The 57,671-nt window shown below is 44.7% G+C and carries 44 protein-coding genes (2 of these 44 cut by a window edge); 16 read left to right on the top strand and 28 right to left on the bottom strand.

All coding sequences use genetic code 11. The features are described from left to right. The 5 genes from C7Y66_RS00255 to C7Y66_RS00275 all read right to left on the bottom strand — a co-directional run. Window positions 1–658, bottom strand: the 5' portion of a protein-coding gene (locus tag C7Y66_RS00255; protein WP_015152553.1) for a class I SAM-dependent methyltransferase. The gene continues 77 nt to the left of window position 1, outside the view; only the first 658 of its 735 coding nucleotides appear in the window; it begins with the start codon at window positions 656–658; its stop codon lies beyond the left edge, outside the window. Between the two features lie 21 nt (window positions 659–679). Beyond that, complete coding sequence (gene cobJ / locus C7Y66_RS00260) at window positions 680–2,668, bottom strand: precorrin-3B C(17)-methyltransferase (protein ID WP_106544044.1); 1,989 nt, start codon at window positions 2,666–2,668, stop codon at window positions 680–682. A 47-nt stretch (window positions 2,669–2,715) separates the two neighbouring features. After that, window positions 2,716–3,093: a hypothetical protein gene (locus C7Y66_RS00265; RefSeq protein ID WP_015152555.1), complete on the bottom strand. Its 378-nt coding sequence runs from the start codon at window positions 3,091–3,093 to the stop codon at window positions 2,716–2,718. A gap of 85 nt (window positions 3,094–3,178) precedes the next feature. Then, window positions 3,179–4,891: an AarF/ABC1/UbiB kinase family protein gene (locus C7Y66_RS00270; protein WP_015152556.1), complete on the bottom strand. Its 1,713-nt coding sequence runs from the start codon at window positions 4,889–4,891 to the stop codon at window positions 3,179–3,181. A 453-nt stretch (window positions 4,892–5,344) separates the two neighbouring features. Then, a complete protein-coding gene (locus C7Y66_RS00275) occupies window positions 5,345–7,930 on the bottom strand; it encodes a M1 family metallopeptidase (protein ID WP_106544045.1) in 2,586 nt (861 codons plus the stop codon). Window positions 7,931–8,295: 365 nt separating this feature from the next. On the opposite strand from C7Y66_RS00275, the gene C7Y66_RS00280 reads away from it, so the two are divergent. Beyond that, window positions 8,296–8,931, top strand: coding sequence for a hypothetical protein (locus C7Y66_RS00280; RefSeq protein WP_106544046.1), 636 nt, complete (start codon window positions 8,296–8,298; stop codon window positions 8,929–8,931). A 477-nt stretch (window positions 8,932–9,408) separates the two neighbouring features. On the opposite strand, the gene C7Y66_RS00285 is transcribed toward C7Y66_RS00280, so the two are convergent. From C7Y66_RS00285 to C7Y66_RS00300, 4 genes are all read right to left on the bottom strand, one after another. After that, window positions 9,409–9,630: a ribbon-helix-helix protein, CopG family gene (locus C7Y66_RS00285; protein WP_015152560.1), complete on the bottom strand. Its 222-nt coding sequence runs from the start codon at window positions 9,628–9,630 to the stop codon at window positions 9,409–9,411. A gap of 252 nt (window positions 9,631–9,882) precedes the next feature. Beyond that, window positions 9,883–10,953, bottom strand: coding sequence for a DNA cytosine methyltransferase (locus C7Y66_RS00290; RefSeq protein WP_015152561.1), 1,071 nt, complete (start codon window positions 10,951–10,953; stop codon window positions 9,883–9,885). A gap of 27 nt (window positions 10,954–10,980) precedes the next feature. After that, the gene (locus C7Y66_RS00295; protein ID WP_106544047.1) at window positions 10,981–11,829 is read right to left on the bottom strand and encodes an NgoPII family restriction endonuclease; all 849 of its coding nucleotides are present in this window, start codon (window positions 11,827–11,829) and stop codon (window positions 10,981–10,983) included. Between the two features lie 94 nt (window positions 11,830–11,923). Continuing rightward, window positions 11,924–14,137, bottom strand: a complete 2,214-nt coding sequence (locus C7Y66_RS00300; RefSeq protein WP_106544048.1) for a transketolase — start codon at window positions 14,135–14,137, stop codon at window positions 11,924–11,926. Window positions 14,138–14,508: 371 nt separating this feature from the next. On the opposite strand from C7Y66_RS00300, the gene C7Y66_RS00305 reads away from it, so the two are divergent. Further along, window positions 14,509–15,852 carry a cytochrome P450 gene (locus tag C7Y66_RS00305; RefSeq protein WP_106544049.1) on the top strand — a complete coding sequence of 448 codons (1,344 nt, stop codon included), beginning with the start codon at window positions 14,509–14,511 and terminating at the stop codon, window positions 15,850–15,852. Between the two features lie 134 nt (window positions 15,853–15,986). Then, on the top strand, window positions 15,987–16,733 hold the full coding sequence (locus C7Y66_RS00310) for a DUF2993 domain-containing protein (protein WP_106544050.1): 747 nt from the start codon (window positions 15,987–15,989) through the stop codon (window positions 16,731–16,733). Window positions 16,734–16,810: 77 nt separating this feature from the next. Here the strand turns inward: C7Y66_RS00310 and C7Y66_RS30765 are convergent, their stop codons facing one another. Both C7Y66_RS30765 and purU read right to left on the bottom strand, forming a co-directional pair. Further along, window positions 16,811–16,966 carry a hypothetical protein gene (locus C7Y66_RS30765; RefSeq protein ID WP_015152565.1) on the bottom strand — a complete coding sequence of 52 codons (156 nt, stop codon included), beginning with the start codon at window positions 16,964–16,966 and terminating at the stop codon, window positions 16,811–16,813. 169 nt (window positions 16,967–17,135) lie between these two features. Next, a complete protein-coding gene (gene purU, locus C7Y66_RS00315; protein WP_106216899.1) occupies window positions 17,136–17,990 on the bottom strand; it encodes a formyltetrahydrofolate deformylase in 855 nt (284 codons plus the stop codon). A gap of 468 nt (window positions 17,991–18,458) precedes the next feature. Between purU and C7Y66_RS00320 the strand changes: the two genes are divergently transcribed. Beyond that, window positions 18,459–18,752 (top strand): hypothetical protein, encoded by a 294-nt coding sequence (locus C7Y66_RS00320; protein ID WP_015152567.1) that lies wholly within the window; start codon window positions 18,459–18,461, stop codon window positions 18,750–18,752. Between the two features lie 106 nt (window positions 18,753–18,858). Here the strand turns inward: C7Y66_RS00320 and trxA are convergent, their stop codons facing one another. Then, window positions 18,859–19,176 (bottom strand): thioredoxin, encoded by a 318-nt coding sequence (gene trxA / locus C7Y66_RS00325; protein ID WP_106544051.1) that lies wholly within the window; start codon window positions 19,174–19,176, stop codon window positions 18,859–18,861. 241 nt (window positions 19,177–19,417) lie between these two features. Here trxA and fabG point away from each other — a divergent pair, with 241 nt between their 5' ends. Further along, window positions 19,418–20,182, top strand: a complete 765-nt coding sequence (fabG, locus tag C7Y66_RS00330; RefSeq protein ID WP_106544052.1) for a 3-oxoacyl-[acyl-carrier-protein] reductase — start codon at window positions 19,418–19,420, stop codon at window positions 20,180–20,182. Between the two features lie 117 nt (window positions 20,183–20,299). Then, on the top strand, window positions 20,300–21,967 hold the full coding sequence (groL, locus tag C7Y66_RS00335) for a chaperonin GroEL (protein WP_106544053.1): 1,668 nt from the start codon (window positions 20,300–20,302) through the stop codon (window positions 21,965–21,967). A gap of 38 nt (window positions 21,968–22,005) precedes the next feature. On the opposite strand, the gene selD is transcribed toward groL, so the two are convergent. The 5 genes from selD to C7Y66_RS00360 all read right to left on the bottom strand — a co-directional run bounded on the left by selD (window position 22,006) and on the right by C7Y66_RS00360 (window position 28,331). Beyond that, window positions 22,006–24,522, bottom strand: a complete 2,517-nt coding sequence (gene selD, locus C7Y66_RS00340) for a selenide, water dikinase SelD (protein WP_106544054.1) — start codon at window positions 24,520–24,522, stop codon at window positions 22,006–22,008. A 74-nt stretch (window positions 24,523–24,596) separates the two neighbouring features. Beyond that, complete coding sequence (locus C7Y66_RS00345; RefSeq protein WP_106544055.1) at window positions 24,597–25,460, bottom strand: DMT family transporter; 864 nt, start codon at window positions 25,458–25,460, stop codon at window positions 24,597–24,599. Continuing rightward, entirely contained in the window at window positions 25,457–26,539 is a 1,083-nt protein-coding gene (locus C7Y66_RS00350) for a bifunctional transcriptional activator/DNA repair enzyme AdaA (RefSeq protein WP_233222460.1), read from the bottom strand. The genes C7Y66_RS00345 and C7Y66_RS00350 overlap by 4 nt, the downstream gene beginning before the upstream one ends. Before the next feature lie 104 nt (window positions 26,540–26,643). Next, window positions 26,644–27,210 (bottom strand): DUF3611 family protein, encoded by a 567-nt coding sequence (locus C7Y66_RS00355; protein ID WP_106544057.1) that lies wholly within the window; start codon window positions 27,208–27,210, stop codon window positions 26,644–26,646. 299 nt (window positions 27,211–27,509) lie between these two features. Continuing rightward, complete coding sequence (locus tag C7Y66_RS00360) at window positions 27,510–28,331, bottom strand: PD-(D/E)XK nuclease family protein (protein WP_106544058.1); 822 nt, start codon at window positions 28,329–28,331, stop codon at window positions 27,510–27,512. 73 nt (window positions 28,332–28,404) lie between these two features. Here C7Y66_RS00360 and C7Y66_RS00365 point away from each other — a divergent pair, with 73 nt between their 5' ends. Beyond that, on the top strand, window positions 28,405–29,856 hold the full coding sequence (locus tag C7Y66_RS00365) for a phosphoglucomutase/phosphomannomutase family protein (RefSeq protein WP_199197171.1): 1,452 nt from the start codon (window positions 28,405–28,407) through the stop codon (window positions 29,854–29,856). Between the two features lie 73 nt (window positions 29,857–29,929). After that, window positions 29,930–30,199, top strand: a complete 270-nt coding sequence (locus C7Y66_RS00370; RefSeq protein WP_106544060.1) for a LapA family protein — start codon at window positions 29,930–29,932, stop codon at window positions 30,197–30,199. A 58-nt stretch (window positions 30,200–30,257) separates the two neighbouring features. On the opposite strand, the gene C7Y66_RS00375 is transcribed toward C7Y66_RS00370, so the two are convergent. Then, window positions 30,258–30,791 (bottom strand): phosphate-starvation-inducible PsiE family protein, encoded by a 534-nt coding sequence (locus C7Y66_RS00375; protein ID WP_015152578.1) that lies wholly within the window; start codon window positions 30,789–30,791, stop codon window positions 30,258–30,260. Between the two features lie 307 nt (window positions 30,792–31,098). On the opposite strand from C7Y66_RS00375, the gene C7Y66_RS00380 reads away from it, so the two are divergent. Continuing rightward, entirely contained in the window at window positions 31,099–31,668 is a 570-nt protein-coding gene (locus tag C7Y66_RS00380; RefSeq protein ID WP_106544061.1) for a DUF4168 domain-containing protein, read from the top strand. 143 nt (window positions 31,669–31,811) lie between these two features. Here the strand turns inward: C7Y66_RS00380 and C7Y66_RS00385 are convergent, their stop codons facing one another. Then, on the bottom strand, window positions 31,812–34,601 hold the full coding sequence (locus C7Y66_RS00385) for a CHAT domain-containing protein (RefSeq protein WP_106544062.1): 2,790 nt from the start codon (window positions 34,599–34,601) through the stop codon (window positions 31,812–31,814). Between the two features lie 49 nt (window positions 34,602–34,650). Between C7Y66_RS00385 and C7Y66_RS30770 the strand changes: the two genes are divergently transcribed. Next, the gene (locus C7Y66_RS30770; protein WP_158265834.1) at window positions 34,651–34,803 is read left to right on the top strand and encodes a hypothetical protein; all 153 of its coding nucleotides are present in this window, start codon (window positions 34,651–34,653) and stop codon (window positions 34,801–34,803) included. 55 nt (window positions 34,804–34,858) lie between these two features. Here C7Y66_RS30770 and C7Y66_RS00390 read toward each other — a convergent pair whose 3' ends face one another. Then, window positions 34,859–38,401 (bottom strand): filamentous hemagglutinin N-terminal domain-containing protein, encoded by a 3,543-nt coding sequence (locus C7Y66_RS00390; RefSeq protein WP_106544063.1) that lies wholly within the window; start codon window positions 38,399–38,401, stop codon window positions 34,859–34,861. 343 nt (window positions 38,402–38,744) lie between these two features. Between C7Y66_RS00390 and C7Y66_RS00395 the strand changes: the two genes are divergently transcribed. Both C7Y66_RS00395 and C7Y66_RS00400 read left to right on the top strand, forming a co-directional pair. Further along, a complete protein-coding gene (locus C7Y66_RS00395) occupies window positions 38,745–38,969 on the top strand; it encodes a CopG family transcriptional regulator (RefSeq protein WP_199197172.1) in 225 nt (74 codons plus the stop codon). Beyond that, a complete protein-coding gene (locus C7Y66_RS00400) occupies window positions 38,956–39,288 on the top strand; it encodes a type II toxin-antitoxin system PemK/MazF family toxin (RefSeq protein WP_106544065.1) in 333 nt (110 codons plus the stop codon). Before C7Y66_RS00395 ends, C7Y66_RS00400 begins: the two co-directional genes overlap by 14 nt. A 1-nt stretch (window position 39,289) precedes the next feature. Here the strand turns inward: C7Y66_RS00400 and C7Y66_RS00405 are convergent, their stop codons facing one another. Next, window positions 39,290–43,000 carry a filamentous hemagglutinin N-terminal domain-containing protein gene (locus C7Y66_RS00405; RefSeq protein WP_106544066.1) on the bottom strand — a complete coding sequence of 1,237 codons (3,711 nt, stop codon included), beginning with the start codon at window positions 42,998–43,000 and terminating at the stop codon, window positions 39,290–39,292. Between the two features lie 252 nt (window positions 43,001–43,252). Between C7Y66_RS00405 and C7Y66_RS00410 the strand changes: the two genes are divergently transcribed. After that, window positions 43,253–44,155 carry a DUF928 domain-containing protein gene (locus C7Y66_RS00410; RefSeq protein ID WP_106544067.1) on the top strand — a complete coding sequence of 301 codons (903 nt, stop codon included), beginning with the start codon at window positions 43,253–43,255 and terminating at the stop codon, window positions 44,153–44,155. A gap of 241 nt (window positions 44,156–44,396) precedes the next feature. Next, window positions 44,397–46,526 (top strand): CHASE2 domain-containing serine/threonine-protein kinase, encoded by a 2,130-nt coding sequence (locus tag C7Y66_RS00415; protein ID WP_106544068.1) that lies wholly within the window; start codon window positions 44,397–44,399, stop codon window positions 46,524–46,526. An 82-nt stretch (window positions 46,527–46,608) separates the two neighbouring features. On the opposite strand, the gene C7Y66_RS00420 is transcribed toward C7Y66_RS00415, so the two are convergent. The 6 genes from C7Y66_RS00420 to pds form a co-directional block, all read right to left on the bottom strand. Continuing rightward, window positions 46,609–46,818, bottom strand: coding sequence for a hypothetical protein (locus C7Y66_RS00420; protein ID WP_015152586.1), 210 nt, complete (start codon window positions 46,816–46,818; stop codon window positions 46,609–46,611). A 92-nt stretch (window positions 46,819–46,910) separates the two neighbouring features. Next, window positions 46,911–49,892 carry a DNA polymerase I gene (gene polA / locus C7Y66_RS00425; RefSeq protein WP_106544069.1) on the bottom strand — a complete coding sequence of 994 codons (2,982 nt, stop codon included), beginning with the start codon at window positions 49,890–49,892 and terminating at the stop codon, window positions 46,911–46,913. Window positions 49,893–49,997: 105 nt separating this feature from the next. Continuing rightward, window positions 49,998–50,876, bottom strand: a complete 879-nt coding sequence (locus C7Y66_RS00430; RefSeq protein WP_106544070.1) for an alpha/beta fold hydrolase — start codon at window positions 50,874–50,876, stop codon at window positions 49,998–50,000. A 259-nt stretch (window positions 50,877–51,135) separates the two neighbouring features. Continuing rightward, window positions 51,136–52,656: a 4-alpha-glucanotransferase gene (gene malQ, locus C7Y66_RS00435; protein WP_106544071.1), complete on the bottom strand. Its 1,521-nt coding sequence runs from the start codon at window positions 52,654–52,656 to the stop codon at window positions 51,136–51,138. A 196-nt stretch (window positions 52,657–52,852) separates the two neighbouring features. Next, entirely contained in the window at window positions 52,853–53,788 is a 936-nt protein-coding gene (gene crtB / locus C7Y66_RS00440) for a 15-cis-phytoene synthase CrtB (protein ID WP_015152590.1), read from the bottom strand. Beyond that, on the bottom strand, window positions 53,772–55,214 hold the full coding sequence (gene pds / locus C7Y66_RS00445; protein WP_015152591.1) for a 15-cis-phytoene desaturase: 1,443 nt from the start codon (window positions 55,212–55,214) through the stop codon (window positions 53,772–53,774). The genes crtB and pds overlap by 17 nt, the downstream gene beginning before the upstream one ends. Before the next feature lie 529 nt (window positions 55,215–55,743). On the opposite strand from pds, the gene C7Y66_RS00450 reads away from it, so the two are divergent. Together C7Y66_RS00450 and C7Y66_RS00455 are read left to right on the top strand one after the other, a co-directional pair. After that, window positions 55,744–56,169 (top strand): CAAD domain-containing protein, encoded by a 426-nt coding sequence (locus tag C7Y66_RS00450; protein WP_039715111.1) that lies wholly within the window; start codon window positions 55,744–55,746, stop codon window positions 56,167–56,169. 517 nt (window positions 56,170–56,686) lie between these two features. Continuing rightward, entirely contained in the window at window positions 56,687–57,412 is a 726-nt protein-coding gene (locus C7Y66_RS00455) for a VWA domain-containing protein (protein ID WP_106544072.1), read from the top strand. Between the two features lie 50 nt (window positions 57,413–57,462). On the opposite strand, the gene C7Y66_RS00460 is transcribed toward C7Y66_RS00455, so the two are convergent. Further along, window positions 57,463–57,671: the 3' portion of a co-chaperone YbbN gene (locus C7Y66_RS00460; RefSeq protein WP_255409910.1), read on the bottom strand. 154 nt of this gene lie beyond the right edge of the window; the window shows 209 of its 363 coding nt (coding positions 155–363); the start codon falls outside the window, past its right edge — the gene reads right to left on this strand; it ends in the stop codon at window positions 57,463–57,465.

The following is a 57,671-nucleotide window of genomic DNA, read 5'->3' on the forward strand; positions in this document are numbered from 1 at the left end:
TTTTTTCCCACTCAGATATAGGCTCCAGAAACACTTCTGCACCCAGGTAGGTTTCTAAAACTGCCCAATCTTCTGCTAGGGGTGTTTCGGGGTTGAGAATGTCGAAGACAAAAAAACCATTCGGTTTCAGCACCCGCTTGACTTCTGCCATGACGGTACTCCAGTACTCGCGGGGAAAATAACAGCTAAATCCAGTGGCGATCGCTAAGTCAAATTGAGCTGGAGCGTAGTTTAACTGGTGGGCTGGTCTTAATTCAACACCTTTAAATAACTTTGAATTCAACTGCGGACTGCGAGCATTCAAGGTATCCCGCGCTACTGTACTGACTTCTTGACCGTAAAAAAATGCTTGCCATTCCGTCCAAGGATAAATCAGAAAGCTAACACCACAGCCAATATCTAAGCAAGTTTGATTTTTCTGCGGTTGAGCCATCTCCCAAAAAGGAGAAGCCAGTCTACCAGCCAGAATACCAGTTTTCCACTCGTGAAATATCGGCATTGCCTGTACTTCTGGTGGGAGTGTCAAATCTTGACCTTGATACTGTCGGTTGAACCGATACCCGACTTGCTTGACTATTTCTTCCCAATTCTGCGATTGAAAGATGTTGCTGCTTTGAAAGCTAGGCGAATTCGAGTTGCTGCTGCTTGGTTTGGACATAATAGAAAGGTAACTAGTCTGTTATTCTTTCATTTCTGGCACAAAACCCAAATAACCCCGTGGGGTGATTATCCAATTGGCATAGGTGCGAGTACTAGAATTACCAATTAATACAGTAGATAGCATATCGACGGGCAAATCGAGTAACTTTTCTAAAGTTGTTAGGTAAATTTGTTCGTCTTGACGGTAAGCCGCACGGACGATCGCGACTGGAGTGTTTGGATCGCGGTATTGTAGGAAAATGTCTCTGGCGATTTGTAGCTGTTGGACGCGCGATTGCGATCGCGGATTGTAAATTGCCGTGACAAAATCAGCCATTGCTGCGGCAATCAAGCGCTTTTCAATAACTTGCCAAGGGGTGAGTAAATCGCTTAAGCTAATGGCGCAAAAGTCGTGCATTAGAGGCGTGCCGACGCGAGCGGCGGCGGCTTGCAACGCCGTAATTCCAGGAAAAACTTGTACTTGAGGCGTGTTTCCGTCCCAGTCTCCTGCTTGCAATTCTTCCATCACCACCCCTGCCATACCGTAAATGCCGCAGTCTCCCGAAGATACCACCGCCACCGTTAAGCCCCACTGCGCCAGTTCGATCGCTCTTTGAGCGCGCTGTCTTTCTTGGGTAATGGGTAAAGTTTCGATAACTTGCTGGGGCTGTAGCAACGCCGCAATCAATTCTATGTAGAGAGAGTAACCGATAACTGCATCAGCCGTGGCGATCGCGCTTTTGGCAGCTGGGGTGATTTGCTCGATCGCACCAGGTCCTATTCCCACGAGGAACAGTTTACCAATACGACCCGTGTATTCAATTTCCGATTGGGCGATCGCGATCGTGACTGCACCCGTGAGATCGGGAGTCGTAGGGGCGCACGGCTGTGCGCCCGTACTGGAGTCGGGAGTTGGGGTATTGGGTTTGAAAATTTGTTTGGAAACCAATAGCTTAGGTGTGACGTTGCGATCGGAATCCGTGTGGTGCTTTGTCTCAGGTAGATTTAAACAAGCGCACAAAGCCGCAGCTTCAGCGACGCTAGGAGTCCCGACTTCTCGTTCTACAACTGGGGAGGGATTGGGGACAGAAATCGCGCTCAAAATTTCGGCGGGAAAAGTCCGTAAGGGAAAATCGTAGGCGTGGCACAATTCGACTAACCCAACTTCATCAGCTTTCAGGTCGATCGTAGCAATCCCGGCGATCGCCTCTGCTGCAAGTTGATTTTCTCGGCAGACTTGCCAGATTGCAGCTTCAATTAGTTGTCTTGAGGTTCCCCGTTCGCAACCGATTCCCACCCACAAAACGCGGGGATGCCACTGAATTTGAGGCGTACGCGATCGTGCGTCCTGAATTAGGCGTGGCGTAATCCAAATTTCGGCTGTTGCGTCAGGAGATGGGGTAAAACTCAGATGCGATCGCCGAACGCTAGCTGTCGATCGCCACAAGGTAGAACCAGCCTCTTGAATCACTTGTACGGGTTCGCCACGCACTACTGCCGCACTCACTTCCGTCCAATCTCCTCTACCTTTATGCCACCCAAAGGGAACGCCCAATAAATCTACGGCAGGTAATCCTAAACTTGTCGAAGCGCTGGTTAATATTGGAGTTGCATCGATGAGCTGGGAAATGAGTTTTGCGAGATTGTCAGCACCGCCTTGATGTCCGCCGCACAAACTGACGACAAACTTTCCTGCCTCATCGACAACCACAACTGCCGGATCGGTGGCTTTACTTTGCAATAAAGGTGCAACGATCCTCACAACTGCCCCAGTTGCCAAACAAAAAACGAAGGCGCGGTGAGACTGCCACAATTCGGCTACGTGAGATTTGAGCGAACCTGAGTAGGCTTGCACTCCCGCAATACTCGACAGAGACCTTGGAACCCAGACTGGATTATTCGGTTGACAAATAGACCGCAATCTGTCCGCGCCAATAGAAGTTGTCGCGATCGCGCATAAAGGTTGAAAATCTTGCAGCAACACAATTTTTCGATTTAACGCACTGATGTATAAAAATAAGGTGAGCAATGCTCACCTTACTCACGAACCATCACAAATGACCAATGACTGATAAATTATTCCCAAGAATCAAGATTAAAAGCTTGAAATCCTTCCCGTTCTGCCAAAGCAAACATGCTACCCAACTGATACCAGACTAACAAACCAGTCAGTAACGTCAGGGGAACGGCAAAAGCATAAGACATCATGATGGGGAAGCCAAAAATTTCAATCCCAGAGGCAAGAAAGACGCAAACACCGACAGCCATGCCCAAAAAAGGAAAAATTAATTGTCCGGTGCGGATTTTAGCCATTGTATCGGTATCGGTGGCGCGATCGCTCGACCATTTTTGTAGCAGCTGTTTGAGCGTGCCAGAAAACGCCGCTCCAGAAGTCAAGGCGACAAACAAACCTGCAACGAGCAGGAAATAAGGCGGAGTGGACGGGTAAAACATGGAAGATACCTTAAACTTACAAATTTTTAATTTTAACTTTTGTTACTTTCAACATCTTACCCTTTTGCATCCATCATGTATCCCCTTACCGCTCTCGATCTGGGGTAGCAATGAGTGAAAATACTGCTGTCGGCAGAATTGCCGCCGTTTCTCTAGATAAATTGGCGATCGCTCCAATCGCGGCATCAAACAGACGTGCGGGCTGAATTTCATCCTTGACTAAATTCCAGATCCGCTGTACTTCTGCTGTATGCAGGCGATCGTCTTCCGTCAGTGCCATCACCAATTGTTGCCGTAGGTATTTCCCTTCTTCAGATAGAAGATACTGCAAGCCGAGTTGAGCGGTGGGTAGAATATCAAAACTATCGTCAGCGCTAGCGATGTCGAGCAAATCTTCCAACCGCTGCCACTGAAACTTACCATTTTTGAACAAGAGATTGAGTAACCTGCGCCGCAGTTCGGGGGTTTCACCCGTCAGTAACCGCCGTGCCACATAGGGATAAGCAACTTCGATAATCTTGAAATCTGGATTAAGGCTGAGGGCAATTCCTTCTTGCGTAATCAAAGAACGGATAATTAGCGCAAATTTAGAAGGGACGCGGAAAGGATAGTCATACATCAACTCCGAATAGGAGTCGGTGATGGTTTTGAAGTTAAAATCTCCTACATTTTTACCGATCGCGCTACCCCAGACTGCTTCTAAAGCTGGGATAATCGGGCGAATATCAGTGTCTGGCGTGAGAAATCCTAGCTTGACGTAATCTTCTGCCAATTCGTCATAGTCTTTATTCACGAGATGCACGATCGCATCTACTAGCGTTTCTTTTGTCCGCTCGTCCAATTGATCCATCATGCCGAAGTCAATGTAAGCCATTCGTCCGTCTGGCATGGCAAACAAATTACCTGGATGGGGGTCAGCATGAAAGAATCCGTGTTCTAGTAGCTGTTGCAGCCCAGCTGTCACACCAATTTCGATCAATTCATCTGTATTCAATCCCGCTGCTTGGATGCTAGCAGTGTCATTCAACTTAAATCCGTTAATCCACTCCAGCGTCAGGACGCGAGTATTTGTATAGCGCCAGTAAATTAAAGGAATTTTGACGTGAGGATCGTTACGGAAGTTGGTCGCAAACTTTTCGGCGTTCCGTCCTTCGTTGAGGTAATCGATTTCCTCAAATAACTTCGTCCCAAATTCGTCTACAATCATCGTCAGATCGTGACCGAGATTGAGCGGCAACCAAGGAGATAGCCAACTCGCCGCCCAACGCATTAAGTAAAGGTCGAGGGTAATCGTCGGGCGTAAATTCGGACGCTGTACCTTAACGGCAACTTCTTCGCCACTATGGAGCCGAGCGCGATACACTTGTCCCAAACTCGCAGCAGCTACAGGTTGTGGCGAAATTTGACTGTAAATTTCTTCAACCGAGCGCCCCAATTCGGTTTCAATCGTGCGCAAAGCAATTTCCTGCTCGAAGGCAGGTAGTTGGTCTTGCAGTTTTACCAGTTCGTCTAGAAAATCTTTTCTCACCAAATCTGGGCGAGTGGAGAGCGCTTGACCGACTTTGATAAACGTCGGACCCAGATCTGTAAGGAGCTGCCGCAGTTGGACGGCTCGTTTGAGCTTATTTTCTTCTTCGCGATCGCGCCAATCGTCCCACTTTAAACCAAAAATAAACCCAGCAAACAACCAGACGACCTTGAAAGCCCGCGCTACAGCCAGCAAAGGACGGAAGCGATAATACTGCGCGATCGCTTCTGGATCGTAGCGTTTAAGCTGAGCGAGTTGATACTGACCCACGCCTTGACTTGCCTCTTTACAATCGGATATTTACACTCGTTTACTAACCAGGGTAATCTCGTGACTACTTTTAACTACGAGTCAATCAGCTTAGATTCCCAAACAGTCAACTATAGCCTCTTTAAACTGCCCTGTCGATGTCTTCTTATACGTAGAATACGTTATTTAAATTGTATCTATTCTTAACATAGTATATAAAAGTACAAATCAATTGATAAGAAAAGTTAAGAAGAGGAGTCAGGAGTCAGGAGCCAGGAGTCAGGAGTCAGGAGCCAGGAGTCAGGAGTCAGGAGCCAGGAGTCAGGAGTCAGGAGTCAGGAGCCAGGAGTCAGGAGTCAGGAGTCAGGAGATAATTGTGAATTGTGAGAAGAGAGTCAGGAGTCAGGAGATAATTGTGAATTGTGAATTGATTTTGTCTCCCTTGTCTCCCTTGTCTCCCTTGTCCCCTGCTTCCTATTTAGAAGCCTTAGCCTCCAAGCTCTCCAGCCGACTCATCAGGGTTTGGTTTTGTTTTTTGAGCTGGTCGATTTCGTCGCGGAGTTGCTTGACAGCTTGGTCAGAACCTGCTGAGCTTTGGACTTTTGCTACAGTTTCTTCGGCGATTCGTTGGACTCGTCCATCAAGGGATTGCGTTGCTAAAGCTTGTAAAATCGCGATCGCTTTGGGGGTTTCCATTTGTCCCAGGGCAGTCACGACCGAGACTTGGGTGAGGAAGAAGCTTTCGTGAGATAATTCGGTTAATCGTTCTAAAATTCGGTCTAAATTGGCAGCAGATTGACCTGTGGAGATGGTTCCAAGAGCGCGGACAGCCGCAAGGCGCAAGGCTTGAGGAACTCCTAAGCGGGTGTATTCTAAAATTAGGTCTAGTGTCTCGGCTGAAGTTTTCATTTGACTCAAGCCCGCGATCGCCCCAGATCGGACGACTTCATTCCAGCCTGCTTTGTTTTCTAAAATCGATCTGAGCAGCTTTAAGACTTTTTCTTCCTTGGGCTTTTCTTCCAATTTGGCAGCGGCGATAATACCAATTGCCCTAGCTGCGGCTGCTTCTACGTAATAACTGCTGTCCCCATCTTCCACAATCGGCTTCAGGGCTTTGTAGCTAGCATAAGTTTTGTTGTTACTCAAAGCCTCAACTACGGCACGTCGTACCAAGGGATTTTCATCGTTCAATCCGACAACCAAAGCCTCAAAAGCTTGGTCGAGCTTAATTTGAGCTAATTGTTTCGCGACTTCTACTTTGACACCCCAAAAGCGATCGCTTTTCAATGCTTCAGCAAGGGCATTGAGCGCTTCTAAACCACCTTTTTTCCCCAAAGCTTCAGCTGCGTATATCCGAGAAATCGGATCGGGGTCGAATTGCAACTGTGCCTTTAGTTCTGGAACGGAATATTCTAAAGACACAGTTTTCAAGTAGTTATTATTAGCATCAAAGCTAATAAACTGAGGTTTCTCTTCCAAAGGAAAGTAGAAACTCTGTTCCTTTTCATTGACGCGCACGGTGAATGTTTTGTGTAGGGGCGCATGGCTATACGCCCCTACATCACCTTGTGCATACCCAAAAGCGATCGGTATTTTCAAATCGAATAGATCGTTTTGGGTTTGGTTAACAGTCACCTTCGCTAATTTGCTATCGCTATCCCATGAGTAAGCAATCTTGAATTCAGGATGTCCGCCGCGATAAACATATTGATCGAAGAGAAATAGAAGATTTCGCCCTGTAACTTTCTCGATTGCCCGGAGTAAATCTACAGTTTCTACAGTATGATGAGCGTTATCTTGCACGAAAGTTTGGATTGCCCGCCAAAATAACTCTTCTCCCAACTCTGCCCGAATCATGTGGTAAACGCAGGAACCTTTCTCGTAGAGATGGCGATCGTACAATTCGATCGCCTCCCGATAAACGTGCGTTACAATCGGACGACGATAGCGGCTGCTGTCTTCAGCGAGATAGTTGCGGGCTTCTAGCAAGCGGTAGTAAGCAGCATCTTCGGCTCCATACTCTTGTTCCGTCCACATCACCTCAGAGTAGGATGCCATGCCCTCTTTAATCCAAGCATGAGACCAGTGTTTAATTACAACTAAATCGCCAAACCACTGATGGGCGAGTTCGTGCGCGACTAGGCTTTCTGTGAGGCGGTTATCAATCGCCGCGCGTTCGTCTAACAAACATCTATCTGTCAGCAGGGTGGTAGACGTATTTTCCATTCCACCAAAAATGAAATCATCTACGCAGACTTGGGCGTATTTGGGAAAAGCATAAGGATAACCATACTTCTGGCTGAAGAATTCGACCATGCGGGGAGTTTTGCCCATGCTGCGCCGCGCATCTTCCTCTCTACCTTTTTCTACGTAGTAAGTGACTAGTTTGCCGTTCCATTCATCCTGGATTTCGGCAAAGTCTCCCACTGCTAGAGTCATTAAATAGGATGGGTGGACTTGCTCTTGCAGCCAGTGAAAAATTTTGTAGTCACTGTTTTCTTCGGTGTCGATTAATCTACCGTTGGAAATGGCAATGTAGGGTTTGGGGACGCGCACCCGAATTTCTGAAGTTGCGAGTTGTCCTGGGTAGTCGAAGCAGGGAAACCAGAAACGGGAGTCTTCATCTTCTCCTTGCGTCCAGACTTGGACTGGTTTGTTGGGGTAGTGCTTATCTGGGGCGATAAAGTAAATTCCGCGTTGGGGTTTCGTGACAGAATAGGCGATCGCAATTTTAATTGATTGTCCCGTTTGTGTAGGGTTAGCTAGATGTACCTGTAGCTGTTGCCCATCATAATCGTATGTCGTTGAGGTAGCATCTACTTGGACTGAGTGAATGTTGAGACTGACTGCATCTAGGGTGAGGCGATCGATCCCGTTGCGGACGGGCTTGAGTTGAATCGTGCAAGTCCCGTCATAGCTTTGGTTGGGGATATCTAAATTGAGATCGAGAAAAATATGCTCGACTTGTCCGGGGCGATCGGGATTATAGTGGGGTTTTGCCCCTGGTAGTTCAAAAGATTTATGACCGTTATTATCTGTATCGAAATAGGATTGCAGCATGGTAAGGGTCAACCTGCGATAGATGAAAAATAGTTGACGTTGATCTTCTATTCCTTCCAGGGTAACGCCTTTGACAGTTATCAGTGACCAGTGACCAGTGACCAAAGTTGCAGGGGGAGAGTATTGCGCGCGATCTCAGCTATGCAGCAACAGGGTATGTTTGTCTCAGGCGCTAGTTCTACGGTTACATCCGAATAGCAACAGAATGCTACTGATTTTCATCTCTATCGATAACTTCGTTAAGCTACGCTAACGACTTATGCAGAGATATCTGATACAATACAAAAATACTTAGGAAGTCCCCCGTCTGACAAACCCGGGACTTCCTAAATCAAAAAGCAAATATAATTTACTTGTGTAACCGTATGTTAGCACAAACAAATCCTGCTGCGATCGCCTCCAACAAAAATTCTTTAAAATCGCGCGACATAAATGAAAGAATCAGACAGCGCGATCGGCTGATAGTCGAGAATGCATTAGCCCAAGGGTGCGACTACTGGCAGATGTCTAAAGCTATGCCCAAAGAGACGTTCAAAGCTTGGCTGGAGTCGCAAGGCAAGACTTTAGCGGAAGCGAAAAAGTTGATCCGGCTATTTGAGACATTTAGAGATTTTGCGATCGAAAAGATAGAACGGATCTCTCTAAATACGCTATTTGCTCTAACTCAAAAGCGATATCAACAACTCGTATCGAAGCTGTGGGGATTGCCAGCAGTCAACGAAAAGCAGGTTTCTGAATTGATGGTAGAAGAAAGGAAGAAGCAGCAACAGGACTCTGCACCACAACGAGATGCAAGCGGACTAATTAATCTACCCAGTGGTGGTAGAGCGTTTCAGTTTCCTCTATTGCACGATGATGAAACAATTGCCCGCTTGTTGCAAGTTTTACAGTATTGGGGGTTAACGCCGCGACAACTCTTAATCGAGGCGATTGCAACTCTGCACTCTAAGCTAGAAGTTGTGTCGAGAAATAGGCAAGCGTTTGAGGCGATCGCTGTGTGAGTTTTATATTTGAGAGTTATGCAATTTGCGATCGCTCTTGTCTTTTGCGAAGATTTCTTCAAGATCTAAAATTCTTAAATATTACTACTTACTAGCTCTACCTACTAAATAGCTAAGCAAACTGGTTATTGTAGAAGTAAGTGCGACGATCGCAAATCTTAATTCTCCTTCAGAAACGGTATCTTTTTGTAAAACCGTGAAAGCATAAAAGTCTATTAGTAAAATTATAATTAAAGCTACTATAAATACCGCAATATCTTTTACCCAGAAGGAAATGCGTTTTTGCTCTCGTTCTAGGTCTTTATCTTTTTCACGGTTCCTCCGTTCAAACTCTACCTATTCAGGAGAAGATAAATTTAAAGAACCTGTAGTAACTAATTTTTCTGTTGCTGAGGATAGATTGAGAGAACCTCTAGAAACTATCTCGTTTTGCTCTTCTGAATTTTGCATAGATAGAGTCAAGAATTAAGAGCAGATTTAAGGTATAGTTATTTCAGTAGACAAAGTTTGTTCTGGCTCTGCAATACCGAATTTTTCCCCCTGTTCTTTAGCTACTATAGCAACTTGCATTAATGCGATCGCTTGTCGTAATACATCACTTTTATTACCACCAATCTTTTTAGCGCTTTCTTCTAACTTCTCATAGAGTTCTGGTGACAAATCTAAGTTCAGATGAACCATTTCTTTTGTGCTACTCATAGTTGCATCCTCATACATCTAGTTATGATTGTATATGAATTTGGCTACAGAAGATATTTGCTCGATTCTATCAGTGCGGAGAGAGTAATGATTTAAGAACTCGATCGCGTCATTCTAACAACGTCTAGCAAACAAGTTCGGTCGATTGGTAGAAAAGAAATTGCTCATGTACGAGTTTTAAATTAGTGCGATCGCCCGCGATCAAATTAATTTTGAAAAGGGCGTGACATTTTCTGAATAAGTCTCCTGCTTCTAAAACAAATGGGTAGATTTAGTATTTAATAAAGTTAGTTGCATACACAATTGATGTTGCCGTACAGTCTTACAAACACCAAAAGTCAGATACTGCTGTATGTCTTCTTTTATCTTGGTTGCCAAAATTCTAGCTAAATTCACAGGTACAGCATTCCCAACCATTTTATATCCGTCAGTTATACTGTTATATTGAAAAATAAAATCATCTGGAAATGTCTGAATTCTAGCGCATTCTCGGACTGATAATCGACGATATGACTTAGGCGATTCAGGATCGAACATCCATTTATCTTTTGCTAACCAGATCATTTTATTTGCCTGAGGATGTATGGGGGCATGTCTCCCACCAGCTTGAATAGTAAAAGATGGTTCATCCCAACTTCTCACTCTGTTCCTTGACATGTAAATACTAGAAAAGCTGCTATCTAGATATTCATGATTGGGTACTTTTTGATTTTTTTTATCTAAATAACTACTGATTTTGGTAGGTTCAATCAAATTAAGATCGTATATAGCATCTCTCAAGGTAAAATTCTTATGACTTCCTTTTGGAAAGTCAAATCCCCCCCCTATGTCTTCTCTGTAGCCAATAATAATGACTCTTTTTCTATCTTGAGGTACTTCAAAATTTTGAGCATTTAATAACTTATATGCCAACTCATAGCCAGCATCTTTAAATTGATAGAGAATGTTAGTGAATGCTTGTGCGTGCTTATCTGCTAATATTCCACTAACATTTTCTGCTAAAAAGAAAAGAGGTTTTTTATCTTTTAAAATTCTAATGTATTCATAAAATACTTGACCCCTGCTATCGTTAATCCCTCTTCCAGCGCCAGCTTCACTCCAGCTTTGGCAAGGAGGTCCACCAATTATTCCGATACAGTCGGGAATTTCATCAGATTGAATACTTCTGATGTCTCTTTTATCTAACTTTGTGTTTTGATGGTTTATTTCGTAGGTATTCCAAATCGATCTGTCGTATTCATTTGCCCAAATAATATTGAATCCAGCTTGATGGAATCCTAAATCCAATCCACCACAACCGGAAAATAAAGATACTACATTCATTTATTGCTCTTAATTCAGAGATAAAAATTATTTTCTATAATTTATGATTCTAGCAGAAATCAACTGTATAGGGTTATTTGGAGATTTAATCTTTACGTCAAACATCTGCAAGTTACAATCTAATCTAGCTTCAAGTCCTTCTCTATCTTGGGCAGGAAAGGATAAATACTTACTAGTTTTCATAATCGCGATCGCTTGAAAGTCTGAGTTCTTCTCATAGCCCAAATTTGCGTAATCAAAAACAGATAGGGGATTTTGAATACCCCACATTCCTCTAATTCGGAGGTATGTTATTTTTAAGGGGTCTACTTTATTGACTCTGCCTAATTCTTTCGTTTTAGAAAATTCGACTCCTGGAATTTGATTAATACCACTGGCTATTGTATTGGTTATTTTTTCATATATTTCGCGATCGGCAGCATAGCAATCACCATAAATTAGCCAAAGCAATTTTAGCCGTTTGTCTTTTGCGACTCCAATAGCATAAATAATATCTTTCTCTTGCCAATCTTCACAGGTACGGCAATGGCTTGTAATTAGCGGACTATCACAAAATAATTTTGATTTGGGATAAGAACTGTTTAATGCAATGCTAGCACCTAATGATTCTATTTTTTTAATTTCTACAGCATCACCATTCTTCAACATCAAATCTGGTGGATTGTTTGCATTACCACTATATGAGAAAACTTCATCATACTTTAATAACTTTTTTAGCTCGTCAGTTTCAGTTACAGTATCGGCAAATATATCTTTAATAAAGAACTCTAAAGCGTCTCCAATCTGGTTGATTCTATTCTTGCCTTTGTAATAGCTAATTAGATCCGAGATTGGATGAGTAATAAGTGTTTGAAATGCTGTCAAAATATTAGGCACAATTTTAATCTGTTCTACTCTAAAGTTAGTCTGGGATAGCTAGCCCCCACCTAGTTATAAACCAGGCAGGGGCATAATATCATATGAATATCGACTAACCAACCAACTCCATAGCGCGTTTGACCAAATTCTCAGCCGTCATCCCATTTATTGCCATCAATTGTGCAGGACTTGCGGTGGTTTCTCCTCGCTTCCAGGCAAAAGTATCGCGCTGGCAATGACTCCGCAACATAATTGGTTCCAACATCCCACTCGCACCAGATGCTACTCCAACCAAAGCATCGCCACCAAATAACGCCTCAAATCCAGCATCATTCAAAAATTCTCCATCGGGTTCAGAACAAGAATCCCAAGCCACATCGCTAGGACGATACAAACGACGGGGATTGACAACAGAAACAATTCTCACACCAATTTCTTGCGCTTCTAAATAAGTCGCAGCTTCAAATACAGGCATCAAAACCATATCGCCAATTACAGCAAATACTACCGTCTTGCTACCTTTAATTTCTTGCAGTACCACCGCACCATCTTGAATTGCTTTGCGACTTTGTTCAAATGTCGTGCGAATTGGTAAAGGTGACTTACTCGCTGTAATTACAACACCCTTATTCTTCGTTGTCAGCGCCCAATCGTAACAAACTTGAATCGAATTGGCATCGGGTGGAAATAAGGGAAAGACATTTCCATTGCGCATCATGGCGGCGAAATATGCTTCAATTTCAGGGCGTTGGTGCGTCCATCCATTGCGCCCTTGTTCTAACGCCCCAGCCGTAAATAGAGTTACGGTAGAAGGTGTGGGACGACGTAATTCTGCCATTGCTTGCGTTACTGTTTGCCAAATCGGTAAACCATTAATCGCAAAAGACTCATAAGAACACCACAAAGTTCGACAACCCATCAACGCCGAACCAGCCGCTAAACCCGCACAAGCATCTTCACTCAAAGGTTCGTAAACTTGTCCGCCTGGGGTTTGGTTGTATATAGGATCTTCTGTGGGGTGGATAATTTTCAATGCTTGGTTAATGTTGGCAATTCCAGACGCTTCATTACCGTCAGCGTTGGTGACGATGTAGTTGCGATCGCATTCTCCCACTTTCGCCACCAACTTACCCATCGCTGTTGTCGAGACTTTCGGATCTCCCCCTACAGCATATTCTTCTAACGGCAACTCTCCAAGTTCTGCTAGCGGTAATACAGATTCCGTCACCGCTACCCGACTTGCCGAACCACCACCAGCGCGTTCGCAGTTCGTCCGCACGATTTCCCATGCAGCAGGCGCTAAAGCACGCGATTTGAGGGCGTTGACAATATCGGGGTTATCGAGAGTATGCATCGCATAGAGGTTGTGAGATTTTGCCCCTCTCGCATGGACTCCAGCCCCTTTTAATTGTTTGATGATTAATACCGTCAGTTTTCCACTCAAAGCAGAACGGGTAGCTTCATCGGTTGCAACTAACACGGCTTTGGTGAAAGCTAAGCGCTGCTCGAAGGAAAAAGCGGTACTATCGACATAATCGCCTGGTTGGTTTTTGTCGTCAAAGTCTTTGGCATCGACTAACACGACTTCTTCAAAACCGTTACCGTGCCAGTATGCCATCATCCGTTCGTTGGATTGAGTGGACACCATACTATGATGTTCCTGACTGTAGCCATTCCACACCAAGACGGGTAAGAAATTTGTCACGCCTGGATAAGCCGTGTGGAAATGCGCCATACTACTCATGATGTAGGGTTCGCCCAATCCACCATCGCCAATTGTGACGGGAAATAAATTATCGGGATGCAGGCGGGCGGCTGACATGGCGAAATGTTGCCCTTGTCCCAATGGACCTGCAGGGGCGAGAATACCAGGGATAAAACCAGAAAGGTGTCCGAGTAAACCGTGATGTTCGCGGAAGCGATCGCGCAATTGTTGTACAGTAGTAATGCCCATGTCTTCTAACGAACGATCTAAGAACATGGCGCTGTAAAATCCTGGGGCGTGATGTCCGACTTCGGTAATGATATTTTTGTAGCCCAACATCACCAAGGCTGCATATGCTTCTACTTGCGAGGCAAAGCCACCAGGGTGTCCCGAAGCTTTACTTCCCGTAACTTGGACTGTTAAATAGCGGAGGGCATCGGCATAGAGGAGGGTTTGAAATACAGCCGCCGGATCGCTAGGATCGGTTATAGCAGTTTTATTTGGTGCGATCGCTGCTTGTTTGCCATATTGCTCGAATCCTGGCAAAGTTTCGCCAAAATACTGAATTCCTTGACAAAATTCTGGTGTTACTATCTTTGCCGCTTCGGTCGATGCCGTCATGCTGAAGACCCTCTCTAATTTGAGTATTTGTACTTTTTAGATAATTTTAATTATTTTACATTTAATCTCTGCTTTATGTTGTATACGGTCTGTCTATACATATCAGTGGATTTGTCTACCTATAGATCGCATATTTACAGAGAAAAATTCTCACACTAATGAGTGCGCACAAAAATTAGTTTCAATCGAAGATTTATTGAGTGCGATCGAACTGATATGATAAAATTCTAAAATGGATTTCTAACAACTTATACTTGATGCAAAATCGTTGCTGCTGCGACCCTAATAAATATAAATATATTTTTATTCTCAAATAATTTTTAGTTAATATATAAATAAATCTCCGTAGTAGCATTGTCTACCAATTTAAGATGAAGTTAACTGAGGTAAACAAAACTCCAGCCTTACTGCAAACGCTCCAGCTAATTGCCAATCCAATCAAGTTCTTAACCACTTGTGCCAACAAATACAGCGACCCATTTGCTGTTAGAGTGTTGGGCTTAAACTCTCCACCAGTCATCTTTTTTAGCCAGCCACAAGCAATCAAAGAAATTTTTGCAATCCCCTCAGAGTACTTTGATTATAAAAAAGCAACTCACGTCTTTCAACCTTTGATGGGGGAGCAATCTTTAATTTTACAAGAAGGGAAAAGTCATCAACGCCAACGCCAATTAATGCTACCTCCTTTTCATGGCGATCGCATGAAAACTTACGGGCAAATTATTTGTAAAATTACTCAAGCTGTGACTCAGCAATGGCAAGTTGGTAAACAAATTTTTATTAATCATTTTCTTCCCGATATTACTTTACAAATTATTTTACAGGTTGTATTTGGTATTAGTCCTGGGGAAAGGTACGAACAATTAAAAGTTAAGTTAAGTTCGCTACTAGAAGATGTTACTACTCCCTGGTACTCCAGTTTATTCTTTTTTCCACCATTACAAAAAGATTTGGGTGCGTGGAGTCCTTGGGGACATTTTGTCAGACGCAGACAACAAATTGACAAATTAATCTATGCAGAAATATCGCAACGGCGACGAGAAAACGATCCAACACGCACCGATATTTTATCAATGTTAATGGCGGCGCGAGATGAAAACGGACAGCAGATGAATGATGATGAATTACGAGATCAGTTGATGTCTCTTTTATTATTAGGCTATGAAACTACAGCAGCAGCGCTAGCATGGGCATTTTACCTGATCCATTCTCATCCACAAGTGCGCGATCGCCTACAACAAGAGCTTAATAATGCAGACAATACTAAACCAGATGCGATCGCCCAACTCCCATATCTTACTGCTATCTGTCAAGAATCCCTCCGAGTTCACCCCATTGCTTTAATTTGTACTCCTCGAATGGTAAGAGACTCCGTACAAATTGCTGGAGATAAATTCAATGCTGGGACAATTATCGTACCTTGTATTTACCTCACCCATAGAAGAGAAGAAATCTATCCTCAACCAGAAAAATTTCAACCAGAAAGATTCCTACACCAAAAATTTTCACCCTTTGAATATCTTCCCTTTGGTGGTGGTAGTCGCGGTTGTATTGGTGCAGCTTTTTCGCTATATGAAATGAAACTCGTACTTGCTACTGTGTTATCGCAGTATGAGTTAGAACTAGCAAATTCTCGTCCCGTTTCTCCAGTTCGGCGAGGCATTACAATTGTCCCTTCTGAAAATGGGATGAAAATGGCAGTTATCAGTGGCTAGTGGCTAGTGGCTAGTGGCTAGTTATAAGTAGGGTGGGCATTGCCCACACTACTATATGCCAAATTATAGATACATTTCTTAATGGTGCATGTCTAGATTAGTTTTAGGCAGAGTCAAAAGGATGCGATCGCGAGATGGATAACGAGCCACGGTTAGAAGAACAAGTCATCGATGCAGTAGCAGAAGTAGGAATATCTAGCCAAGTAGATAACGCTGAAAAAATTGATGTTAATATTCAAACAAATCTCTTAAAGCTAATTTTAGGGCAAGCAGATTCAGTAGATTTTACTGGACAAGGCGTAGTTATACAAAAAGACATCCGCCTGCAAGAAATTGAGGTGCAAACGGATAAAGTTGATGTGAATCCACTCAGTGCTCTTTTTGGCAAGGTTGAATTAGATAAACCATTAGATGCTATTGCCAAAATTGTCATTACGGAACCAGATTTAAATCGCGCTTTGAAGTCCGAGTACGTATTAAAAAAGGCACGTAATTTTAAACTAAATGTAGACGGACAAACTGTGATTTTAGAAATGCAGCAGATGCAATTACAGTTGCCAGGAAATAACAAAATGGTCTTCGATGGTAAGATTTTGTTGCATGAAAAAGGCGAAACGCAGCCACTCGGTTTTACAGCTACATTTCGCCCCCGTACCCAGAAGCAACCAGTTATCGTTGAGAATTTTCAATGCGATCGCAATGAAGGAATATCTTTTGCGATCGCGCTATCATTAATGCAAAAAGTCAAACAATGGATGGAGTTACCCTATTTCGATCTAGAAGGAATAGCACTCAGAGTTGAAGAAATGACGGCGCAAGCAGGTCAGTTAGCTTTACAAATCCAAATTAGAATGAAACAAATACCTCAGAATTTAATTTAATAGGACACAATGCAAATTAATATATTTCCATTGTAGAGACGTTACATGTAACGTCTCTACAATGGAAATATTTAATATTAACTATTAACTGTTAATTCTGTTTGTCCATACTTACTCATAATCTTGCGGTAAGTAGCAATTATGCTAGGAATGTAGCGCCACCAGGTTGCTATGAGGGCTACGCTAAAGGTAGAAACAAAGCCGAAGGTGAAGAATTTCTCTAGAATTGACATAGAAATTGCCTTTGTAGATGGAACAAATATTAGAAAATTCTTAAGAACTGAATTGATTGTAAATTTTATGTATTAAGGTCATCCTCTGTAAAAATACTGTAATTATATTTTGATCGGTACAATAGGTTTGTAGAAGCGCACAGCTAAGTGTTCCTGCGATTACCCTCAATTACTCAAACACTACAGTCTTATTCCCGTAAATTAAGACACGGTGTTGTAAATGCGATCGCACGGCTCTAGCTAAAACGACTCGTTCTAAATCTTTACCTTTACGGATCAGGTCGCTGACCTCATCGCGGTGGCTGATGCGGACGACATCTTGTTCGATAATTGGTCCAGCATCGAGTTCTGATGTTACGTAATGAGCGGTAGCACCGATAATTTTTACCCCGCGTTCGTAAGCTTTCTGGTATGGATTTGCGCCTACAAAAGCAGGAAGGAACGAATGGTGAATGTTAATTGCTTGAGGAAATCGGGTAATAAATTCGGGACTGAGAATTTGCATATATTTTGCCAGAACGATAAGATCGATGTCGTACTGGTGCAAAAGTTCTAACTGTTTTTCCTCTTGAGCCGCTTTGTTATCTTTGTTAACGGGAATATAGTAATAATCTATACCAAATTGTTTTGCCACCCATTCTAAATCGGCATGATTGCTAATAATCAGGGGAATTTCTGCGGCATACTCTTTTGCCTGTTGTCGGAGAATTAGATCGAATAAGCAATGTTCTTGCCGACTCACCCAAATAGCAAGGCGTGGGATGGTGTCGGAAAAGTGTAGTTGCCATTGAGCCTCTAGAGGCTGTGCGATCGCGCCAAAGGCAGGCGCAATTAGCTCTCGCGGTAGATGAAAACCCTCTAATTGCCATTCAATGCGGGTTAGAAACAAACCAGCAGCAAAGTCTGTATGCTGATCGGCATGGATGATATTACCACCATTGGCATAGATAAAATTAGCAATTTTTGCTACTAATCCTTGTCGGTCGGGACAAGAAATGAGTAGAGTTGCTGTCAGTCTATTCATATTACTTAACCTTCGCTTGATGTATAAGAAAACCTTTATAAACTGTCTTCTATCTTCAGTACGAACGTAGTATTAGATATATCGAGTTTGAATTTCATTGTCTCTGATAACTGCCTCTGGATTGTCCGCAAGTTAAAAGTATGAAATAATACATAAACAAGATCGGGAATTGCTGGAAGCGCGTGTGAGGGTATACGAGCATTCATAGCACTAGTCTGGAATAGCTTTTTGGGCTGACGTATTTCATTGTCAGAGTCTTTTGCGGCTTGAAAGCAAGTTACTAGCAAGGTGCTACGGATAAATGTTGATTAGTTAAGGCTTTCGGGTCAGATCGTTACAGGGTGTTCGGGCTACATAGCGCTCAAAAGAGCGTATTAACGATAACTTCGTCGACCGCGCTGCTGGTTTGGGGTAGCTGCTGAATTCTTTTCAGACTCAACCTATTTTTAGAAAATGACTTTTTAGAAAATGATGCTACAAACAATTATTACTGCTGGGGCGACTTTCTATATTACAATCGCGGCTTGTCTGTTTACTCAGTGGGCAGACATCATGCAGCGAGACCTTGGCAAACGCTCTCAATTACTTCTACTCAGAATATTTTTAGTCATAGTCACTCTTTTTTGGCCAATTATCGTACCCATTGCTTATCTAGAATTGTTAATTAAAGTTAAGAAAGACAAAGAAAAAATGAGTTGGTTGGCGGAGCGATCGCCTGAAAGTTTTTCAGCGACAACCGCTGACGATTCATTGCTGTCATAACTGATATCATTACCGCTATCATAATTGTCATCATTGCTAATAAAATAGCTTTTTCCTACAGTAAAAGCCCGCAAATGCGGGCTTTTTATTGAATGAAATCTTTTCACTAAATTAGAGCTTGTAAATGTTCGATTAAATTAGGCGCTGGTACTACGCCCTCAATGCGATCGACTGGTTGACCTTGCTTAAATAGTACTAATGTGGGCAAGGCATGAATTTGATATTGACTGGCGAGTTGTGGATATTTATCAGTATCGATTTTCACAATACGGATTTTAGATTTGAGACGCTCGTTTACTTGTTCTAAAATTGGAGCCATCATCTGGCAAGGACCGCACCATGCAGCGTAAAAATCTACCAGTACAGGCACATCAGCACCAGAGATCATTTCGGCAAAATTATTGAACTGCTGTTTAGTAGTCATGAGATTTAACACAGTTTTTTACTGTTATATCTCAAGTAGCTGTGAGTGGTGCGTGTTGATGCGGGTGTAGGGTGTAGTGAGTGGCTGGTAGCTAGTGGCTAGTGACTGGTAGCTGGAATTTCTCCCTCAACTTCCTCAGCTTCCTTGTCTCCCTACTCCCTGCTCCCTATTGATAAGATGGTTAGCGCGGTGGTTTAAGTGCGATCGCTAAGTGAGAGTATTTACGTAAGAGTCATTGTTTATGGAAGTATTGCCAGAGGATTTACAACGGTTACGCCAACAAGTGGCAATCGTCACGGGGGCTTCGCGAGGAATTGGACGGGCGATCGCTTTGAGTTTAGCCGCAGAAGGGGCAAACGTTGTTGTAAACTACGCAAGTTCTAGTTCCGCCGCTAAAGAAGTGGTAGAAGAAATTGAGGCGGCGGGGGGTAGCGCGATCGCAATTCCGGCTGATGTCTCGGACGCGGCTCAAGTAGATACTCTGGTTAATACTGTTGTAGAAAAATGGAAGCGAATTGATGTTTTGGTAAACAATGCTGGTATTACCCGCGATACTTTGTTATTGCGAATGAAACCGGAAGACTGGCAAGCAGTCATCGACCTCAATCTTACAGGCGTATTCCTTTGTACCAAAGCTGTCAGCAAAATCATGCTCAAACAACGCAGCGGGCGTATCATTAATATTGCTTCTGTAGCCGGACAAATGGGCAATCCCGGTCAAGCGAACTATAGCGCCGCAAAAGCTGGGGCGATCGGATTTACTAAAACCGTTGCGAAAGAACTCGCCTCCCGTGGCATTATCGTCAATGCTGTTGCCCCTGGTTTTATCACCACTGACATGACCAGTAACATTGATTCTGAAGATATTCTGAAATATATTCCCTTGAGTCGTTACGGCAAACCCGAAGAAGTTGCTGGTATGGTGCGCTTTCTCGCCGCCGATCCTGCGGCTGGATACATTACAGGTCAAGTCTTCAACGTCGATGGTGGCATGGTTATGGCTTAAGAGCGATTAGCGTTTAGCAATTAGCTCACAGCTAATTGCTAAACGCCAGTAGTTTCATTAGCACTCAACTCAAGAGAGTGCTAAATTGACTAATGGAAGCTTGAGGAAACGAAGCGTATGTCAAAAATCGTTGCGTTTGATGATGAATCGCGGCGGGCATTGGAACGGGGTGTGAATGCCCTTGCCGATGCCGTGAAAATTACCCTGGGTCCAAAAGGTCGCAACGTCCTGTTAGAGAAAAAATACGGTGCGCCTCAGATTGTCAATGATGGGATTACCGTAGCGAAAGAAATTGAGTTGGAAGATCCCCTAGAAAATACTGGGGCGCGTCTGATTCAGGAAGTTGCATCGAAAACCAAAGATGTAGCTGGAGATGGTACGACTACGGCGACGGTTCTCGCCCAAGCAATGATTCGCGAGGGACTGAAGAACGTAGCAGCGGGTGCTAATCCAGTGGCGCTGCGTCATGGAATTGAGAAAACCGTTGCCAAGTTGGTAGAAGAAATTGCTGCTGTCGCCAAACCAGTCGAAGGAAATGCGATCGCCTCTGTGGCGACTGTCTCGGCTGGAAACGATGAAGAAGTTGGGGCGATGATCGCTGAGGCAATGGAACGAGTCACCAAAGACGGGGTAATTACCGTTGAGGAATCCAAGTCTCTCACGACCGATTTAGACGTGGTAGAAGGGATGCAGTTGGATCGAGGCTATATTTCTCCCTACTTCATCACCGACAACGAGCGGATGGTAGCAGAGTTTGAGAATCCTCGCTTGTTGATTACAGACAAGAAAATTAGCACGATCCAAGATTTGATTTCGATTTTGGAAAAAGTCGCTCGTGCCGGACAACCTTTGATTATTATTGCTGAGGATGTCGATGGGGAAGCTTTAGCAACTTTGGTTGTGAATAAAGCTCGTGGCGTGTTGAGCGTCTGCGCGATTAAAGCCCCAGGATTTGGCGATCGCCGTAAAGAAATGCTACGTGACATTGCCGTACTCACTGGTGGTCAGTTGATTTCTGAAGAAATCGGCTTGAGTCTAGATACCGCTTCTTTAGAGATGATGGGTGTTGCCCGTAAAGTCATCATCGACAAAGAATCTACTACAATCGTTGCTGAAGGCGACAACAGAGCCGATGTAGAAAAGCGGATCGGTCAAATTCGCAAGCAACTAGCAGAATCTGACTCCGACTACGACAAAGAGAAACTGCAAGAGCGAATTGCTAAGCTGGCTGGTGGCGTAGCAGTCATTAAAGTTGGTGCAGCTACCGAAACCGAACTCAAAGACCGCAAACTGCGAATCGAAGACGCGCTTAACGCGACTAAAGCCGCAGTTGAAGAAGGTATCGTCCCTGGCGGCGGAACGACTCTAATCCACTTGGCGAAGAAGGTGGACGAATTTAAAGCCAGCTTGCAAGACGAAGAAAAAGTTGCCGCTGAAATCGTCGCTAGAGCGCTGGAAGCTCCCTTACGCCAAATGGCAGACAATGCAGGGGCTGAAGGCTCTGTCGTGGTTGAGAGAGTGCGGGAAACCGAGTTTAACGTTGGTTACAATGCGGCAACTGGCGAGTTTGAAGATCTGATTGCTGCTGGCATTCTCGACCCTGCTAAGGTTGTGCGTTCGGCATTACAAAACGCTGGTTCGATTGCTGGTATGGTGTTAACGACCGAAGCCCTAGTGGTTGAAAAGCCAGAGAAGAAAGCTGCTGCTGCTCCTGACATGGGTGGCATGGGTGGCATGGGTGGCATGGGTGGTATGGGCGGTATGGGTGGCATGGGTATGATGTAGCCTGCATAACCCTCGTAAGGGCGCACGGCTGTGCGCCCCTACACATTGGACAAATTTATGGTTATTGGTTGGCGATCGCCTTTTCTATCTACTACCTTGCCAATAATGCAACTTTGTGGATAGCCTAAACTATGTAGCTTATCTAGGCATTGACTGGCTTGTTCTGCTGGAATTGATGCTAGTAAACCGCCCGATGTCTGCGGATCGAATAAGAGAGAGTACCGACCAGACTGGCTGATAGATTCTGAACCAGCGATGTTTAGATCGGTAATAAAACGCGCAATGCGTAAATTTTCCGCTTGCAGTGAACTGACAATCCCTTTTTGTAATGTGGCGATCGCACCTTCTAGAGCGGGAATTGCTGCTAAATTTAAATCTACCGCACAGGCAGAGATGCCTACGCTACGGGAAGCTCGAACCATTTCGTACAAGTGTCCGGCAAGCCCAAAACCCGTAACATCAGTACAAGCAGTGGCTCCATGTGCCATCAAACAAGCAGCTGCAACTTGATTCGATTGCAACATTGAAGTAACAGCGCGATCGATCCAATCTCCTTTGGCTTCCCGTTGCATCTCGGCAGCAAAAAGGGTTCCCGTACCAAGGGCTTTAGTTAAAATTAGAACTTGTCCTGGCTGCATTCCATCTTTGCGCAGAAGTTTATTCGGGTGGACTAAACCGTTACAAGATAAGCCAAATTCCAATTCGCTGCCTTCAGTTGTGTGTCCACCTACCAAAGGTGTCTGCGCGTCAGCTAGCACTTTGACTGCGCCGGATAGTAACTGATAAAGGGTTTCTTCTGTTTTGGATTCTAAAGCATAGGGAATAGTTGCGATCGCCAATGCACTTTGAGGTGTCGCACCCATTGCAAAAATATCGCTGAGGCAATGGTTAGCAGTAATTTGTCCAAAAATATACGGATCGTTGATGAGACTGCGGAAATGATCTATGGTGTGTACCATCCACAAACCGCCTGGTACTTCTACCACCGCTGCATCGTCAGGAGCATCTAGCCCGATAATAATATCTTGGCGATCGCACCAGTTAGTACTATCCTGCTTGATTTGATTGAGTACCCTTTCTAAAACTGTGCTGCTAACCTTAGAACCGCAGCCAGCGCAAGGCATTGTTTGGTAATTGGTAATTGGTAATTGGTAATTGGTAATTGGTTGTTGGTTGACCGCTCCCTTGTCCCCCTTGTCCTCCTTGTCCCAATTTTGAATTTTGAATTTTGAATTTTGAATTTTGAATTTTGAATTTTGACTTTTCTCGTCCATTTGCGGTAAGTCACTGAACCGTTGCATGAATTTGCGATCGATCGCATCTTTCCAGCGCCACAGCCAGCCAGTAGCGCCAAAACCAAGTTTTCCCCATGCCGCGATCGCTTTACCGTCTCCCGTACCGATTAAACTTAAATATTGTTTCTGTGGTTTGTAAGGTTGTAGCGATCGCCCTAATAATGCTCGTCGCAGGTTTTTAAATAAAGGTTTACCCTGACGCACGGCAAATACTCCAGCTTTGGGACGGGGATAATTTACCATTGAGGCAATATCACCCGCTGCAAATACATCTGGATGGGAAACCGATTGTAGTGCATCGTTGACGAGAATAAATCCGCGTTCGTCAGTGGCGATTCCTGCGGCTTGCAGCCAATCGGGTGCGGAGGCTTGCGTTACCCAGAAGATGCGATCGCATTCTACCTGCAATCCAGATTCACATTTGATGGTGTAGGGTGTTGGTAGGGGCGGGTTTCCAAACCCGCCCGTACAGGTGTAGGGTGTGGGGTACGATTGGATTTCACAAACGGTTTCTTGCAGGTGTAGTTGAATTCCTTTGTGGATTAAAATCTCTTGACAGCGATGCCGTATCCAGGAATTGTAATTTGGCATTAATTCAGCACCGCGCTGAAATAGATGAATTTCTAGATCTCGATCTTCCCTCTCCTCCCTGAATAAGCGAGAAGACTTAGCCCCCCTTTTTAAGGGGGGTTGGGGGGATCTTATAGACTGCAAATGACCCTGCATTGCCATTGCTAACTCGACTCCGCCAGCACCTCCACCGACAATTCCCAGGCGCAATGTAGAGACGTTACATGTAACGTCTCTACATGTTGTAACGTCTCTACACAAGTCATACCAATGTTGCAGAAACTGCGCCACTGGTTTTGCTGGAATCGCGTACTCTGCTGCACCGGGTACGGAAATTTGCGCCGGAGTGCTGCCAATATCAACTGAAAGCAAATCGTAGGCTACAGGCGGACGGTTAGCACAGATAACTTGTTTGTTGACTAAATCTAATCCAACAACGCGATCGCGATAAAATTGCACCCGAGCAAATTGAGCTAAACGTCGCAGATCGATGTGGCATTCTTCATGAGTGTAAAATCCAGCAACGTGACCGGGTAACATCCCCGAATAAGGAGTATCTGACGCTTCTGTAATTAATGTGACTCGAATGCCTGGTATCGGTTTCATACCCAGCATTCTCAGAACAATAGCATGGCTGTGACCGCCGCCAATCAGGACTAAATCTTTAGTAACGAGTTGCGATCGCTGCATTCACTCTCAAAATAAAATATCTCTCATATTGATTCTGACAAATTAGTCGAGGTGAAGGCGGAACGCGATCGCAATTATTTCTGCTGTTTTGGATTAATGACTAACCAAACGCTCAGTAAAATTGTTATCAATCCAAAAATTAAGCCAGAATTCACGGGTTCGCCGAGGAAAATATTGCCAAATAACAGACTGAAAACAGGAATTAAAAAAGCAACAGTTATTGCTCCAGTCGCACCGATATTAGAAATTAGTTGAAAGTAGAGCGGATAGGCAACAGCAGTACACGCGATCGCGAGTACGGCGACTGCAAAAATAACTTCGAGCGAGGGAAGTGTTTGAGGAAAAGTTGCAAAAGCAACCGGAATCAGCAAAATACTCGAACTAGTTAGTTGTCCGAAGGCAGTTTCAGCAACTCGATCGTGTATAAATCTGCGACGGGCATACACAGCAGCAATACCATAGGAGAGGGCTGCAATTAAAGCTGATATTCCTCCAAAAATGACTGAAGCTGATAGCGGTAAAGGACTCCATCCAACTAAAATAGTAACTCCAACAATTCCTAATACTAATCCAATCGCTTTACGTTTGTTTAGCGATTCTTTCAACCAAATAGCTGAAACGATCGCTGTAAATAGAGGAGCTGTTGCATTTAAAATTGCCGCAATTGAAGCATTAAGGTTGACAACGGCGATCGCAATTAATAAAAAAGGAATGACATTGTTGAATAAACCCAACAAAAGATAAGACTGCCAACGACTTTTGAGCTTGAATGGTGAGGCGATCGCGCCAGATAAACCTAATGCAACCGCTGCTAAAATAATCCGTAAGCTGATGGTGAAGAGAACTCCTAAAACAGGAGCTGCAATACGGATAAATAAATACGAACTCCCCCAAAGCGCAGCGAGTAAAAATAAGCGCGCTAGATCGATTGGTTTCATTTAGATTTTCCAGTCCGCTCTAGTTCCAACAGCAACCGTTTTCGCCAAATTCCACCGTTGTATCCAGTTAACTGTCCGTCTTTACCAATTACGCGATGACAGGGAATCAGGATATCGATCCGATTCATCCCATTTGCTCTAGCTACGGCACGAACTGCTGTAGGCTGACCGATGCGCCGAGCCAGTTCATCATAAGATATTGTCGTCCCATAAGGAATGCGTTGTAACTCCGACCAAACTTTTTCTTGAAATGCAGTCCCTTGTGGAACCAAAGGAGTTGTAAACTCGGTTAACTTACCTGCGAAATAACGCGCCAGTTCATCTCGTAAATGCTCAATATGATGATTCGTCACGGGGAGAATTGGATAACCAAAATGCTGGCGAATTGTGGCATAGTGATGCTCTAGCATTTGCTTATCTGTATAGGCGATCGCGCATATCCCTCGCTCGACTGCACCAACAAGTAATGCTCCTAAAGGTGTTTCTAAAATTTGCGTGGCTACAAAGTCACTGGTTTGGCTTTGTCCTGGGGGGACACCAAAGACTTTGCTGAAGGCTTCTCTAAACCCACTATGAGATTCATATTGATTGGCAAAGACAACATCATCTAGCGTGGCTCCCGCTCGAATTTGCGTCAAAGCATTCGCCAATCGTCTGCTGCGACACCATTCTACAAATGTCATGCCGTAATGCTCTCGAAACCAGCGTCGGACTCGTTCGGGAGTTGTTTTTAACTCACGCAGTTCTGCGGCTGTAATTTTTAGATCTGGTGCGGTTTCTACGCGCTGTATCAATGTTGTCACCCAATCTGGCAATGCTCCGTACGCTAAAAGCGGATGACATCGTTTACAAGGACGATAACCTGCAAGCACAGCATCCCGAATTGTGGGAAAGAATTCGACGTTTTCCAGTTTCGCACGGGCAGGACAAGAAGGGCGACAAAAAATTCCTGTCGTGCGGACAGCCACAAAAAACACGCCGTCATAGCTAGCATCTTTGCTACAAGCGGCTTGTTCCATTTCAGCGCGCGATGGCAAGAGATTTAAGTTCATTTGCACGGGTACGCAATTCAATTCCATACTGGCTATTGTTGCAAGCCCATACATTGCCGTCTACCGAAAAAGCGACATGACATCGATTCGGTAAGCTAGCGTGAAGGATGAAGTGCGATCGCCTCTACTCTTTAGTCAATCCATTCTAGAAGTCCTAAAGAGGTTATACTACCAACTAAATGAGTTCCGATTAAGTTAACGTTAGATAAGATTACCAAAATATCTAAAGAACGAATTAAATTTTGGCGATTGTAGATTGCAACTCCTTGAGGAACAGATAAAGATTTTGATAAGACTGCGATCGCGCTGACTTCTGAGGCGATAAAAGCGATTAGCATTCCGATAAAACTGACGATTAAACCGATTTTTAAGGCTTGAATTACTTCTTCTTTACGAGGATGAATCGTGCGATCGCTTGATTGCAAGCGTCTGGCTAAACTGCGATCTCGAAAAGCCCAAACTATACTAAAGGCAGCTAGTAATACGCCAATAATTGCTAGAAAAATACTAAAACTAAGACCTGCACTGTTAGGTATTGCGCCAACATTGCGGCTGAGGACGGCAAATATTAAGGCAATTCCAGAGGTACTCGCTAGTGCTAATTGTATCCAAAAGCTAAACCGACTAACAAGGCGAAAAGCAGCAGCAAATCTTTGTTTGGTTGGTGTTGGTAGAGAGTCTTTGATTAATTCAGACATGGATTTCTCTCGCAGGCGTATTTTACATTTGTTATAAAGAAGCTATTGAGAGAAATCATCAACCCAAAGTTAGCTGTTGGGATAATTTTATATATAATGATATAGACCGAGGGATAGGTTCACTAGCAATCTCTGCGTTTATGTAAAGATATTTGTAAACTTGTCCTTCTCAGAATGTTGGCAAGGGATTTATTTTTGTGTAGCGCAAAGACAAGGACACTTACGTGCGGGGGTATCCCCCGTTGAGGAAAGTGTCCGCGCAAAGGCGCAAAGAAGGGCGCGAAGATATTTTGATAGAACTACTTGGAGGGTTTGAAGTTGGAGAATTCGCAAATGGCACTGAAGGAACAATGCCGACAGTGATAACCTGGATTGGGAGGGAATATTTTACTAAATTTATACGGGGATTGTTCGTAGTTGTTAATATCTTGTTGGTGACGAATCGCGATCGCTGCTAACTGATTTTCAATTGCGTCGAGTTGGCTAGGTGTGACGCGAATTAAAGCAGATTTTTTACATTGTTCTAAATTATAAAATGAGGCAACTGCTGTATATTGAGGATATAAATAACGGGCAGCAACGAGATAGACAAATGCTTGTCTTTGGTCGAAGATAGATTTACCTGTTTTAAAATCGATGATGTGTAATGTTTTATCTGGTTCTGTTAAAATACAGTCCATTGTGGCATAGAGCCGAAAGCGGTAATTTTGTTGTTCGACCCAAATTGGTTTGGGAAATCCTTCCTCACCACTGGTTAATTCAATAATATGTTTTCCTGCTAATAATGGATGAGCGTGATAATTTTTGAGAATCTGCGTGACTCGTTGCTGAACTTGTGTGGTTAATTTTCCGAGTTTAAGTAACTGCGAGACTCTTTCTACGCCATCAGGTTGAGTCAGGAATTGGCGGTGACGATGGAACTCGTAAACGCCTTTTTGCGCCAACAACCCAATCCGCTGCGGAATGCTAGCTTGGGTAAGTAACGATTGAACGATGGGTTCTTTTTGTCTTGCTTTGATAAAACCTCGCTTCATTTGGCAATGCCAGCGTTCTTGTCCTACGGCTGGGACAACTAACGACCACAAGTGATAACTAACAAAGGGTTGCCCAAGAATTGGCATCGTTCTCAGAAGAAACAACAAAGATACGGACTGTCTAACAAAGGAGTGAAGCAAGAAACTTCTTGTACTATTAATGATGAATATAGGGTGGCAAACTGTGAATGCCAGTCAAATCGGCAAAATTAAATTCGGTACTGACGGATGGCGGGGAATCATCGCTGACGATTTTACCTTCACCAACGTCCGACGAGTCACAAGGGCGATCGCAAGTTACCTAGAAACTGCATACACTAAAAGTAGACCAGTTTTGGTGGCGTACGACACCCGTTTTCTGGCAGAAAAATTTGCCCGTACCGCTGCCGAAGTCTTAGCAGAATTGGGATGGAGTGTGAAAATTACCGATCGCGATTGTCCGACTCCGGTAATTGCTTATAATGCCCGTTACCTAAATTCAGCAGGGGCATTAATGTTCACTGCTAGCCATAACCCTGCACCCTATTGCGGGATTAAATACATTCCCGACTATGCTGGTCCTGCTACTCCAGAGATTACTGATACAATTGTGGCAAATATTTTTGGTGTGGAGGATACTCCGCCAAAATTTATCCGCAATGACAGAATTTCTACTTTTAATCCCCAGCCCGAATATTTGAGATTTATCTACTCTCTCATTGATATCGAAAAAATTCGTCATGCTAGGCTGAGGGTAAAGTACGATGCGCTTTACTCGACTTCTCGCGGCTACTTAGATACGGTATTGAGATACTGCGGTTGCGAGTTAGAAACATTCCACGCCTACCGAGATGTCTTGTTTGGTGGTGGAATGCCGGAACCACAAGGCAAACAGTTAACTCAGCTGGTAGCAGCCGTACAAGCAGATGCTGCTGACTTGGGCTTAGCCACGGATGGAGATAGCGATCGCTTCGGTATTGTAGATGAGATGGGCAATATTCTAACGCCGAATACCGTCTTGTTACTGCTTGCCCGTCACTTAATTGAAAATAAAGGCAAAACAGGGGCGATCGTCCGTACCGTCGCCACCACACGTTTACTCGATAATTTTGCCGTTAAATACAGATTACCTTTGTACGAAACTCCTGTAGGATTCAAGTACATTGGGGAAAAAATGCGCAAAACCACCGTCTTAATTGGCGGCGAAGAATCGGGTGGTTTAAGCGTAATCGGACATATTCCCGAAAAAGATGGGATACTCGCGAATATGCTAGTCGCTGAGGCGATCGCCTATGCAGGTAAGCCATTGAGTCAGTTAGTTGCAGAAGCAATTACTGATGCTGATGGTCCCCTGTACAACCACCGCATCGATTTGCACCTCAGCGATGCCCACAAAGCCGCCATTATCGACAGTTTTACTCAAAATCCTCCCAGGGCGATCGCCGGAATCGCAGTTAAAGAAGTCGGTCGCAAAGACGGAGTTAAACTGTATTTAGCAGAGGGCAGTTGGATACTGTTACGCCCATCAGGTACGGAACCCCTCATGCGCGTCTACATGGAAACCAACTCTCTCGACCAACAAAATCGAATTGTGATGGAAATGGAAAGATTAATTCAGCAAGTTAGTTGTTAGTTGTTGGTTGTTGGTTGCTAGTTGCGATCGACTATAAACCATTGACTATTAACCATTAACCATTAACCAAATCATGAAATCTTTGGCTAGTCTTCTCACTTCTTCTATTGTCGCTGTTTGGATTGTGGCGATCTCGCTGCTATCTATGCAAAATGCCGATCCAATTCGGCTGAAGTTTTTACGCTACCAGACAATTCAATTACCAGTTGGTTTTGTTTTGGCTGTTAGTGCTGGGGTAGGGGTGGTTGCAACGGCTTTGATACAGCCTCTCTGGGGTATAGGGAGTACACCTGCACGATCTACTGAAGACGATATCGAAGATGAGTTTTCTTTTGATGAATAGCGTAGAGACGCTACACCATAACATCTCTACAATCTACAAAATAGAGAACTCCTTTATGCTATTCCGATAAGCGAATCTCTTTGTGAGACTGCTTGCTTCTGTCTGGCATAGATCCATTGTGATAGGTTTTGGCGTACTGCTTTTCAGGATCGATACCTTTGAATGTGGGGGGTATCCAAACGCGGACAACGAGTAGAGCTGCTAATACCAGCAGAAAGGCACATGCAGCCAAAATTTGATTCCAGGGAACTTCTAAAACTCCCCGCACGATCACTTCTCGCAATACAGATACAATAGACACTTCCACCATTACACCAATCGATACTCGCTGTTCTTGCAGGTAGATAATTAGCAGTCGGAACAACTCAACCAGAATCAGTAGGAACAGAATATCAGCCGCGATTTGGTGGAAATTCAGAGGGGGTAGCAACATGAAGAATATTCCCCTCAGTTGAATTGCCATGACACAGAACAAACCAACGCACAGAGAGATGACAATTAAATCCTGAATAGTTTCTAAGCTGCGCACGATCGCACTACGATTGAAAAATTCGTACCAATAATGCAATGGGCTTTTTAAAGGCTGATTCATTGGGAAATTCTCCTGTGTGCGGTTAGCTCGTTATGCTTACATTAACTTATGTTTTTAAGTTTTAAATTTTGAAAAAGTTATATAAATAATTATTGTCCTCGATCGCGAGCGACAACTACGACTATTTGCAGAAGACTGGTATCCGTTGCCGGGTTAAGTATCTAGAGCGATCGCCCGCCAATTTTTTCTGTTAAATAGGTAAACAGATCGCGAGGATTATGTTCTCCACGCACATCTTCCTTTAGGAGGATTTGGGAAATTATGTGCGATGATTTCATGGAAAAAGTTTGTTTGAGGTGTAACTTGCATGAAAGCTAGATATCTATCATTTATAGGTATGGCGATCGCAGTGGCATTGAGTGGTGGTGCTGCTTGGGCGCAATCAGGTTCTGTACCGAAAGAAATCAAGCTTTCACAGGCAGATAGCCCGTCACAAAGTCCGGCTCAACCAACTCAACCTTCCCAATCTCAGCCGCCGACTCAACAGCCAGCCCCAGCGCAAGTGAGTCAGAAAGAACTGCAACAATTTGCGAATGCAGTCAAGAAGCTACAACCTATCCAAGAGAACGCCCAAAATCAGATTGTTCAAGCAATTCAACAGGAAGATTTGAGCGAAAAACGGTTTGGGGAAATTTACCAATCGCGCCGAAATCCTCAAGCGCAGCCTACAGCCAAAATTACCCCTGACGAAAACAAGAAATTCGATCAAGCCAACGCCAAAATCGAAAAAATTGAGCAGTCCACCCAAGGGCAAATGGAGCAAGCTGTCAAGGGGGAAGGTTTAGATATCCAGCGATTTAATCAAATCTTTCTCACCCTGAGACAAAATCCAGACTTACTGCAAAAAGTGCGAGAAATGATTAAGACTGCTGGCTAATTAGTGGCTAGTGGTTAGAGGCTAGTGGTTAGAGGCTAGTGGCTAGTGGCTAGTGGCTAGACAAAGATTCTAGTCACCAGCCACCAGTCACTAGTCACAAGGCAAAGATTCTAGTCACCAGCCACCAGTCACTAGTCACTAGACTACAGCCAATTCCCTACCAAAACGTAGGGAGCCCAGTAAACTGGATGGCGATAGCGTGGGTTTTGTAGTAGAGCAAGTTGAGCGCGGCGGAGTGCCTCGGCTTTTGTCATCTCAGCCGTAGATAGCTCCTGATAGAACTGACTCATGAGCGGTACGGTAGCAGCATCGCTGACATACCAGAGAGTTGCCAAGGTACTACGCGCCCCGGCTCTGACCGCGACTCCAGCCATACCGAGAGCAGCGCGTCTATCTCCAGCAACAGTACGACAGCCGCTCAATACCAGAAGTTCGATCGCGTTTGGTCGTTCTAAGTTAGAGCTAGGTTCGCGCACCCGCAGCAGTTCGTCTAACTGCTTGACATTGATCGGTCCATCCCAAGCAAGAATGTATGTCTGATCGGCTTGCGAGCCAAACTGAGCGTGACTAGCAATATGGACGATGGAAAAAGGCAGAGATTTAATTTGGTTTCTCAGCGATGTGCTAGTGAAATTTTGATTGAGTAACTCTCTTCCTGGCACTTCCGAGCGAATTTGATTTAGCTCTAATGCAACATTAGTTAAAGCTGGATAATCTCCTCGTGGTTCGGTCAGTCCAGCAGTCAAGGCTCTCAAACGCTCCCGGCTTAAAGGCTGGGGCTGGAGTAATTCTAGACTGGGCGTGAGAGCAACGCTATATTTTTGGACGAGAAACTGTTTGCCATCGTGCAGAGCCGCCATTGGTAGCTTCTGCAAGGAAATATCCAGCACGAATACCAAAGTTTTTACGCCACTGTTTTCAATATCGGCAGCGGCAGGTCGGATCAACCAGTCATAGACTTGTTGGGAGAGAGTCAAAAAGTCTTGAGAGTAACGGATCACTAGATTTTGCCGTAACTGGTCGATCGCGCTTTCGACTTGAGTGCGCGGTAAAGCCGTAGCATAATGACGCAAAGGTTGCTTGGGCAAGCTGACAATAACTTCCAAACGGTCTTCTAAAATCACCGGATAGATCACAGCCGCTTGAGGATCGACGCGATCGATTTGAGTTGGCTGGGTATCTAAACAAGCTGCTCGAAAGAAATCGACGAGTTCGGCAGCTTTGAGAGATTCAAAGACGGTACGAGCTTGGTTGAGATTCTCTTGACTCGGTTGAGTGCCATCATCTTGCAACAGCAACCCGACAAACTGCCGATACACGGGTTCTACGCTCTCGCGAAAAGAAAACTGTACGGTGGGATTGATGCTAACTAGATCGTTACGCAGAGATTGGAGAGTTTTCACCGCATCAGCATAAGCCGCGATCGCACCTTGATTATCTTTCTCTGCTTTCAGCAGCCTTCCCAACTGCCATTGCCAGCTATAAGCAATATCTGGAGCATCAATTGACTGAGTAATCAACAGTGCTTGCTGAGTCAGTTTCTTTGCCTCTGCCAACTGTCCGACCTGCTCGTACAATCCACCCAAGCTACCCAAAGCATAAGCTTCAGCTCGCGGATCTTTCAAACTCCTTGCCTGTTGCACCGCAGTTGCTAGAACTTGGGCAATTTCTTGGGTAGTTGGTAATTGGTAATTGGTAATTGGTTGTTGGTTATTTGTTGTCGCTCCTCTGCTCTCCTGCTCCTCTGCTCCCTCAGCTCTCTTCTCCCTGCTCTCTGCTCCCTGCTCCCTGCTCCCTAACTTCATCAAACTATCGGCAAAGTTAATATGGGCGTAAACTGTAGCTCGGCTGGGAGGTAGTTGGGCTAGTTGAGTTTCGATTTGAGGAATTAATTCTCGGGCGGCTGAATCTGGTTGAGTTTGACTCAATAGTTGCAGTTGATTTAGCTGGGCTTGAAGTTTGATATTGGTAGTAGGAGCAGACTTTTCTGCTTGTTGATAGTAGTCTAAGGCTGCGTCGGTGTCTCCTTGAGCGCTGACGGTATTACCTAAACTCAAGAGCGTCGCTGCGGTTTCTGGCGCAGAAGGTAGGCTTTGGGCAATCTGCAAACTCTCTTGTAGGGTTTTGCGAGACTGTTCCAAATCACCAACTTGTTGTAGGACTTCTCCCAGGCTGCGCAAACTAACTGCTTTAGTCAGAGAAGCGGGAGTATTGCCCAAAGATTTGTTGATTTCGGTCGATTTTGTCAAGGCACGGCTGTACAGCCCCATCGCCCGTAATGCTTGGACGGAATTAATCTGGCTGCGAATCTCTCCTGCTTTATTACCAACTTGAGTATAAAGCGCTGCCGATCGCCCCCAAGTCTCGATCGCTGTTTCTGCTTCCCCTGTCAATAATTGCAGTCTGGCTTGGATGTCTAAGGCTTGGGCGAGAACTTCTTGGTTGCGGGAGTCGGTAGGGGCGCACTGCTGTGCGCCCGTACAGGAGAGTCGGGGGTCGGGGGTTTTCTCTGCTGCGTATCCGAGCAACTTGAGACTCTCATCGATCGCCTGTTTTGCTTCTGTCCAAGCGCCGAGTTGTTGATATGTCAGCGAGAGATTGCTCAAAGCTAGGGCTTGCTTGAGAGTATCGTTTTTGGCGCGGTAGTCTTGCAGTGCTTGTTGCAGTACGTTGACTGCCTCTGCATACTGACCCGCATCGTAGAATGTTTTACCTTGTTGCAGGCGATCGCCCTTCTGTGCAATTGGTATTGACTGACTGGGAATCGTCGTAGAGGGGGCGGGAATTTTGGCGATCGCGGGTACTTGTGTCGTACACAGCAATGCGATCGAGGCAAGCAAGCTATAAATAATCCGTTTTCTATTGAAATATATTGGCTTTAGTTGAAATCGAAAATGGGAAGCAACAGATTTTTTTCTATTTGAGTTTTTCATACCATTGATTTTTAAACGAGATAACAACGATCTGTAGGGACGCACAGATGTGCGCCTCTACACAAGTTATGCGTCCCTACAAATTGCGCGCCCCTATAGATATGTTTTGCATCCTTTTCCTACCGATCCTCACGGACGATTTCTAGGTACAACTAGAGGACTAGAGGGAATCGTACCACTTACGGCTCAAAACCAGCATTAACTAGTCGTGAATTTTTAGCCGTAAATTTTAAATCGTAAATTTTAGCGTGTGAAGTTTACGAACCTTGGCAGGAGGTAGGTGGATTATATCTGCGTGTAGTAGCCAAGGGTGCAGTCGTTAGAATCACCTTACCATCGCGATCGAATTGCCAGGATGTGGCTTCCTGAATAGGTTCTACAGGAGTTGTTGTCCGATCTGCCTTGGGGATAGCTGGCTCTACTGCGGCACGGTTTTGAGTTTCCGGTGTTTGCAAAGTTGCCCAATCCGTGAGGAGGGCATCAGAACTGAGTTTATCCCCAGGGGAAGGAGGTAAACCGCCGCGTCCGGTGACAGCAAATCGATTCTCTACTCCCGAAGGACACCCGGCTGCGACTAATGAGGAAGCATCGACCAATCCTGTAGGCAGTTCTACAATATCTCGACTGGGATCGATATCGGCAGCATTGAAAGTAACAGTGCCGCTGAGAGACGGATTAGTTTGAGAAATTGCGGTGATGTCATTACTAGGCAGGCGGCTAGGATCTAACTGTGTCGGATCGTCAGTTCCCAACAAAGCCTGGAGTTCTTGACGCGAGAGTGGCGTGAATCCAACGATAGTATCGGCTGTAATATCGACCCTACCACCACTGCCACTGAATGCATTTGCAGTAATATCGTTGTTACCGTCAAAGTTGGCAACAATGAGGGGAGTATCGATGCTAATGTTACCACCATTGCCTGCCAACTGAAATAAGCCAGCTGAAGTTGAAATGCGGCTGTTGTTGCGTAGTCGTAATTCTTTACTAGCCCGCAGTCGAATATTTCCCCCGTCACCTAAATTTGTTGCAGCAAAGATACTACTTCGATCGAGATCGAGCGAACGAACATCTATATCAATGTCGCCCGCACTACCCTGTACTATGTTACTAGTATTCAATTCAGCGCCATTAGTTAAAGATAGCGATCGCGCTGCGATCTTAATATCACCACCTTCACCTTCGCCGCGAAACTGTTCGAGCTGTGCCACAGCAGTGAATATGCCACCCGTGCCATCCAAAGAGATGCGATCGCCAGCAGTCACTGTTATATTGCCTGCATTTCCCTTGGCAACTGAAAGCGCTTGTAAAGAGGAACCCGCACCAATTGAAATATCATCTGCAATATCGACTTGAATATTGCCTGCATTGCCTTGCCCAAAAGTTGAAGTGCCGATTTGTGCTTGATTAGTTATTGACAACGATCGCGCCGTAATCTTAATGTCTCCGCCTTGGCGACTGCCCTCAAACGCAGTGGTTGGAGCCAAACCGTTGATAACAAGACTGGCTTCACCATCAGTTCCCACTCCATCTACACTGACAAGACCGCCAGCAGTGATGCTAATATTGCCTGAGTTGCCTGGACTGCTAGAAATAGCTCTGAGAAGTGCGCCGCTGCTAATCGAGACCGAATCGCTTAAACTCAGTTGAATATTGCCAGCGTTGCCTGAATTGCGAGCTGAGGTTTCTAGCAACGTTCCGTCTGATAAAAATAGCGATCGCGCTTTGATATTAATATCACCCGCTCGGCGATCGCTTCTAGGCGTGTTTTCCTCGATAGAGCTGATAATTCCACTCAGATCGCTTCTAGTCCCCGTACCGCTAAAAGCAACACGATCGCCTGCATTGATGGTGATATTACCTGCATTGCCTTCACCGTTAGAAAAAGCTTGGATAAATGATTTGCCGCTAGCATCAAGCGAATCAGCTACGTCAATCTGAATATTGCCAGCATTTCCTCGTCCCTGAGATGAAGCACCGATTTGCGCGCCATTAGTTAAAGATAGCGATCGCGCTGCGATCTTAATATCACCTCCTTCACCGTCGCCGCGAAATTGACCGAACTGCGTTACGGCACTAAAAATTCCGCTACTACCGTCTACAACAATGCGATCGCCTGCATTAACTGTGACATTACCAGCGTTACCAGCGCTACCAGAAATTGCTTGTATCGCCGCATTGCCAAGTACGCTCACATCATCTGTCGCATCTACTCGAATGTTGCCTGCATTACCCTGTCCTGCGGCTGTAGTCGCAATTTGCGCTCCGTTTGTGACGGATAGCGATCGGGCTGTAATGTTAATCTCTCCACCTTGGCGAACGCCTTCAAACTCTGCTGTTGGCAACAGAAGGCTGCTGATGCTACTCAGATTACCACTTACTCCTCCGTCAATGGAGACGAGTCCGCCAGCAGTAATCGTAATATTGCCTGAATTGCCTTGGCTGGCAGAAGTCGCTTCCAGAGATGAACTACCATTGATGGATAGCGCATCAGCGACATTCACTTGAATATTACCAGCACTGCCTCGTCCGAAAGTGGTGGTTGTCAGTTCCGAGTCATCGATCAAAGACAGCGATCGCGCTTTGATGTCAATATTGCCACCCTTGCCCGTTGCTTGAGGATCGACTCTACTAAAGAACCTACTGCTATTGGAGAGCGAGATAGAATCATCGACTTGCACGAATATATTCCCTGCATTTCCATTCCCAAACGTACTCGCACTCAATACACCATCGTCAGTTAACGTCAGCGATCGCGCTTTGATATTAATATTGCCACCATTACCCGTGCTTTCTGGTAGCACAATATTGAAGATTCCACTAAATAACCCCCCCGTTAACTCGGCAATTGAAATCGTATCTTGGGCGTTAACGTCTATGTCCCCTGCTTGAGCGCCATCTGTCCCCTGTCCTCTAGCAATACCAGCTCTGAGCTGACTGCCCCTTGTCAAGCTGAGGTTACGGCTATTGACAGCAATACTGCCACCACCACCAGCCCTGACATCAATAAATGCGCCATTCGTTAGCGATATGTCTGATAGGGTTAAATCTGTAGGAAAGCTGAAGCGGAAACCACTGAGATCGGGGTTAATTCCTACCACGCCTGGGGCAGCAACTGCACCTAATTCTACTCGTCCACCCGCAGCAGTTAAGTCCCCACCTTCCAAGCTGACATTGCCACCAATTAAAGCAAGAGTTCTGCCAGCATCTACCTGTAAACCGACACCGTTAGCACGGTTGATCATATTGCCTGGATTTACACCAAATTGCAAACCCAAAGGGACGCTGACGGTGAGCAGTGGCGCACCCGTACCTGGTGTGGCGCTAAACTGCGTGCCATCGGCAAAGTTGATACTGTTAGCTGTCGTGGCAATGAAGGAACCACCGACTATGAGTCTGGCATTTTGACCGAAAATAATCCCATTGGGATTGAGTAGGAATAAATTCGCCGTGCCTCTTGCGGCTAAAATTCCGTCAATCTCAGATCTGGAGCCACCCGTAACTCTGGTGAGGATATTTTGAATATTGGCTCCGTTGTCAAATAAAGCTGCCCGTCCATTGGGGATGGAAAATTGCTCGAAACTATGAAATAAATTACTTCCCCGCGTGGCTCCACCAGAGATTGTATCTATACCATCTGGGCTGGAGTTGACTATGGAATTATCTACACCTAGAGTATTATCAGGTCTAAGTTGGCTATCCGGTGGAACTTGAGCCAGCGCTGCACTCCCAAACGCCGTACTTCCTATCACCACGCTAACTAGTCCTAGTCGCACTACCTCACGCCAAAAAATTCGTCCCATTTCTCCCCTCCCCGCTCATTCTGCTTGTATCTTTTTAGACAAGTAACTCAGTATCCAAGACTACACTGCCTAAAGTGATATTGCCAGAAAAGTCATCTGTCTGCGGTTAAGAATGCTTGCAGGGGTGTAGAGAAGCACAAACGTTGCGATCGCATTATTTTTATCTACAGTAATTCGCGATCGCATATATAACGCTGGTAGGGGCGCACATCTGTGCGCCCCTACAGTCTGTGTATTTCATCCAATTGAAAGCCGCAGATCCCCCCTAGCCCCCCTTTCCAAGGGGGGGAACAAAAGTAGTATCTTTAGTAGGATGGAAAAGTATTCTATGTGGTACTACTAAGTGGCTACAGAAAAAATTTCCGTCTCTCTCTCCTCATCTTTGATGAGATTTATTGAAACTTACAAAAACACGCATCAGCATAAATCTCGCTCTCAGGTAATTGAAACAGCTTTGCAGTTGTTACAGCAGCAGGAGTTAGAAGCAGCTTATCGCGAAGCAAACCAGGAAATCGATCCTGATTGGGAAGTGAGTGTGGCTGATGGACTTGCTAATGAAACGTGGTGAGATTTATTGCGCTAATCTTAACCCTACAATTGGTTCTGAAATCAGCAAGCGCCGCCCCGTGCTAATTATTAGTAATAATGCGAATAATCGGGCTGCTAATATGGTTACAGTACTGCCAATTACATCAAATGTAACTCGCATTTACCCGTTTGAAGTGAAGCTAGAACCAAAAGATAGCGGTTTGACAAAATCGTCTAAAATTCAAGCGCAACAAATTCGTACCATTTCAAAACAGCGTCTTGATGGTGGCATTGGTTGCTTAAGCAAAGAAATGATGGCATTAGTGGATAACGCCATCAAGCTACATCTTCAGCTTTGATTTAGGAACTAGGGCAGGAAGTTAGTGTTTCCTTTAAATGACTTGGTGATGTGGTATCGCCGCTAGTGAGAATTATCGCGCCGTTGCGATCGTATTGCCAGGATGTGGCTTCAGTTATTGTTTCTACGGCTGGTGTAGGTATAGTATTAGTTGCTACTGGGGGAGTTGTTTCTACTGCGGCACGGTTTTGAGTTTCTGGTGTTTGCAGAGTTGCCCAATCGGTGAGGAGGGCATCAGAACTGAGTTTATCTGCTGGTGCGGGAGGTAAGCCGCCGCGTCCGGCGACAGTGAAGCGATTTTCGGCTCCAGATGGACATCCTGCTGCGACTAAAGAGGAGGCATCGACTAGTCCTGTTGGTAATTCCACAATATCGCGGCTCGGGTCGATATCCGCAGTATTAAAGCTGATAGTACCACTTAAAGAAGGATCGGTGACAGAAAACGCTGCTACATCGTTGCTGTTATTAGAACGTAAATCGTTTAAAACTCTCTGAAAATCTTCTGCGGTAGGGGAATTAGTTTCTAAGAAAGATTGAAGTGTATCACCATCGATTCGTGTCAGTACATAAATGCTTTGAGCATTTATTTCGATCGTACCGCCTTTGCCATTAAAAGCATTAGCAAAGATATCGTTATTACCCTCTTGCTCTCCTTGACCAGCAAGAACTAAGGGAGAGTCAATTGTAATGTTGCCACCATTTCCAGGTTGTCCTTCGCCTCCTGCGGATGTGGAAACGAAACTGCCCTTGCGTAGCCTCACGCTCTTACTTGCTCGTAATTCGATATCTCCACCATTACCTGATGTGGATGTAGCAAAGATACCACCCCTGTCAAGGTTAAGGGTGCGAATGTTTACATCGATATTGCCTGCACTTCCTTGTCCGAAGTTGCTGCTATTTAGTAGACCGTTATTACTGAGATATAGAGATCTCGCTTTAATATTAATTGTGCCGCTGTTGCCGACTGCTTCAGTACCTGCACTAGCAAAAATTCCACTTAAAAAAGTCTGCAATTGCTCAGATGTTTGCACGGTTCTAAATCCATCAATAGAGATGGTATCCCCAACCTCAAGTGTGATATTACCTCCATCTCCTCGACCTAGAGTACTCGCATTAATGATGCCACCGTCCTTAAGAAATAAAAATTTTGTCTTGAGATTGATATCACCCCCTCTGCCACTACCTGAGTTTGCTACAGCGCTATATATACCACTGCCAAAGACTCTTTGAGCAAATTCACCTACCCCCTCAAAGCGAACAGTATCATTGATATCGAGCGTGATATTGCCTGCACTGCCTTGTCCAAAGGTACTTGTATTCAAGAAACTACCATTAGTTAAAGATAGAGATCGCGCTTTAAAATCGAGCGTGCCACCATTGCCCACTGCTTCAGTATCCACACCACTACTAATTGTGCTGCTGTTTGCCAGCTCGAGCGAGTCATCGACTTGCACGAATACATTTCCGGCATCTCCTGTACCGAAGGTACTGGCATTTAGCTCCGCTCCATTGTTCAGAAAGAGCGCTCGCGCGTTAAGGGTGACATTTCCACCTTTGCCATTACCTCTTTTTTCCACACTGCTGAAGATCGAACCGTTATCTAGAGAAATGCGATCGCTAGCAGTGATGTTGATACTTCCGGCATCTCCTGTACCAAACGTACTAGTTTGCACTTGAGCACTATTCTCTAAGGATAGTGACCCAACCTTGAGATTAATATCCCCCCCCTTACCCACTGCGCTAACACCTAGATAATTGAAAACTCCACTGGGAAATAACTGATTTTGACTTGCTCCAGTAGCAGTAAAAGTATCGCGGATGTCAATATTTATGCTTCCAGCATTTCCACGTCCACCAGCAAGTGTATTGGAAGTTTCACGAACCAGCGCTTGAATTTGACCGCCGCCAGTTAAGGATAGAGAGTTGGCTTTGATGTCAACCGTACCACCGTTACCTACAGCTCCAGATTCTACATTGCTAAAGATGTAGCTGCTGTTTGCCAGCTCGAGCGAGTCATCGACCTGCACGAATACATTTCCGGCATCTCCTGTACCGAAGGTACTAGCCTCCAACCGAGCACCATTTTCTAAGGATAATGACCCAGCTTTGATATCGAGATCCCCGCCCTTGCCTTCTGCTCCAGAGCCTATACTAGTAAAAACTGCACTGGGGAATATGCCGTTGATACCACTAATATCAAAGGAATTGCGAACGTCAATTATTATCTTTCCACTGTTGCCGCGTCCGCCAGGCAGTGTACCTGAAGCGTCACGAATTAAGGCTTGAATTTGACCGCCATTAGTTAAGGATAGCGAATCAGCTTTGATATTAATAACACCACCAGTCCCATTAGCTTCACGTTCTACATTACTAAGGACTCCACTAGTAAGTTGATTGCTGACTCCAGAAAAAGCAATGTTATTAGCATTGATATTAATATTGCCAGCATTCCCTTGTCCAAAGGTGTTACTGCTTAACTGAGCACCACCAGTCAACACAAGTGTTCCAGATGTAACATTGAGATCTCCACTATTGCCGATAGCTCTACTTTCCACTGAATTAGTGATTAAGCTTTCATCAGCAAGAGCAATCCTTCCTGTTGCATTGATATTGATGTTTCCCGCCTTGCTATCAGGCGAACCCAACCCTGAGCTTATTCCAGCCAACATCTGACTCCCTTGAACAAGACTTAAGTTTTGAGAGTTTGTGGCAATACTACCACCGTCTTCAGCTCTGACATCAACTAAAGCTGTATTGGTCAGCGATATATCTCCTAAAGCTAGATCTATAGGAAAACTGAAGCGGAAACCACTGGGATCGGGGTTGATTCCTACAATTCCTGGGGCTGCAACTGCACCTAATTCTATTCGTCCACCCGCAGCAGTTAAATATCCACCTTCCAAGTTGACGTTACCGCCAATCAATCCTAAAGTTTTCCCAGCACCTACCTGTAAACCAAAAGTATTAGCACGGTTGACAATCTCCCCTGCACCAGCACCAAATTGCAAACCCAAGGGAACGCTGACGGTGAGTAGGGGCGCATCCGTACCTGGTGTAGCACTAAATTGCGTCCCATCGGCAAAATTGATACTGCTAGCTGTCGTGGCGATAAATGAACCACCGACTCTAAGGCTGGCATTTTCACCGAAAATAATTCCATTAGGATTGAGCAGAAATAAATTAGCCGTACCTCTTGCTGCTAAAATTCCGTCAATATTAGAAACTGAGCCACCCGTGACTCTGGTGAGAATATTTTGAATATCTGCTCCATTATTAAATAAAGCTGCTCGTCCGTCAGGAATGGAAAACCGATCGAAGCTATGAAATAAATTACTTCCCCGCGTGGCTCCACCAGAGATCGTGTCTAAGCCATTGGGATTGGAGTTGACTATAGAATTATCTGCACCCAAAGTACTATCGGGTACGATTTGAGAATCTGGCGGAACTTGAGCCAGCGCAGTACTCCCAAACGCGTTAGCAAAGCTTAACGAAGTTATCGCACTCCCTACAATTGCACAAGCGAAACCTAGCCGCACGCACCAGCGCCCAGAAACTGAAGATATTTGTAAATACATCTCTGCTATATAAATATTTAGGTTAATACCGATGACAGATGCCAAACCACCAATAACTATAAAATAGTCACCGTAATAAAATAAAGCCCTGAAATCTAGAGAAATTGCGATCGCGCCATTTCCCCACACAACCAGCACAAAAATGTGCTATTCATCACATTTTCCAGAGACATACACCATCTTCAGGAAAAATTCCACATGATTTTGTAGTATTTAAAATAAATGAACGAACCGAACTTTCAATTGGGGGAAAGCCGTATTATAAGAATACTTAAATCAACTTCCTCCTAATTGAAGTGCGATCGCGTCGTTTGCTACCCTCTGGCTTAGTTGAATTTCTATCCAGAAAAGCTAATCGGTATAAAAAATATCTGTCTACGGAGAACTGCAATGAAGATTAAACCGTGGCTGAAGTACGTAATCCCGATCTTGGCAATTGGTTGTTTTGCCCCTGTAGTCCCTGCAACGACGCAGGCTGCACCCGCTAAAGCAGTCCAAAACGCCCAGTCCGATTACGATAACTTCATGCGACAAGGCTATCTTGCCACTGCTCAACGAGACTACGAAACAGCCTTAGTCAATTTTCGCAAGGCTCTCAACCTCCGGCAAGGAAACCCCTACGCTACCAGAGCAATTAACAACATCAGTAGCTATCTTTCGCAGCGCGGCGAAGCTACAATTTCCTTCGTACCCCCGGAGTGGGGCGCGCCAGGAAACCGTGTCGGTGGTGCAACGCGAGGCTGTTTCAGTGGCAAACAAGCACTCACAGCTTTAGTTCCAAATACTAATACGGGAACGACGATCGCCGCCCAACCGACCTTATCGTTCTACGTACCTGCAAATAAAGCCGAACAGCTAGAATTAGTCTTACTCAACGATAAACAAAAGATCCTGCACAAATCTATTGTTGCTTCGCCAAAAACTTCAGGGATTGTCAGCGTCAACATGGCTAAAATGCCAGGTGCGCCATCTCTAGAAACGGGGAAAAACTATCAATGGTATTTCTCCATGATCTGCGATCCAAAAGACCGTTCGGCAGACGTAGTTGTAGACGGCTGGATTCAACGAGTTGAAGCCGATCCGATTCTGCAAAGCGAAATTCAAAAAGCCAAACCGAGCGATCGCGTCTCTTTATATGCTGCAAATGGCATTTGGTACGATACAGTAGCGGCAATGGTGGCAAGCCGTCAATCGACACCCAATAATTCAACCGTATCCCGAGAATGGTCGGATTTACTCAAATCTGTGGGACTGGGTGCAGTTGCTCAGGCTCCAATTGTATTGCTGAATTAAGATTCGTTCAACTCACTCGATCGAACAAAGCAATTATGCCCCTTGTCCCTACAGCGCCCCATGATTACGATAATTATGGACGTGCTTAGGGAATTCTTGCTAATGGTCAGTTGTCAGTGACTAGTGACTAGTGACTGGTGGCTAGACCGGAACAAGAATCTAGCTACTAGCCACCAACCACCAGCCACTCTGTAATGACCAACGACAGTCATAACGCCAGATATGATAAATCAATATAAATATGCGCTTATTATTCAAAGCTTCTCAATCAAGTCGTCTACGTAAAATTACAGAGGCGATACCACCCATATTAGTTGCTAGCGCAGCTGTCTGTGGCTTGGTTATTGGCGTGCGTCACTTAGGACGACTCGAAGGACTGGAGCTAAACTATTTCGATCGCTTCGTTCAACTGCACCCTGATGAAGGTTCCGATCCGCGCTTGCTGGTGGTTGCAGTCACGCAAGACGATATTCAAGCACTGGATCGCTGGCCCGCATCCGATCGCACTATAGACCAGCTTTTACAAAAACTCAAACAGTATCGCCCTCGCATCATCGGCTTAGATATTTATCGCGATTTACCCGTAGAACCAGGTAACGCAGAACTCACCGCGCGCTTGCAGGTAAACGATAACATTGTCGCGGTGTGTAAAGTAGGAGACGATAAAGGTTTGGGAGTCGCACCACCGACAGTAGTGCCTAAAACTCGTTTGGGATTTAGCGATTTAGTCCTAGACCGAGATGGGGTAGTACGGCGAGGTTTGCTGTTCATGACCCCAGAAAAAACCTCTAAGTGTCCTGCTACGACCTCCTTTAGCTTGCAACTGGCGCTAAAATACCTCAGCCGACAAGGTGTTCGAGCGCAACTAACTCCAGACAAGAATTTAAAGATCGGCACGGCAACTTTTCCCGCGATCTCCAGTAATAGCAGCGGTTATCAAAATGTTGATGCGAGAGGATATCAAGTCTTAATTAATTATCGCTCCCCCACTGCCGTCGCTCGCCAGGTATCGCTCAGTGACGTTCTCTCTGATTCCATTAACCCTAGCTGGGTGGAAGATAAAATCGTTCTAGTCGGCGTGACAGCGACGGAGATCAAAGATTATTTTTATACACCTTACGACCTCAGCCAGCAGCCGGAAACGAAAGGAAAAATGGCAGGCGTACTCGTCCACGCGCAGATTTTAAGCCAACTGCTGAGTACGACATTAGATGGGCGATCGCTATTTTGGTATTGGTCGGAAACGACAGAAATTCTCTGGATCTGGGCTTGGTCTCTATTAGGTGGGGCGATCGCCTGGTACGTGCGTCCCTCCTGGCTGCTGGGAATTATTGGGGCAGGTGCTTTACTAGGATTGGGTAGTATTTGTTTTGTCTTATTTCTCCAAAAAGGCTGGATTCCCCTCGTCCCTCCAGCACTTGGTTTAGTGGGAACAAGTGGGGCGATAGTGGCTTATCAAGCCTACTTTAAAGCGCGTCCAAGTGGAGCAAAAACAAACAATTCTGCGGAACAATCCTTTTCATCACCCACCACAGCCGCAGGCACTCAATCAACTCGAACCATATTAAAGGAACGATACCAAATTGTGCGCAATATCGGTGCGGGTGGGTTCGGTCATACTTTTCTCGCCGAAGATACTCAACGTCCGGGTAAACCTTATTGCGTTGTCAAGCAGCTGATTCCATCCAGTGATGAAAGATACATGCAACTGGCGCGGCGCTTGTTTCAGTCTGAAGCAGAAGCTTTAGAAATATTGGGAAGCTTCGATCGCATTCCTCAATTGCTAGCCTACTTCGAGCAAGATCGACAATTCTATTTAGTAGAAGAATTCATCCAAGGACACCCCTTGAGTGAAGAATTGGTTCCAGGTAAACGCTTATCTGAAACTGAAGTTGTAGCACTTTTAAAAGATGTTCTACTCGTCCTCGACTTTATTCATCAGCGCAGCGTCATTCATCGAGATATTAAACCCAGCAATATTATTAGAAGACAATCGGACAATAGCTTAGTTTTAGTTGATTTCGGTTCCGTCAAACAATTGCAAACTCAAATCACGATGGCGCAGGAAAAATACACTGTGGCGATCGGTACAATGGGATATGCTGCGCCAGAACAGTTTTTTGGTAAACCTGTCTTTAGCAGTGACATTTACGCCCTCGGTACAATTGGCATTCAAGCTGTAACCGGAATTCCCCCAACAGAATTAGACGAAGATCCCACAACACATGAGGTAATTTGGCGACACCACGTCCCTGCAATCAACGATACGCTAGCAGCTATTTTAAATAAAATGGTGCGTTATTATCCCAGCAATCGATTTCAATCAGCAACCGCAGTCCTAAGAGCATTGGAAAGCGTTTATATATATTAAAGTCAAACGCTAAAAGTTAAAAGTCAAAATATTGGCATCGCGCGGCATGTGTTCCATCAGACGCGATGTATCGACAACAGTTTTACTGCAATAGTAGCGTTTCAACATCTACGTCCAACGCTGCTGCTAGCTGCACCAATTCATCTGCATAAGCAGGCGATACATATGTTACCTCTGACGTAGCACCCACCGCACCACCGACGATCGCATTTAGTTCTGTCTCTTCTAGTTCGCTCAAATAGTCGAACTTGTCTAATCGATTTAAAAATTCATTCTTTTCCGAAAGATTCATAACTCCTCCGGTTTATTTAATTAAGTATGTTTGAGTCTAGGATGAACCAACGTTATTTGTCAATAATTATAGCTAAATATACACAGTGCGATTTATTTCGTTTCCATCCAATTTTGTCCGGCGCGAACATCAACGAATAAGGGAACGCTAAAATCAACGTCTGTACGTTCTAAGGCTGTTTCCATTGTCGTTTTAATTTGCGGTTGCAGTTCTTCCCATTCATGAGGAGGAATTTCAAATACTAATTCGTCGTGGACTTGCAATAGTAAACGTGCCTGATAGTTGTGTAATAATTCATGCAATCTCACCATAGCAATTTTGATAATGTCTGCGCTCGATCCTTGAATTGGGGCATTAGCCGCCGCCCGTAGCAATCCGGCATCGTAAGCTGATAGTCCTTTGATACTATCAAGATCGATATCTTCGGGTTTTGCATTTAAGAGTTTTCGTAAGCGATCGCTGGTAAAATTAAAATAGCGCCTGCGTCCTAAAATGGTTTCTACATACCCTTTGGCGATCGCATCTTTTTGAATCCCTTGTAAGTAGGCAAATACTTTCGGATATGTTTGGTTAAATTTCTCAATAAAGATTTTACCATCTGCGGCTTTCATACCCGTTTCTCGCGCAAATCTTTGCGCCCCCATGCCGTAAATCACACCGAAATTAATAATCTTACCCAAACGGCGTTGTTCTGAAGTAACAGACTCTTGTTCAAACAAAAGTTTTGCCGTGACTGTGTGGATATCTTCGTTATTTTGGTAAGCCGAAACTAAAACAGGTTCCTGTGTCAAATGCGCTAAAATTCTCAATTCAATCTGAGAATAATCTGCTGCTACCATTAACCAACCTGATTCAGGTAGAAAAGCTTTACGAATTTGCCGACTAAACGCCGTCCGAATCGGGATATTTTGTAAGTTAGGATTAGAAGAAGACAATCGCCCTGTAGATGTTGCAGTTTGATTGAAATCTGTATGCACTCGGTGAGTATCTGGACGCACCAAAGCTGGTAAAGCATCAACATAAGTAGATTTTAACTTTGCCAAAGTGCGATATTCTAAAATTGCGTCTACAACTGGATGATCGCCTTGTAATTTTTCTAGCGTTGCTGCATCTGTCGAATAACCAGTTTGAATTTTTCGCGACTTTCTCCGATCTAATTTCAACTTGTCGAATAAGAGTTCGCTGAGTTTTTTGGGAGAACCTAAATTAAACTTTTCACCAGCTACAGCATAAACTTGCTCTTCTAATCGGGCTAAATCTGCTTCGAGTTGTTTAGAAAATTCATGCAGATAATTGCTATCAATTCTAATTCCCGTATATTCCATTTCTGCTAAAACTGGTTCTAGAGGTTGTTCTACCTCCAGTAACAGCTTGTGCATAATCGGAATTTTATCGAGTTCTGCTCGTAATTTCGCCACTAATTGATACGTGACATAAACATCCATGCCGCAGTAATCGGCAACGCTGGAAATATCAATATCGGCAATAGTCTGACCTTTGGGAACTAATTCTGAATAACTAACAGTATCTAAATTTAAATAGCGATCGGCAAGTACGCCTAAATTGCGAGTCACATCTGAATCTGGATTCAAGACATAACTTGCTAATAACGGATCGAAAACAACTCCAGCTAGTTGAATTCCTTGACAGCGTAGAACTAAGCGATCGAACTTAGCATTTTGTAACGCTTTTGGATAGCGATCGCTCTCTAAAATCGGACGTAGTTGTTCTAAAACTGTTGCTTTATCTAAATTTTTACCATCTCGATGACCGACTGGGATATATGCCATATCATCTAAGGTATTTCCCCAACAGCAGCCAATTCCAACTAATTCTGCATCCCGTGGTTCTAAATCTGTCGTTTCCGTATCCCAAGCCACAGGGTTAGTTGCATCAGTATATTTCTGCAACCTCTTAACTAATTCCGTCAATTTAGCAGGCGTATCGATAATTTGGGGTTGAATTGGCGACTGCGATTGTTGCTGCGCCACCTCCGTATCTTCTGCACTGAAAAACCATAAATCGTCATCCGATTGGTAATTGGTAATTGGTAATTGGTAATCGTCCTCCTTGTCTCCCTTGTCCTCCTTGTCTCCCTTGTCTTCAAACTCGCCGCCAAATTGCTGCTGTAACTGGTTGACTTTTCCTAAGAAAGTTCTAAATTCTAACTTTTCTAAAATTGGTTCGAGGATGGTGCGATCGAATCCTTTAAGCTTGCAGTTGTCTAACTCAACTTCTAGCGGTACATCTAAGACAATTTGCGCTAAATGACGGGAGTGATAAGCTGCTTCTTTACCTTCTTCTAACTTCTTTTTAGTAGCACCTTTAATTTGGTCAATCGAAGCATATACATTATCTAAATTGTCATAAGTACTGAGGAGTTGTATCGCAGTTTTTTCCCCGATTCCCCTCACACCTGGAATATTATCAGATGGGTCGCCACACAAAGCTTTAAAATCAACAACTTGTGATGGTGAAACACCCATTTTCTCTCGTACTTGTTCTACACTAAATTCAGCCGTACCAGTGTTGTTGCGCTGAATAAAAGCCGTACTGAGATATAAGACGCTAATTGCTTTTTCGGGATCGACAAGTTGAAATAAATCGCGATCGCCTGTCAAGATCTTTACCTGATATCCGGCTTCACTCGCTCGTAACGCTAGAGTCCCCAAAATATCATCCGCTTCAAACCCGGGTGCAGTCAAGACCTCAACAGCAAGTCCTGCAAGTAATTCATGCAAATTCTTCAAATCGGGGACGAAATCTTCCGGTGTCCCTGGACGATCTGCTTTGTAGGTGTCGTCGGCTTCGTGGCGAAATGTCGGTAAACCCAGATCGAAGGCGATCGCCATTGCTTCTGGCTTTTGAGTAGCCATCACCTCCAGCAATGACTTCAAGAAACCAAAACAAACACTTGTCGGAATACCCGTTTTCGTCCGCAGTCCGCCATCTCGTCCCTTGGCAAAGGCAAAATAAGAACGGAAAGCTAAAGAATGCCCGTCCACTAAAATAAACGTGGGGCGCTGTGGTGCGGTACTGTTAGCAGGAGTAGGATCGGATGCAGCTTGAGTCATAAGCCTATTCTAGCGATGTTAGATTGTAGGGGCGGGTTTATCGAGACGATTTATCCTATAATGTATAGATTTTTAAAAAACCCACCCTGACGATAATATTGTGGTTCAAACACATCCAATATAATTAGCAATAATTTCCGGTTGTTCTATTTGAGGAACGTGACCGCAATTTTTTAACCAAATTAATTGAGAATGCGCGATCGCCTGTTTAAATTTCATCGCATCAGCCACACCTAACGTCTCGTCTCTATCTCCCCACAAAATTGTAGTTGGCTTATCGACTTTGGCAATTTTGTTGACTATTTCTCCATAACCGCCGCTTTTCGTAAAACTTACCATCGCTTCCGACCATCTAGGCATTTCTGTATGTAATAAAGCACAACGGATCGCGTCTATTTCAAATGGAGTTAAATTTCCCAAACTAGTACCCAAATTCAATGCTTGTGTTTTTCGCTGTCGCCAAAATTCTACAGCTAAATAATCGAGCGGAAAAAACAAAAACTGACCCAAGGGAAAATCGCCACTAAAACCTACGCTATTAATTAATACCAATTGTTTTACAGCTTGAGGATAAGTCAGGACAAAATCAATCGCCGTCGCCCCACCCATCGAAGTACCTACTAAAATAACTGGTTGGTCAATTAAGGTTTTCCAAAAGCAATAAAGATGAGTTTTAATTGTTTCTGGATTGTAATTAATTCCCCGTGGGCGATCGCTAAAACCAAAGCCTAACAGATCGACTGCCCAAGTTTCATGCTGTGCTGCTAAAAGTGGAATGAGACGGCGAAACTCCAATACCGAACTATCAAAACCATGTAGCAATAGGATCGGTATGTTCCCCTCACCTTGACGGACAAAACTCGTCACGATCGCCTGAGAATATATAGGAGTTGCGATCGCGTGACGTTCGATCTTTTGCGCTAAAGCAATTGACTCAGGCTGTTGCAACAACTGCACTTGAGATGGGAGAAAAGAGGGAAACATTTCAATTATCAGTTGTCAGTTATCAGTGAAGAGTGGTGATTGGTAATCAGTAATTGGTAATCACGCGATGTGCAACTTTCTATAATGTTCCCCCCTTAAAAAGGGGGGCTAGGGGAGATCTTGTCGTGAATGGCGTAGTCTTCCAATCCCCCAACCCCCGCCAAATCGGGGGCTATTGGATGAAGTCGCACACAGGGTTAATCGGTAATCGGAAGTAAGAATTAACTGGTCACTGGTCACTGGTCACTGGTCACTGTCCCTATCCCCCATGAGTTACCTGCGGGGCGCGTCCGTACAGTTCGGTATATAACTTCAGGCGATCGCTTAATTCTTGTGTCAGTATATCGGGTTGATAGCGCCAAGCCCAGTTACCCTCAGCTTGACTGGGGACGTTCATTCTCGCTTCGCTCCCCAAGCCTAAAATATCCTGTAAGGGAATGATGGCTTGATTTGCCGTAGTACTCAAGGCTAGCCGAATTAAGTCCCAATGGATACCGTCAGGACTAATACAACCCATGTAAAGTAAAAGTCTCTGTTTTTCGTAGTCAGAAGCGGTGTTAAACCAACCTACGCTCGTATCGTTATCGTGGGTTCCGGTGTAGACTACGCAGTTACGGGGGTAATTGAAAGGTAAGTAAGGATTTGCAGCATCGGAACCATAGGCAAATTGTAAAATCTTCATGCCTGGAAATTCAAACCGATCGCGTAATGCTTCCACCTCTGGAGTAATAATTCCCAAGTCTTCAGCTAATACGGGTAACTTACCCAACTGCTGGGCGATCGCTTCAAATAACTCTACCCCTGGCGCTTCAATCCAAGTCCCGTTAATTGCGGTAGTTTCGCCTTCTTTAACTGCCCAGTACGACTCGAAACCTCTAAAGTGGTCGATGCGAATGATATCGACATAATCTAACATCGCCTCAAATCGCTGCACCCACCATTTGAAGTGTTGTTGCTGCAATGCCTCCCAGTTATAGACGGGGTTGCCCCACAATTGCCCCGTGGCGCTAAAGTAATCGGGCGGAACTCCCGCCATCAAAGCCGCCGCACCCGTTTCCTCATCCAGACAGAAGATTTCGGGGTTTGCCCAGACATCAGCACTGTCATGCGCTACGTAGATGGGGATATCGCCAATAATTTGAATGCCGTGCATGTTGGCATAGCGCTTCAGTTTTGACCACTGCTGGAAAAATTCAAACTGGATGAATTTTTGATAAAAAATTTCGCCATCTAACTGCTGTCGCCATTTTTCCATTGCTTGGGGCTGACGGCGGGCGATTTCTGGTTCCCAGTCGTACCAACTCTTACCCTCTAACGTATCTTTGAGCGCCATAAATAGGGCGTAGTCATCTAGCCAATAGCCTTTGGCTCTACAAAAGCCAGCAAATTCTTGCTGCTGTAACTCTGAGGCGTTATTGCGAAAATTCTCGCAGGCTTTACGCAATAAAGGAATTTTAATTTCAATCGCGCGATCGTATTCTACGCGATCGCCCTCGAACTCAGGTAAATTGGCAAAATCTTCTTGACTGAGCAACCCATTTTCTTGTAATTGTTCTGGGCTAATTAACAACGGATTTCCTGCCATTGCCGAATAGCACATATAAGGAGAATTACCGTATCCTGTAGGTCCCAAGGGTAGAACCTGCCAGAGTTGCTGGTAACTATTGCTTAAAAAATCAATCAAACGGTAAGCAGCTAAACCGAGGTCGCCAATACCAAAGCGACCAGGTAGGGAAGTCGGATGCAGCAAAATTCCAGCGGCTCTGGGAAAAGTCGGCATAGATTATCGAGTGGTAACAGCAGGCAACAGCCAAAAATCTACCACGCCGTAGCGAGGTTTTATCCCTATCTCTGGTTAAGATTTACAGTTATCAGTGACTAGTGGTTGGTGGCTAGTGACTAGAAGAATTGCTCCCTTGTCCCCCTTGTCTTCCTTGTCTTCCTTGTCTTTTCTTTCCCTACTCCCTACTGCCTCATTAAAGCACTTGCGCCCGTAGCAAGGCTGTTGGTAGGGAACAGAGCTTTTGCAAATTAGGAACATACGCCCTTTGCCGAAACACATCGTATTGGTTGCGTTCGATTCGATCCAAAATCTGACTGTAAAGTATCAAGGCTGACCATACAGGCAAACGGGCGCTAGGAGCTAGATAGCTGATTCCCTTTTCTGCCTTAGCATAAACCTCGCGTGTCCTACGGATTTGAAAGCGCACGAGTTCTCGCCAACGATCGTCAACCACTCCGTTAAATAAATCTTGCTCGGTGTAGTTAAATTTGGCTAAATCCTCTAAGGGGATGTAAATTCTGCCTCGTCTGGCATCTTCCCCGACATCTCGCAGAATATTAGTCAGTTGACTAGCAATCCCCAAGGCGATCGCTTCATCTGTGGGAATATACGGTTCTTTATCCTGATTCCAAGCTGCCGTGTCTCTTGTGGTATCTACACCCATGACTGCTGTAGACATCAAACCCACCGTTCCGGCAACGCGATAACAGTACAGATGCAACTCTTCAAAAGTTTTATAGCGGCTCCAGCACAGATCCATGCGCTGTCCGGCAATCATATCTCGAAACGGCTGAATCTCTAGTGGGAAGTTCTGCAAAGCATCAACCAACGCCACATCATAGTCTTCCAAGGGATGACCCGCAAACACCGATTCTAGATGCTGCTCCCACCGATCTAAAGTTTCTAAGGTGGTAATGGCAGCAGCCGGACCATCAACTAATTCATCAGTGCGGCGACACCAGGCATAAATTGCCCACATAGCTCGTCGGCGCTTTGCCTCTTTCATCAGTAGCGTGCCAGGATAGAATGTCTTGGCATACTTTGCCGTGATTTGGCGACACAGTTCGTAGGAATCCTCCACAGAGGCGAGCTTTTTCATGCACGAGGGGGAATCAGGCAGTTGCAGCATTTGTTGCAGGCTGAGTATTGAGCGTGGGCGTACTGGTTTGGGAATTCACTTCGCTAGCAGCTCTAGCAATTGCCTGCGCTGTCAGCTTACCAGAAAGTACAGCACCTTCCATACTACCTAGATAAGGTTGCATGGTGTAACTACCAGATAAGTAAAAATTGCTAATTGGCGATGCCTGACTGGGACGATATTGTTGTCGTCCTGGTGTGGCTGTATACACGGAGCGAGGTGTTTTTACGACATGATATTTTCGCAACCCAGCAGGATTGTCGCTGCCAAAGTGTTGCGGAAACAGTTTTTCTAGCTCTGTTAGAGTTACCTGTAAAATCTCTTCATCGGATTTATGAATCCAATCTTGAGCCGGAGCCAAGACTAATTCCAGCATCGAGCGGTCGGGATCGGCATATTCGCGACAAGTATTGCTCATGTCGGCATATACGCTTAACAGTGGCGATCGCGAAAATAACAACTGGTCTATATCTGTCAATTTGCGATCGAACCACAACTGGATGTTAATCACGGGTACGCCTTCTAACCCATTTAACTGCTGGAAATACTCTAATTGTTTCCAAGGAGTTGGAATCAATTTTTTCAGCACGTCTACGGATGTGGCACTGACGTATAAATCTGCCGTTTCTACGTAGTCGGCTGCCCCGTTCAAGCCTCTGATAGCAAATCCTTTTACTGTACCATCGGGGTTCAGTAAGATTTCCTTAAGAGGCGCATTCAACCGCACTTCGCCACCGCGTTGAGTAATGTAATCTACCATCGGTTGACACAGGCGCTCTGGCGGAGAACCGTCTAAAAATGCCATTTTCGAGCCATCTTTTTGCTGCAAAAAGCGGCTGAGCGCTGTTAGAAGCACCGTAGCTGAGATTTCGTCAGGATTGATGAAATTGAGTGACTTAGAAGCAGCAATAAAGATGTCTTGTTGCACCTCTTCGCTCACGCCTTGCAGCTTCAACCACTCAGAGAAGGTATACTTGTCGGTTTGCTCGACATACTTTTGTCCCCGCAGCATCGCTGGGACTAGTCCCTTAGCCAGTTGAATTTTTTCCCCCCAGGTTAGCATGTCGTTATTCCGCAAAATTGCGGCGATTCCATTGAAGGGAGCTGGCAAGTTAGGAAAATCAAAGCGACTGTAAGTCCCTGGCTTTTCCGGCTGATTGAAGATCATCGTGTGTTTTTTCCACTGCAAGCGATCTTCAATCCCTAATTCTTTCAACAACTGCAACATGTTGGGATATGCCCCAAAAAAGACGTGCAGCCCCGTTTCATACCAGTCGCCATCTGCGTCTTGCCATGCTGCGACTAATCCACCTAGTACATCTCTGCTTTCTAGGACGATGGGAGTATAACCCACATCAGTCAGATATTTAGCGCAGGAAAGCCCTGCAAGTCCTGCCCCAGCGATCGCTACTCGCATCAACTGTTATTGCCCTTAAGTTCAGCATTTACTCGGTCTCATTATACTTTGCATTCCGTTACATTTGGTAGTTATTTTTTTAGTGGTGCGTGGTGCGCGATAAATAGGGTGTGGGGATAAAGAAGACAAGGGAGAGGGGGAGACAAGGGAGAAGGGGGAGACAAGGGAGACAAGGAAGCAGTATTGCAGAGGTGCAGCGGTGCAGAGGAGATTAAACAACTCTTAACTCCTGACTTCTGACTCCTGTACGGGCGGGTGCGCGCAATTATAGATGGAAAGCCTTAGCCAAAAATTTTCGGTCAAAACCCGTCCGTACGACTCCTGATAACTGAAAATAGAATCTTAAATTTTGATGAGATGTAACGCTTGAATTCAAAATGATTTTGTAGTCGAGCTAGCATTGCTTTCAAGTTAGTATTTGGTCGTAACTCAATCGATAGATGACTGCTAGACTGAATGGGATAATATTGAAGGTGTCTGACGACTGATAAGCCGCAATTTTTTCAAGCTACATTCACAAAATTTAACTATGGAAGCCCAAATGCAGCAAATCGAAAATTCAAATCCCACTTCCCCAGAGGAATCAACTGCATTAAGCACTGTGTCATCAGAATCTCAGTTTTCACCTACTACCCAATCTATTAAAAAAGGCGAGTGGATTGTATCCCAAGTCTTGACATTTTTATCCAACATGTTTGGGATCTTAAAAGATTTCTTTAATAGATACAGACAGGCAATTATCAGCATTCTGATCATTGTAGGTGCAATTGTCTCTCTGCGCGTTGTACTGGCTGTTATGGATGCGTTGAATGATGTTCCTCTGTTGGAGCCGACTTTTCAGCTGATTGGGATTGGCTACTCAGCTTGGTTTGTCAGCCGCTACTTGCTCAAACCTTCCACGCGGCAAGAATTAGCGCAAAAATGGCAAGGGTTTTTGGGTGAACTAGAGAAATAGCGCGATAACAACGTTTGCGCTAAACGCTGCGCTACACTACTCCTTCGGAGAAGCAAGCTACGCGAACGCTAACGCCTTTAGATCTAAGGCAATTGAGTTGTCTTTAGCTACATTAGCCTTAAAAATTACTGAATTCACTCATTTTAAGCCTGCAAGCACAGTATTTTGTTTGCAGGCTTTAGACTTTTGTAGCAGTTAAGACAGACTCTTTTGAAACGATGGTGGAAACATACATCTTACTTCTTACCCATGCTTCAGCAACAAAATCAATTTAACTTTGTTTCCGAAATCGCTACTCCTTGGCTTGAAGTCTTCAATAGCAATTTATTAAGCTCAATTGAGTCATAAAATATACTCAATATCGGGCGGTCGTTTTTTTAGAATGCATTAGCAAATCCTTTTGTTGTATAAATTGTATGAAGCGATCGCTTTTCAGTTCGTGTCACCCTAGCACGAAATAATACACAGATTATCTTCCGAACGTAGTTTTGTAGGCAAAAAAAGTTGGAGGTGCTTCATGAAAGTTTGGAATCCGCGATCGCTACTGTCCAAATCCACTGGCGATGGTACAACACCATCGATTCTAGAAGATGCGGTTGAGTTTGCCGAAAATCCAGAACCCCGTTGTCCGTGCATTTTGCTGCTCGATACTTCTGGTTCTATGAAAGGGGAACCACTGGATGCTTTAAATGAAGGCTTACGAACTTTTCAACAAGAACTCGATCGCGATAGCTTAGCAAAAAAGCGAGTCGAGGTGGCGATCGTCACGTTTAATAGCGATGTTGAAATTGTTCAAGATTTTGTCACGGCTGACGATTTTCAACCACCCGTACTGAAAGCGAAAGGCTTAACACACATGGGTGAAGCAATTTTGCGGGGATTGGATATGCTTCAGATTCGCAAAGCATTGTACCGCGAACATGGAGTTTCCTACTACCGTCCGTGGCTATTTTTGATCACCGATGGCGAACCTCAAGGAGAAGCCGAGGAATTGATCGAGCAAGCCACCCAAAGGATTAGAGATGATGAAGCAAACAAGCACGTAGCCTTCTTTGCTGTTGGTGTAGAAGCGGCGGATCTGAGTCGCCTCAGTCAAATTTCCGTGCGCGATCCCCTCAAACTTAAAGGGCTAAACTTTAAAGAGTTGTTTGTTTGGCTTTCGGCAAGTATGCAACAAGTTTCTCAGTCAGCTCAGATGGACGAACAATTACCTTTACCTCCAGTGACTTGGACTGGAGCATAGTGTTCCTAAAAGCTTACCGTATTGAGTAGAGGCATGTTTTGTGCCTCTACTCATAATATTGCCTGTAAACGTTGCAGTAGATGCGCTGCTGGCAGTAAATCTTCTATCCTCTCTTCTTCAATTCTTCCTATTAACTGCCCGTTTTTAAAAATTAATAGCGTAGGCAATGCATGAACTTGATATCGATCGGACAAAGCTGAATTTTGTTCGCTGTCAATTCTGACAATTTGTGGCTTTTGCGGCAAATGAGAGATTGCAT

Source organism: Chroococcidiopsis sp. CCALA 051, from assembly GCF_003015105.1.
Taxonomy (GTDB): domain Bacteria; phylum Cyanobacteriota; class Cyanobacteriia; order Cyanobacteriales; family Chroococcidiopsidaceae; genus Chroococcidiopsis; species Chroococcidiopsis thermalis.

What these genes read in the sequence shown, in the direction of transcription:
- C7Y66_RS00345 (WP_106544055.1), bottom strand. Translation starts at nt 25,460, where the DNA reads ATGAAACCAATCGATCTAGCGCGCTTATTTTTACTCGCTGCGCTTTGG.
- C7Y66_RS00400 (WP_106544065.1), top strand. Translation starts at nt 38,956, where the DNA reads ATGAAACGTGGTGAGATTTATTGCGCTAATCTTAACCCTACAATTGGT.
- pds (WP_015152591.1), bottom strand. Translation starts at nt 55,214, where the DNA reads ATGCGAGTAGCGATCGCTGGGGCAGGACTTGCAGGGCTTTCCTGCGCT.
- C7Y66_RS00355 (WP_106544057.1), bottom strand. Translation starts at nt 27,210, where the DNA reads ATGTCTGAATTAATCAAAGACTCTCTACCAACACCAACCAAACAAAGA.
- C7Y66_RS00375 (WP_015152578.1), bottom strand. Translation starts at nt 30,791, where the DNA reads ATGAATCAGCCTTTAAAAAGCCCATTGCATTATTGGTACGAATTTTTC.
- C7Y66_RS00320 (WP_015152567.1), top strand. Translation starts at nt 18,459, where the DNA reads ATGATGCTACAAACAATTATTACTGCTGGGGCGACTTTCTATATTACA.
- C7Y66_RS00430 (WP_106544070.1), bottom strand. Translation starts at nt 50,876, where the DNA reads ATGTTTCCCTCTTTTCTCCCATCTCAAGTGCAGTTGTTGCAACAGCCT.
- C7Y66_RS00310 (WP_106544050.1), top strand. Translation starts at nt 15,987, where the DNA reads ATGGATAACGAGCCACGGTTAGAAGAACAAGTCATCGATGCAGTAGCA.
- C7Y66_RS00420 (WP_015152586.1), bottom strand. Translation starts at nt 46,818, where the DNA reads ATGAATCTTTCGGAAAAGAATGAATTTTTAAATCGATTAGACAAGTTC.
- purU (WP_106216899.1), bottom strand. Translation starts at nt 17,990, where the DNA reads ATGAATAGACTGACAGCAACTCTACTCATTTCTTGTCCCGACCGACAA.
- C7Y66_RS00350 (WP_233222460.1), bottom strand. Translation starts at nt 26,539, where the DNA reads ATGGAATTGAATTGCGTACCCGTGCAAATGAACTTAAATCTCTTGCCA.
- C7Y66_RS00300 (WP_106544048.1), bottom strand. Translation starts at nt 14,137, where the DNA reads ATGACGGCATCGACCGAAGCGGCAAAGATAGTAACACCAGAATTTTGT.
- C7Y66_RS30765 (WP_015152565.1), bottom strand. Translation starts at nt 16,966, where the DNA reads ATGTCAATTCTAGAGAAATTCTTCACCTTCGGCTTTGTTTCTACCTTT.
- C7Y66_RS00360 (WP_106544058.1), bottom strand. Translation starts at nt 28,331, where the DNA reads ATGCCAATTCTTGGGCAACCCTTTGTTAGTTATCACTTGTGGTCGTTA.
- C7Y66_RS00285 (WP_015152560.1), bottom strand. Translation starts at nt 9,630, where the DNA reads ATGAGTAGCACAAAAGAAATGGTTCATCTGAACTTAGATTTGTCACCA.
- crtB (WP_015152590.1), bottom strand. Translation starts at nt 53,788, where the DNA reads ATGCTGCAACTGCCTGATTCCCCCTCGTGCATGAAAAAGCTCGCCTCT.
- C7Y66_RS00265 (WP_015152555.1), bottom strand. Translation starts at nt 3,093, where the DNA reads ATGTTTTACCCGTCCACTCCGCCTTATTTCCTGCTCGTTGCAGGTTTG.
- groL (WP_106544053.1), top strand. Translation starts at nt 20,300, where the DNA reads ATGTCAAAAATCGTTGCGTTTGATGATGAATCGCGGCGGGCATTGGAA.
- C7Y66_RS00385 (WP_106544062.1), bottom strand. Translation starts at nt 34,601, where the DNA reads ATGAAAAACTCAAATAGAAAAAAATCTGTTGCTTCCCATTTTCGATTT.
- C7Y66_RS00290 (WP_015152561.1), bottom strand. Translation starts at nt 10,953, where the DNA reads ATGAATGTAGTATCTTTATTTTCCGGTTGTGGTGGATTGGATTTAGGA.
- C7Y66_RS00455 (WP_106544072.1), top strand. Translation starts at nt 56,687, where the DNA reads ATGAAAGTTTGGAATCCGCGATCGCTACTGTCCAAATCCACTGGCGAT.
- C7Y66_RS00390 (WP_106544063.1), bottom strand. Translation starts at nt 38,401, where the DNA reads ATGGGACGAATTTTTTGGCGTGAGGTAGTGCGACTAGGACTAGTTAGC.
- C7Y66_RS00410 (WP_106544067.1), top strand. Translation starts at nt 43,253, where the DNA reads ATGAAGATTAAACCGTGGCTGAAGTACGTAATCCCGATCTTGGCAATT.
- polA (WP_106544069.1), bottom strand. Translation starts at nt 49,892, where the DNA reads ATGACTCAAGCTGCATCCGATCCTACTCCTGCTAACAGTACCGCACCA.
- trxA (WP_106544051.1), bottom strand. Translation starts at nt 19,176, where the DNA reads ATGACTACTAAACAGCAGTTCAATAATTTTGCCGAAATGATCTCTGGT.
- fabG (WP_106544052.1), top strand. Translation starts at nt 19,418, where the DNA reads ATGGAAGTATTGCCAGAGGATTTACAACGGTTACGCCAACAAGTGGCA.
- selD (WP_106544054.1), bottom strand. Translation starts at nt 24,522, where the DNA reads ATGCAGCGATCGCAACTCGTTACTAAAGATTTAGTCCTGATTGGCGGC.
- C7Y66_RS00380 (WP_106544061.1), top strand. Translation starts at nt 31,099, where the DNA reads ATGAAAGCTAGATATCTATCATTTATAGGTATGGCGATCGCAGTGGCA.
- C7Y66_RS00415 (WP_106544068.1), top strand. Translation starts at nt 44,397, where the DNA reads ATGCGCTTATTATTCAAAGCTTCTCAATCAAGTCGTCTACGTAAAATT.
- C7Y66_RS00280 (WP_106544046.1), top strand. Translation starts at nt 8,296, where the DNA reads ATGTTAGCACAAACAAATCCTGCTGCGATCGCCTCCAACAAAAATTCT.
- C7Y66_RS00305 (WP_106544049.1), top strand. Translation starts at nt 14,509, where the DNA reads ATGAAGTTAACTGAGGTAAACAAAACTCCAGCCTTACTGCAAACGCTC.
- C7Y66_RS00370 (WP_106544060.1), top strand. Translation starts at nt 29,930, where the DNA reads ATGAAATCTTTGGCTAGTCTTCTCACTTCTTCTATTGTCGCTGTTTGG.
- malQ (WP_106544071.1), bottom strand. Translation starts at nt 52,656, where the DNA reads ATGCCGACTTTTCCCAGAGCCGCTGGAATTTTGCTGCATCCGACTTCC.
- C7Y66_RS00365 (WP_199197171.1), top strand. Translation starts at nt 28,405, where the DNA reads ATGATGAATATAGGGTGGCAAACTGTGAATGCCAGTCAAATCGGCAAA.
- C7Y66_RS00275 (WP_106544045.1), bottom strand. Translation starts at nt 7,930, where the DNA reads ATGCTGCAATCCTATTTCGATACAGATAATAACGGTCATAAATCTTTT.
- C7Y66_RS00450 (WP_039715111.1), top strand. Translation starts at nt 55,744, where the DNA reads ATGGAAGCCCAAATGCAGCAAATCGAAAATTCAAATCCCACTTCCCCA.